This window comes from Paraburkholderia sp. (assembly GCF_035948235.1).
Taxonomy (GTDB): domain Bacteria; phylum Pseudomonadota; class Gammaproteobacteria; order Burkholderiales; family Burkholderiaceae; genus Paraburkholderia.
Genome location: NZ_DASZJJ010000046.1, coordinates 1 through 43,445, shown reverse-complemented (window position 1 = coordinate 43,445; position 43,445 = coordinate 1). Strand labels below are relative to the sequence as shown.

General features: G+C 65.0%; 39 protein-coding genes. 29 read left to right on the top strand and 10 right to left on the bottom strand.

The window, feature by feature from the left end; genetic code table 11:
• The 4 genes from VG320_RS03015 to VG320_RS03000 all read right to left on the bottom strand — a co-directional run.
• Positions 1 to 767, bottom strand: a 767-nt coding sequence (locus tag VG320_RS03015) for a glycine betaine ABC transporter substrate-binding protein (RefSeq protein WP_327198681.1), incomplete at its 3' end; no start/stop codon positions are given.
• Positions 764 to 1,480 (bottom strand): ABC transporter permease, encoded by a 717-nt coding sequence (locus VG320_RS03010; protein WP_327198680.1) that lies wholly within the window; start codon positions 1,478 to 1,480, stop codon positions 764 to 766. The genes VG320_RS03010 and VG320_RS03015, both read right to left, overlap by 4 nt.
• A 663-nt stretch (positions 1,481 to 2,143) precedes the next feature.
• On the bottom strand, positions 2,144 to 3,472 hold the full coding sequence (locus VG320_RS03005; RefSeq protein ID WP_327198679.1) for an FAD-binding oxidoreductase: 1,329 nt from the start codon (positions 3,470 to 3,472) through the stop codon (positions 2,144 to 2,146).
• 102 nt (positions 3,473 to 3,574) lie between these two features.
• Positions 3,575 to 4,897 carry an MFS transporter gene (locus VG320_RS03000; RefSeq protein ID WP_327198678.1) on the bottom strand — a complete coding sequence of 441 codons (1,323 nt, stop codon included), beginning with the start codon at positions 4,895 to 4,897 and terminating at the stop codon, positions 3,575 to 3,577.
• A gap of 308 nt (positions 4,898 to 5,205) precedes the next feature.
• Here VG320_RS03000 and VG320_RS02995 point away from each other — a divergent pair, with 308 nt between their 5' ends.
• Entirely contained in the window at positions 5,206 to 6,216 is a 1,011-nt protein-coding gene (locus VG320_RS02995) for an aldo/keto reductase (protein WP_327198677.1), read from the top strand.
• A 1-nt stretch (position 6,217) separates the two neighbouring features.
• Here VG320_RS02995 and VG320_RS02990 read toward each other — a convergent pair whose 3' ends face one another.
• The 5 genes from VG320_RS02990 to VG320_RS02970 form a co-directional block, all read right to left on the bottom strand.
• Positions 6,218 to 7,114, bottom strand: coding sequence for a LysR family transcriptional regulator (locus tag VG320_RS02990; RefSeq protein ID WP_327198676.1), 897 nt, complete (start codon positions 7,112 to 7,114; stop codon positions 6,218 to 6,220).
• Positions 7,115 to 7,279: 165 nt separating this feature from the next.
• Positions 7,280 to 8,134 (bottom strand): SDR family NAD(P)-dependent oxidoreductase, encoded by an 855-nt coding sequence (locus VG320_RS02985; protein ID WP_327198675.1) that lies wholly within the window; start codon positions 8,132 to 8,134, stop codon positions 7,280 to 7,282.
• A gap of 20 nt (positions 8,135 to 8,154) precedes the next feature.
• The gene (ribBA, locus tag VG320_RS02980) at positions 8,155 to 9,321 is read right to left on the bottom strand and encodes a bifunctional 3,4-dihydroxy-2-butanone-4-phosphate synthase/GTP cyclohydrolase II (RefSeq protein ID WP_327198674.1); all 1,167 of its coding nucleotides are present in this window, start codon (positions 9,319 to 9,321) and stop codon (positions 8,155 to 8,157) included.
• Positions 9,318 to 10,139 (bottom strand): enoyl-CoA hydratase/isomerase family protein, encoded by an 822-nt coding sequence (locus VG320_RS02975; RefSeq protein WP_327198673.1) that lies wholly within the window; start codon positions 10,137 to 10,139, stop codon positions 9,318 to 9,320. The genes ribBA and VG320_RS02975 overlap by 4 nt, the downstream gene beginning before the upstream one ends.
• Positions 10,140 to 10,146: 7 nt before the next feature.
• Positions 10,147 to 11,094 (bottom strand): alpha/beta hydrolase, encoded by a 948-nt coding sequence (locus VG320_RS02970; protein WP_327198672.1) that lies wholly within the window; start codon positions 11,092 to 11,094, stop codon positions 10,147 to 10,149.
• A gap of 320 nt (positions 11,095 to 11,414) precedes the next feature.
• Between VG320_RS02970 and VG320_RS02965 the strand changes: the two genes are divergently transcribed.
• Positions 11,415 to 12,605, top strand: a complete 1,191-nt coding sequence (locus VG320_RS02965) for a helix-turn-helix transcriptional regulator (RefSeq protein ID WP_327198671.1) — start codon at positions 11,415 to 11,417, stop codon at positions 12,603 to 12,605.
• A 54-nt stretch (positions 12,606 to 12,659) separates the two neighbouring features.
• Here the strand turns inward: VG320_RS02965 and VG320_RS02960 are convergent, their stop codons facing one another.
• Positions 12,660 to 13,010: a VOC family protein gene (locus VG320_RS02960; RefSeq protein ID WP_327198670.1), complete on the bottom strand. Its 351-nt coding sequence runs from the start codon at positions 13,008 to 13,010 to the stop codon at positions 12,660 to 12,662.
• A 220-nt stretch (positions 13,011 to 13,230) separates the two neighbouring features.
• Here VG320_RS02960 and VG320_RS02955 point away from each other — a divergent pair, with 220 nt between their 5' ends.
• The 27 genes from VG320_RS02955 to VG320_RS02825 all read left to right on the top strand — a co-directional run bounded on the left by VG320_RS02955 (position 13,231) and on the right by VG320_RS02825 (position 43,255).
• Positions 13,231 to 14,370, top strand: coding sequence for an LLM class flavin-dependent oxidoreductase (locus VG320_RS02955; protein ID WP_327198669.1), 1,140 nt, complete (start codon positions 13,231 to 13,233; stop codon positions 14,368 to 14,370).
• 48 nt (positions 14,371 to 14,418) lie between these two features.
• Entirely contained in the window at positions 14,419 to 15,612 is a 1,194-nt protein-coding gene (locus VG320_RS02950) for an acyl-CoA dehydrogenase family protein (protein WP_327198668.1), read from the top strand.
• An 11-nt stretch (positions 15,613 to 15,623) separates the two neighbouring features.
• Positions 15,624 to 17,375 (top strand): FAD-dependent oxidoreductase, encoded by a 1,752-nt coding sequence (locus VG320_RS02945; RefSeq protein WP_327198667.1) that lies wholly within the window; start codon positions 15,624 to 15,626, stop codon positions 17,373 to 17,375.
• On the top strand, positions 17,372 to 17,902 hold the full coding sequence (locus tag VG320_RS02940) for a flavin reductase family protein (protein ID WP_327198666.1): 531 nt from the start codon (positions 17,372 to 17,374) through the stop codon (positions 17,900 to 17,902). The genes VG320_RS02945 and VG320_RS02940 overlap by 4 nt, the downstream gene beginning before the upstream one ends.
• On the top strand, positions 17,899 to 19,608 hold the full coding sequence (locus VG320_RS02935) for an FAD-binding protein (RefSeq protein ID WP_327198665.1): 1,710 nt from the start codon (positions 17,899 to 17,901) through the stop codon (positions 19,606 to 19,608). The genes VG320_RS02940 and VG320_RS02935 overlap by 4 nt, the downstream gene beginning before the upstream one ends.
• A gap of 16 nt (positions 19,609 to 19,624) precedes the next feature.
• On the top strand, positions 19,625 to 20,389 hold the full coding sequence (locus tag VG320_RS02930; protein WP_327198664.1) for an SDR family oxidoreductase: 765 nt from the start codon (positions 19,625 to 19,627) through the stop codon (positions 20,387 to 20,389).
• A gap of 21 nt (positions 20,390 to 20,410) precedes the next feature.
• Positions 20,411 to 21,442, top strand: a complete 1,032-nt coding sequence (locus VG320_RS02925; protein WP_327198663.1) for a ferredoxin--NADP reductase — start codon at positions 20,411 to 20,413, stop codon at positions 21,440 to 21,442.
• A gap of 76 nt (positions 21,443 to 21,518) precedes the next feature.
• Complete coding sequence (locus tag VG320_RS02920; protein ID WP_327198662.1) at positions 21,519 to 23,102, top strand: FadD3 family acyl-CoA ligase; 1,584 nt, start codon at positions 21,519 to 21,521, stop codon at positions 23,100 to 23,102.
• 96 nt (positions 23,103 to 23,198) lie between these two features.
• Positions 23,199 to 24,107, top strand: coding sequence for a VOC family protein (locus VG320_RS02915; protein ID WP_327198661.1), 909 nt, complete (start codon positions 23,199 to 23,201; stop codon positions 24,105 to 24,107).
• 24 nt (positions 24,108 to 24,131) lie between these two features.
• Entirely contained in the window at positions 24,132 to 25,019 is an 888-nt protein-coding gene (locus tag VG320_RS02910; RefSeq protein ID WP_327198660.1) for a CoA transferase subunit A, read from the top strand.
• Positions 25,020 to 25,073: 54 nt separating this feature from the next.
• Positions 25,074 to 25,835 carry a CoA-transferase subunit beta gene (locus tag VG320_RS02905; RefSeq protein WP_414695951.1) on the top strand — a complete coding sequence of 254 codons (762 nt, stop codon included), beginning with the start codon at positions 25,074 to 25,076 and terminating at the stop codon, positions 25,833 to 25,835.
• Between the two features lie 17 nt (positions 25,836 to 25,852).
• Positions 25,853 to 26,734 carry an enoyl-CoA hydratase gene (locus VG320_RS02900; protein WP_327198658.1) on the top strand — a complete coding sequence of 294 codons (882 nt, stop codon included), beginning with the start codon at positions 25,853 to 25,855 and terminating at the stop codon, positions 26,732 to 26,734.
• Positions 26,734 to 27,822 (top strand): nitronate monooxygenase, encoded by a 1,089-nt coding sequence (locus VG320_RS02895; protein ID WP_327198657.1) that lies wholly within the window; start codon positions 26,734 to 26,736, stop codon positions 27,820 to 27,822. Before VG320_RS02900 ends, VG320_RS02895 begins: the two co-directional genes overlap by 1 nt.
• 65 nt (positions 27,823 to 27,887) lie before the next feature.
• Positions 27,888 to 28,721, top strand: coding sequence for an enoyl-CoA hydratase family protein (locus tag VG320_RS02890; RefSeq protein WP_327198656.1), 834 nt, complete (start codon positions 27,888 to 27,890; stop codon positions 28,719 to 28,721).
• Positions 28,718 to 29,887, top strand: coding sequence for an acyl-CoA dehydrogenase family protein (locus VG320_RS02885; protein WP_327198655.1), 1,170 nt, complete (start codon positions 28,718 to 28,720; stop codon positions 29,885 to 29,887). The genes VG320_RS02890 and VG320_RS02885 overlap by 4 nt, the downstream gene beginning before the upstream one ends.
• A 59-nt stretch (positions 29,888 to 29,946) precedes the next feature.
• Positions 29,947 to 31,014, top strand: coding sequence for an acyl-CoA dehydrogenase family protein (locus VG320_RS02880; protein ID WP_327198654.1), 1,068 nt, complete (start codon positions 29,947 to 29,949; stop codon positions 31,012 to 31,014).
• A 2-nt stretch (positions 31,015 to 31,016) separates the two neighbouring features.
• On the top strand, positions 31,017 to 32,168 hold the full coding sequence (locus VG320_RS02875) for an acetyl-CoA C-acetyltransferase (protein WP_327198653.1): 1,152 nt from the start codon (positions 31,017 to 31,019) through the stop codon (positions 32,166 to 32,168).
• Positions 32,169 to 32,214: 46 nt separating this feature from the next.
• Positions 32,215 to 33,093, top strand: coding sequence for an SDR family oxidoreductase (locus VG320_RS02870; protein WP_327198652.1), 879 nt, complete (start codon positions 32,215 to 32,217; stop codon positions 33,091 to 33,093).
• A 4-nt stretch (positions 33,094 to 33,097) separates the two neighbouring features.
• Entirely contained in the window at positions 33,098 to 34,282 is a 1,185-nt protein-coding gene (locus VG320_RS02865) for an acyl-CoA dehydrogenase family protein (RefSeq protein ID WP_327198651.1), read from the top strand.
• The gene (locus tag VG320_RS02860; protein WP_327198650.1) at positions 34,279 to 35,499 is read left to right on the top strand and encodes an acyl-CoA dehydrogenase family protein; all 1,221 of its coding nucleotides are present in this window, start codon (positions 34,279 to 34,281) and stop codon (positions 35,497 to 35,499) included. The genes VG320_RS02865 and VG320_RS02860 overlap by 4 nt, the downstream gene beginning before the upstream one ends.
• Entirely contained in the window at positions 35,496 to 36,299 is an 804-nt protein-coding gene (locus tag VG320_RS02855) for an SDR family oxidoreductase (protein ID WP_327198649.1), read from the top strand. The genes VG320_RS02860 and VG320_RS02855 overlap by 4 nt, the downstream gene beginning before the upstream one ends.
• Positions 36,296 to 36,787, top strand: a complete 492-nt coding sequence (locus VG320_RS02850; protein WP_414695949.1) for a MaoC family dehydratase — start codon at positions 36,296 to 36,298, stop codon at positions 36,785 to 36,787. Before VG320_RS02855 ends, VG320_RS02850 begins: the two co-directional genes overlap by 4 nt.
• Positions 36,788 to 36,838: 51 nt before the next feature.
• The gene (locus VG320_RS02845; RefSeq protein ID WP_327198648.1) at positions 36,839 to 38,044 is read left to right on the top strand and encodes an acetyl-CoA C-acyltransferase; all 1,206 of its coding nucleotides are present in this window, start codon (positions 36,839 to 36,841) and stop codon (positions 38,042 to 38,044) included.
• Positions 38,045 to 38,097: 53 nt separating this feature from the next.
• Positions 38,098 to 39,078, top strand: a complete 981-nt coding sequence (locus tag VG320_RS02840; RefSeq protein WP_327198647.1) for a WD40/YVTN/BNR-like repeat-containing protein — start codon at positions 38,098 to 38,100, stop codon at positions 39,076 to 39,078.
• 45 nt (positions 39,079 to 39,123) lie between these two features.
• The gene (locus VG320_RS02835) at positions 39,124 to 41,553 is read left to right on the top strand and encodes an efflux RND transporter permease subunit (protein ID WP_327198646.1); all 2,430 of its coding nucleotides are present in this window, start codon (positions 39,124 to 39,126) and stop codon (positions 41,551 to 41,553) included.
• Positions 41,554 to 41,641: 88 nt separating this feature from the next.
• On the top strand, positions 41,642 to 42,043 hold the full coding sequence (locus VG320_RS02830; protein WP_327198645.1) for a hypothetical protein: 402 nt from the start codon (positions 41,642 to 41,644) through the stop codon (positions 42,041 to 42,043).
• 135 nt (positions 42,044 to 42,178) lie between these two features.
• Positions 42,179 to 43,255 (top strand): Rieske 2Fe-2S domain-containing protein, encoded by a 1,077-nt coding sequence (locus VG320_RS02825; protein ID WP_327198644.1) that lies wholly within the window; start codon positions 42,179 to 42,181, stop codon positions 43,253 to 43,255.
• The last annotated feature ends 190 nt before the right edge of the window (positions 43,256 to 43,445 follow it).

The window sequence follows — 43,445 nt, the reverse complement described above, 5'->3', positions numbered from 1 at the left end:
TTCTGGTCGAGCGTGCTCTTGCGCACGACGGGCACTGCGTTATACGGCGGGAAATAATGCCTGTCGTCTTCGAGCGGCACGATGCCGAAGCCCTTCACACGCCCATCGGTGGTGTAGACGAGACCGATCTTCAACTGGTCGTTATGCAGTGCGGTGTAGACGAGGCCCGGATCCATCTGCTTCATCTGCGAGCGCTTGAAGTGCATCCCATAGGTATCGAGAAACGGCTTGAGGCCATCGGGACGATTGGCGAATTCCGCGTCCATGCCAAACACCATATGCTTCGCTGCAGGATTCGTCTTCAGATAATCGGCGAGCTGCGAAACCGTTTTGATGCCCGACGTTTCGGCAAACTGGCTCGGCAGGCCCAGCGCATAGGTATCGTTGAGCGACGAGGCGTTGAGCCAGACGAGGCCACGCGGCGCATCGAGCGCCTTCACGCGCTGATACATCTGATCGGGGTCGAGCTTGTCGGTGATCTTGTCGTAGACCAGCGCGGCCGTGCCCGTGTAATCCCACACGAGATCGAACTGGCCGTTCTCCAGCGCGCTGCGCATGAGCGTGCTGCCCAGTCCGGAGCGCACTTCCACGTCGTAGCCGCGCGAGCGCAGATATTGCGCCGTGACTTCGGCCAGCACGTATTGCTCGGTAAAGTTCTTCGCGCCCAGTACGATTCTGGTGGCAAAGGCGCTGCTGCTAGCCGCAGCGCAGAGCACGCCGATGGCGCAAAGACTGATGAGTCGTCGAATCGGACTGCGAAATATCATACGACACCTCCATGACGAAGGAGCCACCGACGACTGCTTGTTGCGACGATGCCATCGAGCAGGAGCGCGAGAATTGCCGTGAAAGCGGCGCCCAGCAACAGCAACGGCTCGTTGTCCAGATAGATACCGGGGAAGATCAGCGAGCCGAGGCTATCCGCGCCAATCAGATAGGCGAGGGGCGCGGTACCCACGTTGATTGCCAGTGCAGTGCGTATTCCACCGACGATAATCGGCAAAGCATTGGGCAGTTCGACGCGTGTGAGCGATTGCCAGCCCGTCATGCCAATGCCCCTGGCAGCCTCGCGCAGCGAAGCGGGCACGTTCTTCACGCCCTCATAACTGTTGCGCGTGATCGGCAGCAGCGAAGCGAGGAACAGCGCAACGATCGCGGGGATGTTGCCGATACCGAAAATTCCCAGCGCAATCGCCAGCACGGCGAGCGAGGGAATCGTATTGCCGATATTGAAAATCTGCATGAAGCGTTCGGCCTGACGCTGGAAGCGCGGCCGGCTTAGCAGCACTCCGGCTGGCACGCCGACAAGGATGGCCAGGACCATCGAATAGCCGACCAGCAGCATGTGCTGGCCCGCGTAATACGCGAGATCTCCCGCATGACTGCGGAAAGTATCGGCGCCTATGCCGCGGGCTAGCGCCCAGGCAATGACGACGATGGCGATCAGGCTGCCCACCAACTGGACAGTGCGTCGATTCATGAAGATACGCCTCCTCAAACTCGGTGCGGCGCGCAAAGACAAAAAGCAACGCGCTCGCGTAGACGCCAGATGGCGCCGCGAATGGAAGTTCGTGATCCCGGCAGGGCCGCGATTGAACTGACGGAAACAGTCCTTGCCAGCCGCAACAGGACGCAACTGGCAGTCGAGTGAACGCGCAATGGCGTTCGTCTGGTTGTCATGTTCAGCCCGGCGTAGCGAAAAGCGTGCCCGGGCAAGGCGTTGTCTTTCTATAAAGACAACCTGAGTGCGGTGGAAGCGGTACTAGACCGGTTCTTGAAGCCGCAGGAGCCGGTGGCTCCTTTGAGATGGCGAAACGGATGCGCGCGAAGGTAGCGCGAACTTGCATTCCGTTCCGCACAAGATCGTGCGTTTTGTAATGAAGTTGAACCGAGTATAGAGCAATCAATTAAGCGCGTCTACCATAGGGATTGATCATAATGAATTGCGAACGGTTGAAATATCCCTATAACAGCGTCATATTGCGTCATATTGGGCAAATAATAGGGATACCGGATTAAAAATAATGAGTATGATTTTCCGGATCACGGATTCGGCTGAGGAACACGGGAAGCCAAAGAAAAAAGGCGGTGCGCCGAAATGTAGCACCGCCTTTGGACTGGAATCAGCGCGAACGCTCGCTCGTCAAATCTCGCCGCCCGGTACGATCGGCATGCCGGGCGCGAAGCGCTCAAGCGAGAACGGTGCGAGGTCCACGCCAGCGTCGCGCCCAATCGCGATGTCGGCGGCCGCGCGTCCCGCCGCTGGGCCGATGCCAAAGCCGTGGCCCGAGAAGCCCGTCGCTATGGTCAAGCCTGGAACCGTTGCGCACGCACCGATATACGGAATGATGTCGGGCGTGACGTCCATATAGCAGGCCCATTCCTGCACGACCTGCGCGTCCTTGAACGCGGGAAAAAGCCGCGTCATGCTGGCCATCGCCGCCGTTACGCCGCGCTGCGATGGCGCGGGGTCCATGGTGCGCGTGCGCTCGAATGGACTGCGTTCGTCGGCATTCCAGCCGGGGCGGTCACGGAATTCGCGAAATGCCGCTGCATCGAAACGTGGACGGATTGAGCGCCAGTTCTGCTTGAGCAGCGGCGTGTATTCGCGCAGAAAGCGCAGTCCATCGGGGCTGACCGGCGTGTAACGATGGCCGCTGTAGCCGATCGTATAGCCGCCATCGAGACGCTTGCGATAGCCGATATCGCCAAGCCAGCCGCAAGTAGGCGGCCCATTTTCGACGGGCGATGTGCGCAGCACGGTACCCAGCACTTTCAGTTGCGGCAGGCGTACGCCCTCATGCTCACAGAAGAGGCTCGACCACGCGCCTCCCGCAAGAATCACGGCATCGCAGGCAATGCGGCCGCGGCTCGTCACGACGCCGCTGACTCGGCCCGCTGAACGTTCTAGCGCGCGCACCGAGCAATGCGCGACGATGGTCGCGCCGCGCGCCTGTGCAGCGCGAGCGAGAGCTGGCACGGCGCGTTGCGGTTCGGCGCGGCCATCGGTCGGCACGAACAGACCCGCGCGAAACGTGCGCGAAGCGCCGGGCAGCAACTTCGCAAGATCGGCGCCGCGCACCATTTTTGCGCCAGTGTCGTAGCCAGCGGCATCGTCGAACCACTGCTGGAAACCGGCCTCATCCGCTTCAGAGTCGCCGATATACAGCACGCCGCATTCTCGAAAGCCCACGTCCGCACCAACGGTATCGGCCATTGTGCGCCAGTGGCGCATGCTTTCGGTGATGAGCGGCATTTCACGCATGTCGCGTCCGGCCTGGCGGCACCAGCCCCAGTTGCGGCTCGATTGCTCGCCGGCGACATGGCCCTTCTCGCAGAGCACCACGCTCACCCCTTGCGAAGCGAGATGCCACGCCGCCGCCACGCCGATAACCCCACCGCCGATGATCACCACATCCGCGCGTGCAGGCAGTAACTCTGCCGAAGGCACGGCGTCCACATACGGTCCCATCCTGTCTTTCCCTTTTCTTTCCGGCGGCGCGTATCGCAGGCACGCCGTCGTGTTTTTTACTGGAGGCGGAAAGTATAAGGTCGGGACGTTATAAGCAAACGCTCAACGCGCAGACTCGGGGGCGACAGCGCGGCGCGCCATGCCCCAGTAAAACAACGCGGCGCAGCCCGCGATCGCGCCGCCGATCACGAAAGCGAGCGTGTACGAGCCAGTGCGATCGACAATGAAACCCGCCGCGACTGGCGAGAATGCCCCGCCAAAATAGCCGCCAAAATTCTGGATCGCGCTCACTGAGGCGATCATCGAACGCGGCGCGATATCGCCCGCGAGCGCCCACGCATTGCCGATGGTCGCCGCGATGCAGGCAAGGCCAAGCGTCATCAGCGTAATGGTGGCGCCGATGGTCTGCACGAAGGGTAGCGCGATGGCGCACAGCGCTGCACCCAGCGAACAGATGACGATCAGCACGCGCTTGGCGACCATCGGCGAGGCGACGCCGCGATCAACCAGTTTCGCGGCGACGAAGCCCGCAACGATTTCACCCAACGCGCCGCCAAACCACGGGATGCTCGCATAGACGCCAAGTTGCACGAGCGTGATATGAAAGCGGTCGATCAGATAGAGCGGCAGGAACACCAGAAAGAGATTCCACAACCAGATCGCGCAGAAATAGCCAAGGATCATGCCCCACACGCTTTGCGAGGCAAACAGCGCGCGCCACTTGATGGGCGCGCTGTCGAGCGAGTGTTCGTGACCGCCGCCGCCCGCTTCGATGTAGGCGAATTCCTCGCGCGACAAACGCTGGCTGTGCGAGGGATTGCGATAGAACAGCAGGAAGAGCGCGGCGAATACGATGCCTAGCATGCCCGTGACATGAAAGAGCGAGCGCCAGCCAAACGCGATCATCAACGCGACCAGCAGGGCAGGCGCGAGCGCAGGTCCCCATTTCGACGACGAATCCCAGATGCCGGTGGCGAAGCCGCGTTCCTTGGCGGGAAACCACGCCGCCGTGATCTTCGCCGAGGTGGGCCAGCACGGCGCTTCGCCGACCGCGAGCAGCACGCGCATGAGTACGAGCCCGGCGACCGATCCAACCACGCCTGTGAGCAAGGTGGCGACGCTCCACCAGATCATGCCGATCGCGTAGACGCGCTTCGCGCCGAAGCGGTCGATGATCCAGCCGGCGGGTAACTGCATGACCGCGTAAGTCCATGAAAACACCGTACCGAGCAGACCGATCTGCGTGCGCGTGAGTCCAAGATCGTGAATCATGCCGGGCGCGGCGATTGCCAGATTGGCGCGATCAAGATAGTTGATGATGCCGCCGATCAGCAGCCAGGTGAGCACATGCCAGCGAACTTTGGCGCGTGTCGTGACGGGTGCCGCAGTAGAAGCAGAAGCGTTCGCAACAAGCTTGTCGTCCATCTCGTCTCCTGATTTTTGTGTATTCGCCCAGAGTGTGGGAAATGCGTGCGTACGGCGGTTTCATGCGTGCGCTCCATTCTGCGCCTTTGTGTGGAAAGCGAAAAGTGTGTTGGTTAATCTAGTTGTGCGGGAGAGGGAATTCATAAAAATAGGATGGCTAAATAAAATGCGGAGCTAACGCACGGCGCAATTCATGAGGCTCGCTCATGAAAGCATGCCGATCCAGCATCTTTATCCAGACCCGTATCTGGTTTCTAATGCGTGTCAGGCCGTCGATTCGACGCGCAGTCATTCTGGAGTTACAGCATATGGATTATCGCAATCTGGGCCGCAGCGGCCTGAAGGTCTCGCCGTTGTGCCTCGGCGCCATGATGTTCGGCGGAGAAACCGACGAAGCCACCTCGAAGCGCATCATCGACAAGGCCTTCGAACAAGGTGTGAATTTCATCGACACGGCCGACGTCTACCACGCCGGCCGTTCCGAGGAGATCGTGGGCCGCGCGATCGCGGCGCATCGTGACGATTGGGTCGTGGCGACCAAGTTCGGGTATGCCGCGGGTCCCGCGGCGGGACCGAATCGCCAGGGGCAGTCGCGTAAATGGATTTACCGAAGCGTGGAGGAAAGTCTCAAGCGCCTGGGCACTGACTATATCGACGTGCTGTATTTCCATCGTGCGCTGCCCGATTTGCCGCTGGAAGAAAGCGTGCGCGCTGTGGGCGATCTGATTCGTCAGGGCAAGGTGCGCTATTTCGGGCTGTCGAATTTCCGTGGCTGGCGCATCGCCGAAGTCGTGCGCATTGCCGATCAACTCGGCATCGATCGCCCAGTGGCAAGCGAGCCGCTCTACAACATTGTCGATCGCAGCGCTGAAGTCGAACAGTTGCCTGCTGCCGCGCACTATGGCCTGGGCGTGGTGCCGTACAGCCCGCTCGCGCGTGGCGTACTCACGGGAAAGTACACGCCCGATGCACCGCCGCCCGCCGACAGTCGCGCAGGCCGAGGCGACCGCCGTATCCAGCAGACCGAATGGCGCACGGAGTCGCTGCATATCGCGCAGCGTATCGCCGACTATGCCGCGCAGCGCGGCACGAATCCCATCGCGTTTGCGCTGGCGTGGGTGCTCAATAATCGCCTCGTGAGTTCGACGATCGCGGGGCCGCGCACCGAAGCGCATTGGGACAGCTACATGCAGGCGCTTGATTTCAAGCTCAATGCCGAGGACGAGCGCTTTATCGACAGTCTCGTGGTGCCGGGTCATGCTTCGACGCCAGGCTATACGGACCCCAACTATCCGATTGAAGGCCGCCTGGCTTTCTGATCTATTTGCCGCGATAACGCAAGGCGTCGATCACCAGCCCGAGCGCGCGCGATGATTGACGCCGGCTAGGGTAGTACGCGTGATAGCCGGGAAACACCGGGCACCAGTCTTTGAGCACGCTTTTGAGCTGGCCCGCGCGGATATACGGCAGCGCGACATCCTCGGGCATGAAGGCGAGGCCGAAGCCGCCCAGCGCGGCCTGCAGCATCTGCGGGATGGTGTTGAAGGTGAGTTGTCCGTCCACGCGCACCTGCAGATCGTGGTCGTCCTTTTTGAGTTCCCATGCGTAGAGCCCGCCCGCACTCGTGAGGCGCAGCGAGATGCAGTCGTGCTGGAGTAGATCCTGCGGGGCTTTGGGCGCTTTCCTTTTTGCTAGGTAAGAAGGCGAGCCGACGATCGCCATCTTCAGATCGGGGGCGATGCGCACAGCGATCATGTCTTTCGCGACCTGGTCGCCGGTGCGCACGCCAATATCGAAACGGTCGGCTACGATGTCGCGCAGGCCGTAGTCCACGCTGATTTCGATTTTGATGTCCGGGTAAGCGGGTAGAAACTCTTTTAGCTTTGGCCAGATGACCGTTTCGACGGTATGGTCGGTTGCCGTGATGCGGATTGTGCCGGCGGGTTTGTCGCGTAGATCGGCGAGCGCTGTGAGTTCGGTGTCGATCTGTTCGAAGCGGGGCGCTATTGCCTGGAAGAGGCGCTCTCCCGCTTCTGTCGTGGCGACGCTGCGCGTGGTGCGCGTGAGCAGGCGTAGGCCGAGGCGTGTTTCCAGTGCGCGTATCGTGTGGCTTAGTGCCGACTGCGATACGCCGAGTTGTGCTGCTGCACGTGTGAAGCTGCGCTCGCGCGCGACGGCGAGAAAGGCCAGCAGGTCGTTGAAGTTTTCGCGCGGCATGGGGAGTTTCTGGATGCGTGGGAGGTGGTGCGAATCCTATCATTGGTGGTTCGCATTTCCCTGGTTTGGTGTCGCTCTATTAGCTGTATTAGCGTCGCCCCGCACAGGGGCAACGCCTGCAGACCGACACGACCACACGCTAATGCCAACACAAAACGAAGCCCGTTAGGCCACAACCGCCGGATGCGCCTGCACCGGCCCACCCAACTGTTCGCGATGCGAAGGCGGCTGCCGCCCATCGATGTCCGTAATTCCATACTCGCGCGCCAATTCCGCCCCTACCATTACGAGCCCGGATTTCGCATCCCGTCGCGGATCGCGATAAAGCGCATCAATCAACCGCCCCGTAAACTGCGGACTTTCCGCAAGCTCGCTAAAACCCGCATATTGCTCAGGATGCGCAGCAATCACCCGCGCGGTGCGCTCAGTCTGTAGCATGCCCATCCAGATCGACACCGCCGCCACACCGAACGGCCGCAAATCGACAGCCATATCCTTGGCAAACTTGTCGACCCCCACCTTCTGCGCGCCATAAGCCGCGCCATGCATATAGCAACTCGCGCCGAACGACGACGTAAACGCAATCAGCCCGTCGCGCTGCGCCGCCATTATCCGCGCCGCGTGCCAGCTCGCGACATACGCAGAGCGCAATCCCACGTCGAGAATATCGACCATCTCGAGCGGCTTTTCCCAGAACGGCGCAGGCCGGATCAACTCATCATGCAGGACGGTCGCGTTGTTGACGAGTACATCAAGCCGTCCTTGCTCGGCGCGAATGCGTGTGAATATCGCTTCCACCTGAGTATCGTCGGCGTGATCGCAGGGCAGCGCGATGCCGCGTCCGCCCAGCCGGTCGATTTCGGCGGCGGTGGCGTGGATGGTGCCGGGCAGCGGCGCATCGCCTTCGTTCTGCGAGCGGCCCGTCACGTAGACGGTGGCGCCGGTTGCGCCCAGCGCGAGCGCGATGCCCTTGCCCGCTCCGCGCGATGCGCCGGTGACGAGCGCGACATAATGGGTCATGCTGGCTTGCTCCATAAAATTCACGCCTCGACTAGCGGTCGCGCACTATACGTCGCGAACGCATTGGCGCGGATAACGTCGACCGAAGCCGGGATGATTTCGTCTGCCATATCCGGCAGATCGCCGAGTGGAATAAACGCGCTAATCTCCAGTCCATGCCCGGAGAGCGCGGGCAATTTCAGCGGACTGGACAGCACGTTGAGCCGCCGCAAGCCCAGATCGCGCAGGATCTGCGAGCCGATGCCGTAATGCCGCTTGCCGGATGCAGATGTCGATGGCGTATCGCGCCGCTCGTGCAAGCCGCAATCGAGCAGCACGGCCACGCCGCGCCCACAGTTTTCGATACGCGCAAGCGATGCGTGCAGCGTCTGAACGTGCGCAGCGTGCAGTTGCGCATCGAGCAGGTCGAGCAGCGAAGCGCGTTCCTGCATGCGCACGAGCGTCGGCACATCGGCTTCGGGCTGGCCGCGCACGAGCGCCAGATGCGTTGCGCCGCTCACGCGGTCACGGTACTGGATCGCCTCGAACGTTCCCCAGGCCGTATCGAGCGAACGCGCTTCCACGCGCTCGACCAGCGATTCGCGCTCGCTGCGATAGCGGATCAGATCGGCGATTGTGCCTATTTTCAGGCCGTGTTCCTGCGCGAAACGTTTCAGTTCGGGCAGGCGCGCCATGGTGCCGTCGTCGTTCATCACCTCGCAGATCACCGCGGCAGGCGTGAGGCCCGCAAGCGCGGTGAGGTCGCAGCCCGCTTCGGTGTGGCCCGCGCGCACCAGCACGCCGCCGTCGCGGGCGACGATGGGGAACACGTGGCCCGGCTGGACCAGATGGTCGGCGCGCACGCCGGGCGCGATGGCGGTGCGGATCGTGTGGGCGCGGTCGGCGGCGCTGATGCCCGTCGTGACGCCCTGTGCCGCTTCGATGCTCACCGTGAAGGCCGTGCCGTACTGCGTGCCGTTGCGCGCGCTCATCGGCGCGAGTTGCAGCCGCGCGGCGTGACTGGCGGTGAGCGTGAGGCAGATCAGCCCGCGTGCGTGACGCGCCATGAAATTGATGGCGTCGGGCGTCACGCAGTCGGCGGCGATTACCAGATCGCCCTCGTTTTCGCGGTCTTCCTCGTCGACGAGGATCACCATGCGGCCCGCGCGCAGGTCCGCGACAATGGCGGCGGTATCGGCCAGTTTCATGAGTTGTGGTCCTCGATAGTGGCGCGCGCAACAAAGTCGGGTGCGCGGCGTTCGGCAAAGGCGCGGCTGCCTTCGCGGAAATCAGGCTGCGATGTGCAGTTGAGAAAGCCGCGTTGTTCGGCGAGCAGTTGTGCGTCGAGCGTGCGGCGTGGCGCATCGGCGATCAGATGCTTGGTGTGCGAGAACGCGACCGGCGAGAGTGCCGCGAGGCGTGCGGCTCGCTCGCGCGTGGCGCTTGCCAGCTCGGCGGCGGGCACGACCCAGTTCACGAGGCCCACGCGCAAGGCGTCGGCGGCGGTGTGGCGCTCGTCGAGATAGAGCCATTGCGCTGCTACGCGTGCGCCCAGCAGGCGCGGCAGCGTGAAGCTCGCGCCGCCGTCGGGCGTGGTGCCCAGGCGGTTATAGGCGGACGTGAAGACGGCGTCGTCGGCGGCGATGGCCACGTCGCACGCGGCGACCAGCGCCAGACCAAATCCCGCCGCTACGCCGTTGACGCTCGCCAGCACAGGCTTAGGCGAGCGCGCGATGGTGGCGACCGCAAGCTGGGCGTGGCGCACGAGTTTGCCGATGGCACGCGTGCGGCGCGCAGTAGGCAGTTCAAGCGCGGCGCGCATGGCCTCCACGTCGCCGCCCGCCATGAAGGCGCGGCCCGCGCCGGTCAGCACGATCGCGCGCACGGCCCGGTCTTGCGTGAGGCGCTCAAGGCGCGCGCAAAGCTCGACGGCCATCGCCTCGTTGAGTGCATTGAGCGTGTCGGGGCGGTCGAAGGTGAGCGTGGCGACGCCGTCGGCGTGCGCGATACGAAGCGTGTCGTTCATGGCGCGCTCAGCGATGAAGCGCCGCGCGCAAGGCACGAGCGCCGAAGTCAAGCACGGCGTCGGCGGCATCGAATACGCCCATCAGGCTCGCGAAGCCATGTATCTGGCCAGGCCAGCGCACCAGCGTGGTGGCCACGCCAGCCTGGGCCAGCCGCGCGGCGTAGCGTTCGGCTTCGTCGCGCAGGGGATCGCATTCGGCACTCACGATGGTTGCGCTCGCAACCTGTTCGAGCCGCTCCGTGCCCAGCGGGCTGGCGAGCGGCGCGGCGCGGTCCGTGCTGCCTTCATCGGCGCCGAAGTACTGGTCCTTGAACCAGCGCATCAGTCCCCGTTCGAGCAGATGGCCCTCGCCAAACAACTCGTATGAAGGATGCTCATGCGAGCAGTCCAGCACGGGATAGAGCAGCAATTGATGCGCGATCGCCACGTCGCCGCGCAGTTGCTGCGCGCAGACGGCGGCGAGGTTGCCGCCCGCGCTATCGCCGGCCACGGCCAGCGCGCCGGAACGCGCCCCCAGTTGTGCGGCGTTTATCGCGGCCCAACGCACGGCGGAGAGCGCATCGTGCGCGGCGGCCGGAAAGCGCGCTTCGGGTGCGAGCCGGTAATCGACGGAAAGCACGAGCGTGCGGGCGCGTGCCGCAAGCGTGCGGCAAATATTGGCGTGCGTGTCGATCCCGCAGGCCACGAAGCCGCCACCGTGGAAAAACACGGTAAGCGGCAGCGCTTCGCCGCTCGCATTGTTCGGACGAAAGAGGCGCGCGGCGAGCGGACCGGCTTCGCCGGGCAGCGTCAGGTCCTGCTCGGCGGCGATGGCGTCGCCTGGGCCGAAGGCGCTCGCGGCGCCGCCGGCTGCCAGCGCGGCGCGATAGCTGGCGGCGTCGAGCCGGGCATAGTCGGGCGCCGGCGCGCCGGCCAGCGAGGCGAGCAGCGCGGCGGCCTGGGGATCGAGCGCCATGCGGGTTTCTCCTTGGAAATGATTGAAAAGCGCGGAAAACGGGCGCCGTTGGGCGCATTGGAGCGAATTGAAGCTTTTTGGCGCGGCGGCGGCATCGTCCGATCAGACGAGGGGCGCCAGGGCCGATCGGCGTAATGTCTGTCACGGGGCAAGGCGGGCGATTCGATACACGCATTCCCCAGACAAAAATGCGTCCGGTCATGCGGCGCAGGAGACGCAGGGCGATGCATCGGCCAGGGGATACTCCCGATGCCGATCGCATGACAGCCCCGTAAAGTTGGCCGTCGCCAAAGGCGGCATGGAGGACGGAGACTGTGTTGATGAAGACGAGATGGGCCCCGGAAGAGGGTCAGGGGACGAACGCGGACGCGAGCGCAGCGGCAGGCATCGACGTCGCGCAGTTCAGCGCGCTGCTGGCGCGCATCTATCAGGGGCCGCTCGAAGCGGTGCCCTGGAAAGCCGCCCTGGAACTGATACGCGTGCATCTGGACGCGACCTATACGACGCTGATCCTGCGCTCGCCCTCAAGCGACCGGCGTGGGCTGATGGTGCACGCGGCCGAAGGCGCGGGCGCGCCCAATGACGCGTCGTATAACGACTATTACTATTCGCTCGACCCGTTCGTGGGCCTGCCCGCCGAACGCGTCGTGACCGTCGACGAAGTCTTCGGCGAGACCGGCTGGCTTTCCAGCGAGCTGTACAAGCAGTTTCTGCAGCCCGCCGACGTGCGCTACATCATGGGCGCCGACTTGCGCACCGAAACCGGCGTCGAATGTCGCTTCCGCGTGTGCCGCAAGCACGGCGTCGCGCATTTTTCGGCGCGCGACAAGGCGCTTTGCGCATTGCTGCTGCCGCATCTGCGTCGCGCGGTGGAGCTGCATTCGCGTCTGGACGTGGTGGAATCGGAGCGCACGCTCTACGCGAGCGCCATCGATCGCATGCTGGTGGGTACCGTCACGCTCGACGAAAGCGGTGCGATCATGCGCACCAATAGCGTCGCCGACGAAATCCTCGCGGAAGCCGACGGCCTGCGCGTCGCGCATGGTCACGTGGAAGCGACCGATAGCCACGAAAACCGCACGCTGCAGCGGCTGATTCGTCACGCGATGATGGGGCACTTCGGCACGGCGGGGCCGCTGGTGGAAGCGATGCCCGTCACGCGTAGCGGCGACCGCGCGAAACTGGGCGTGCTGGTGCGTACCGTGCCACTTTCCGACTGGTCAGAAGACAACCGCCGCCGACCCGCGACCGTGGTGTTCCTGCGCGATCCGGACCGCAAATCACAGCGCTCGCAGGAAATCGTGCGCAAGCTGTTCGATCTCACGCCCGCCGAAACTTCGCTTGCGTTGCTGCTCACCAATGGCCTCACGCTGGAAGAGGCCGCCGAGGAACTGGGCATCAGCAAGAACACGGCGCGCGCGCATCTTCGCTCGATCTTCTCGAAGACGGGCGTGACGCGTCAGGCCACGCTCGTGCGGATTTTGCTGGGCAGCGTGGTGCCGTTGGGTTGAAGCAGCGCTATCGAGTGAGAAATGAAGGCGGCGCGTGCGGCCGCCTTCTGTTGTTTACACCACATGTTTCTGCGTGAGCACGAGCAGCGCGCCGTTACGGTCCTCCAGCACCGCGCGCAATTCGTGCGGCCCCTGCTGCACGGGCACGCGCACCGACGCACCCGTTGCCACTACACGTGCCATCGCCGCATAGAGATCGTCATCCTCAGCAATGCGAAACGTTAGCGCAGGACGCTCGACAATCCGCTCGTCGCCCGCCACCAGCGCAATCGTGAGCGGGCCGCCTTCCAGCGCGCAATAGCGCTCGCCGTCGCGCATTTTCACCGTCAGCCCAAGCCCGTCGACAAAGAACGGCAGCGCCGTGTCGATCGTCTCCACCGGGTACAGCATCATCGAAGCCTTCATTGCGTCTTTCCCCTGAGTTTGAGTGGTCATGCCACAAGCCGATGCTAGCGCGCGCAACGCCACGCGCCATGTCCGATTGGACTAGGTCGGCACGCGCCTTGAAGTGTCGATAAAAGCGTTAATCCAAACAGACGATGCAGCGCTTGCCGCGCGCGCCGACACTTCGTCTCGTGGACCGTCACGCGGTTCCAAAGTCCGACACAACAAGGAGACACCCGCGATGAAGTTTTCCCTGATCTACGAAGCCCAGACGACCGACGCGTCGCGCGAGGGCGACCACCGCGTTTTCAAGGAGACCGTCGAGCAGGCGCTGCTGGCCGAGCAGATGGGCTTCGATACCGTCTGGTGCGTCGAGCACACCTCGCTCACCAACTACGCGCACATTAGCGCCCCGGAAACTTTTCTCGCCTATCTGGCGGGCCGCACGACGCGCATTGGTCTCGGCCACGGCGTGATCTGCCTGCCGCCCGCGATGAACCATCCGATCAAGGTGGCCGAGCGCGTCGCGCTGCTCGACATTCTTTCGCAGGGCCGCGTGCACTTTGGCGTGGGCAAGGGCGGCAGCCAGCAGGAAGCGGGCGCGTTCGGCTACGACCTCGCCGAGCTGCAACCCATGATCGACGAGTCGATGTACCTCGTGCCGAAGATGTTTGTGCAAGACGAGATCGAGCACGATGGCCAATACATCAAGATTCCTAAGCGTCCGATCCATCCGAAGCCGTATCAGGACCCGCACCCGCCGATGTACATGGCCTGCACCAATAGCGACGGTCTGCTGCGCGCGGGCCAGCGCGGTCTGGGCGCGCTGGTGCTGGGTTTCGGCGGCCCCGATGAGGTGGCGAAGAAAAACGCGCTTTACCGCGAAGCCTGGCGCAACCGCAAGGCCGAAGATCAGGTGGGTTTCCGCCCGACCGAACACCTCGCCGCGCTGTGTCCGGCCATCGTGATGGCTGACGGCCAGCAGGCGCGCAAGATCGGCATTCGCGGCCAGCGTTATTTCATGGAGTCGCTCGCATACTGGTACACGGGCGGCGAGCGTCCCGATCCGGCCAACTGGGGCGACGACCTCGTGCAGGCCGACAGCGGCCAGATGGTGATCCGCTCGCGTTTCGCGTCGGAAGAAGTGGTGGTGGACTTCAGCGATCCGGCGCTTTCGATGATGAACCCCAACCACGCTTACGGCACGGTGGATGACTGCATTGGTTATGTAGGACGACTGATGGAAGCGGGCGTGGACGAAGTGCTGTTCCTCTGCCAGATGGGTACGGTGCCGCACGAAGCGCAGCTCGAAACCATCCGCAATATCGGCGAACACGTGATTCCGTACTTCAACCGCGTGAAGGCGCGCGCCGTCGCTTAAGCGGCGCGCCAGCCCCAACCACTCAAAAGAAGACACAAGGAGACAGCGGTGCATCGAGAACACGATTCGAACGCCCTCGCGGCGGACCTGATCGCGCGCGCCCAGGCGCTCGCGCCCCTGCTGGCGCAGCGCGCCGACGCTGCCGAAGCCGAAGGGCGCATTCCCGCGCAAACCCTCGCGGATCTGCAGGCGGGCGGCTTCTTCAAGGTGCTGCAGCCAAAGCGCTATGGCGGCTACGAACTGGACCCGCAGGTGTTCTTCGAAATCCAGATGGCGCTCGCGCGCGGCTGCATGTCCACGGCGTGGGTGTACGGCGTGGTCGGCGTGCACAACTGGCAGCTCGCGCTGTTCGACGAGCAGGCCCAGCGCGACGTCTGGGGCGACGATCCGGCCACGCTGATCGCGTCCACCTATATGCCGGTGGGCAAGGTCACGCCAGTCGAGGGCGGCTTCCGGCTTTCGGGTCACTGGAAGTTTTCGAGTGGCAGCGAATTGTGCGAATGGGTCTTTCTGGGCGCACTGGTGCCGCCCGCGCGCGACGGCGAACCGCCCGAATATCGCACCTTCCTGCTGCCAAAAAACGCCTACCGCATCGAACGCGACTGGGATGTGCTGGGACTGCGCGCGACCGGCAGTCATGACATCGTCGTCGAGGACGTGTTCGTGCCGGCGTATCGCACGCACAAGGCGGTGGACGGCATGATGGGCACGAGTCCGGGGCTGGCCGTCAACGACGCGCCGCTGTTTCGCCTGCCGTTCGCGCAGATTTTCGTGCGTGCGGTTTGCACGGCGTGCATCGGCGCGCTGCAAGGCGCGGTGGATGACTTCACCGCTTATGCCGCGAATCGCGTGAGTGCTAATAGCGGCGCGAAGACCAGCGACGATGCTGGCGCACAGAGCGCGTGCGCAAACGCTTCGACCGCCATCGACGAAATGCAGGTGCTGTTGCGCCGCAATTTCGCGGAGTTGCTGGCGGCCGCACAGGGCGGCCCCGAGGTGCCGATCGAGCGGCGCGTGCTGTTTCGCTATCAGTCCGCGCAGGTGGCAGAGCGTTGCGCCCAGGCGGCCAACACGCTGCTGCGCTACGCGGGCGGCAACGGCATCTATCGACGCAATCCGCTCGTGCGCCGCTTTCTCGATCTGCACGCGGCGCGCGCGCACTACGCGAACAACGTCGATCGCTTTGGCCAGAACCTGGGCGCGGTGATGCTCGGCCGTCCCAACACGGACTTTTTCATCTGAGGACGGCGATCATGAGCGATCAGCCCATGCAGACTGAAACATTCGACGTGGTGATCGTCGGCTCTGGCGCGGGCGGCATGCTTGCCGCGTGCCGCGCCGCCGATCAGGGGCTTTCCGTCGTCTTGCTGGAAAAGAGCGGGGAATATGGCGGCACGTCGGCGGTGTCGGGCGGCGGCATCTGGGTGCCGTGCAATCACCACATCGCCGAAGCGGGCGGCGCGGACACGCGCGAGACGGCACGCATCTATCTGGAGGCCTGCATCGAAGGCGCGAGTTCGCCTGCACGCGTGGACGCGTATCTGGACAGCGCGCCTGAAATGCTGCGCTATCTGGAATCGCGCACGCCTGTGCGCTATCAGTCGCTCGCGCGTTACGCGGATTACTTTCAAGCGTTGCCGGGTGCATTGCCCGGCTATCGCGCGCTCGATCCCTTGCCGTTCGACGGTGGGCGGCTGGGCAAGGAATTCGCGCGGCTGCGTGCGCCTTCGCCTGGCACGCTGGTGGGCGGTCGCGTGGCGGTGACGTCGAAAGAAGCGCACACGTTGCTTTCGAAAGAGCGCGGTTTCATGATGCTCGCATTGCGCGAATTCGGGCGTTATTGGCTCGATATCCGCGCGCGGCTGCGCTCGCGGCGCGACCGGCGGCTCACGCTAGGCAATGCGCTCGTGGGCGGCCTGCGCTACGCGCTGCTCGAACGCAAGGTACCGCTGTGGCTCGACACGCCCATGCGCGATCTGATCGAATTCGATGGCCGCATCGAAGGCGTGCTGGCCGAGCGCAACGGCACACCGCTGCGCGTGCTGGCGCGGCGCGGCGTGATTCTCGCGGCAGGCGGCTTCGAACGAAACCAGGCGCTGCGCGAGCGCTACCTGCCGCAGCCTACCAACGTGCAATGGAGCGCCACGCCGCCGCACAACACGGGCGACGCGATTACAGCGGGCGAACGCGCCGGCGGCGCGCTTGCGCTGATGGAGCACGTCTGGGGCGCGCCGACGCTGCGCGTGGCCGATGAGGAGAAACAACGTGCGCTATTCGTGGAGCGCAACCTGCCCGGCTGCGTGATCGTCAATGGCTTGGGGCAGCGCTTCGTCGATGAAGCCGCGCCGTATTCGGAATTCGTGAATGCGATGTATCGGGATCACGCGAAGACCGGTGCGTGCCTGCCCGCGTGGATGATCTTCGACGCGCGTTTTCGCAAGCATTATCCGTGCGGGCCGATCATGCCCGCATCGATGATGCCCGACGCACGTATTCCGGAGTCCTTTAGATCCTTGCTGCATCGCGCCGATACGCTCGATGCGCTGGCCGCGCAAATTGGCGTGAACGCACAAGGGCTGCGCGACAGCATCGCGCGCATGAACGCCTACGCACTCAGCGGCGTGGACGAGGAGTTCGGCAAAGGCAATAACGTGTTCGATACCTACTACGGCGACCCCGCCGTAAAGCCGAACCCGTGCCTTGCGCCTATCGGCGAAGCGCCGTTCTACGCGGTACGGATCGACGCGGGCGATATCGGCACCAAGGGTGGTCTCGTCACCGACGAAAACGCCCGCGTGCTGCGTGCGGACGGCAGCGCCATTGCCGGCCTCTACGCGATTGGCAACTGCAGCGCATCGATGATGGGCGCAAGTTATCCGGGTGCGGGCTCGACGCTCGGCCCCGCGATGACCTTCGGTTACCGCGCCGCCGATCATTGCGCTGCAGCGATTTCAAACGACACAACCTCGCACACGGACCGCGAGCTTCGCGGAGTCACACAATGAGCGATATTTCCACTGAACCGCTGCGCGCGGACATGCTGCTCGCCATGCGTCGCCTCGCGCGCTCGGTCGCGGTCATCAGTTGCAGCGACGGTGAGCGGCGCTATTCGATGTCGGCCACAGCGGTCGATTCGCTGTCGACCGAGCCGCCTTCGCTGCTCATCTGCATCAACCGGTCGTCGTCGATCTATCCGCCGCTCGCGGCCGGCGCGGACTTCTGCGTCAATCTGCTGGCCGCGCGCCAGCAGGATATCGCCATCGATTGCAGCGGCCGCCTGAAGGGCGAGGAGCGTTTCACGAGCGGCGACTGGCAACGCTGCGAGCAAGGCGTGCCGTATCTGCACGGCGCGCAGGCCAACCTGATTTGCGCGCAGGACGGGCGCTTCGAGTACGGCACGCATACGGTGTTCATCGGCAGGCTGCGTGAAGTGAAGCTAAGCGGCGAGATCGAGCCGCTGCTGTACGTCGATGGCGCTTACACCACCGCAGCAACGACGCTGCTGACCACGGCAGTAGCGGCCAGCGCATGAATACGAGCGCCACGCCCACCGAGCCGCCGATCGTCGTCGCCGATGCCAACGCGCATCGCTGGGATGACACTTGCGGCGTGCTGATCGCTGGCTTTGGCGCGGCGGGCGCGTGCGCCGCGCTCGAAGCGGCGCAGGCGGGCGCGCGCGTTTGCATCGTCGAGCGCTTCGACGGCGGAGGCGCGAGCGCAAAGAGCGGCGGCGTGATCTATGCGGGCGGCGGCACGCCGTACCAGCGCGAGGCGGGCTATGCGGATACGCCTGAAGCGATGGCCGCCTATCTGCGCGGCGAAGTGGGCGAAGCCGTCTCTGCCGCCGCGCTTGAACGCTTTTGCCAGGGCAGCGTTGCGCAACTCGCGTGGCTGGAGCGGCATGGCGTGCGCTTCAATGCGGCGATGCCCGCACGCAAGACTTCGTATCCGCCCGAGCGCGCGTTTCTCTACTACTCGGGCAACGAAGCCGTAGGTGACGCACCCGCCGTTCCCCCCGCGCCGCGTGGGCATCGCGTGGTGGCGCGCGGCATGTCGGGACAGGCACTCTTCGCGACGCTGCGCCGCGCTGTGGAAGCGGAGCCCAACGTCGACATCGTGCGGCACGCAAGCGTGCGCCGCCTGATCGTCGATGAAGCGGGGCGCGTGATTGGCGCGCAAGTCTGGCGCGTGAAGCCGGGCCGCTTGCAACGTCGTCACGTGCGTCTCGCCCGTTGGGCCGACCAGCTCCATAACGGCATGCCTCGCGTGGCCGACCGTTTGCGAGCAGCGCTTCATCGGCTCGAAATGCAAGCGAGCGAAGCGCTCGACATTCGCGCCGATGCGGTCGTGCTTGCCACCGGCGGTTTCATTTTCAACCGCGAAATGATGGCTCAGCACGCGCCGCGCTACCTCGCCAACTGGCGTCTGGGGACCACGGCGTGCGACGGCTCGGGTATACGTCTTGGCGTCTCGGCGGGGGGCGTGGCCGATCGCATGGAACGTATCTCTGCGTGGCGCTTCATCAATCCGCCGTTCGCGTGGGCGCGCGGTTGCGTGGTCGATGCGCGCGGCGAACGCTTCTGCAACGAGGAAGTCTACGGCGCGACCCTGGGTCACGCGATGTGCGAGACCCGCGATGGCCGCGCCTGGCTGATTCTCGACGCCGCGCTCGTGCGCGAGGCATTGCGCGAATGCCTGCGCGGGCGCTTATGGGCGTTCCAGAGCGTGCCCGCGCTGGTGCTGATGCTCGCGAACCGCCGGCGCGCCGATACGCCCGCGCAACTGGCGGCATTGATCGGCGCCGATCCCATCACGCTCGAACGCACGCTGGCCGACTATCGCGCGGCCGCCGTAAGTGGGCGTGACGACGCATTCGGTAAATCCGCGCCAATGCTTGCGCCTTTGGCACAAGCACCTTATTACGCACTCGATATCTCGGCAGCAAGCCGCGTGTTTCCGTGCCCGGCGATCACGCTGGGCGGACTGCGCGTCGAAGAAACCACCAATGCCGTGCTGCGCGATCAAGGCGATGCCATCGCCGGTCTTTACGCGGCGGGCCGCGCCGCGCGCGGGCTGGCCTCCAATCACTACGTTAGCGGGCTGTCACTGGCCGATTGCGTCTGGTCGGGTCGTCAGGCTGGACGCGCTGCGGCGCGCGAAGTGCTGGCCGCGCACGAGGCAAACAGAACAAACGTTGCAGGCGCAACCGTATTACCCCTTCATCCACTGACACACTGACAAAGAGAGAACGAAGATGGGAGACAGACTCAAGGGCAAGATCGCCATCATCACGGGCGCCGCAAGCGGCGTGGGCAAGGCCGACGCGCTGCTGTTCGCGCAAGAGGGCGCGCGCGTGGTGCTGACCGATGTGAACGAGGAGGCGGGCCGCGCCGTGGCCGCGCAGATCGGCGATGCGGCGCTGTTCGTGCGTCACGATATCGCCTCGGAAACCGGCTGGAACGATGTGTTCGGCGCAGCGCAAAAGCAGTTCGGCACGCCCAACGTGCTGGTCAATAACGCGGCTATCCTGCAACTGGGCAGCATCGAGGACGCCACGCTCGAACAATGGCAGCGCATCATGCGCATCAACGCCGAAGGCTATTTCCTCGGCTGCCAGGCGGCGGTGCGCGCAATGAAGGAGAAGGGCGGCGCGATCGTCAATATGTCGTCGGTGGCGGCGCTGGGCGGTCTGGGTGCGTTCTGCGCCTATTCGGCGAGCAAGGGGGCGGTCACGGCGCTCACGCGCGCGATTGCGGCGCACTGCAAAACCCAGGGCTACAAGGTGCGCGCCAACACCATCCACCCCGACGGCATCCTCACGCCGATGACCGAGCCGTTCTTCGGCTCGGCGGAAGCGGGCCGTGCGCAACTCACGGAATCCGTCGATCCGCGCTCGCGCATGTGCCTGCCCGAAGACATCGCGCAACTGGTGCTGTTCCTCGCCTCCGATGAGTCGCGCTTCATCAACGGCAGCGAGTACCGCATCGACAACGCGCAGATGATCATGGGCGTCGCCTGACGCATGCACGCGAGTTCTGCCATGACCGAAACGCGTTTTCATCGGCTGCGCGTGGCCGAAGTGATAGCCGAAAGCGCCGATGCGCGTTCGTTCGTGTTCGAGGTGCCCGGCGCGCTGGCCGATGCGTTCGCGTACCGGCCAGGGCAGTTCCTCACGTTGCGCCTGCCGCACGGCGGGTCTGCGCTGCAGCGTTGTTACTCGCTCTCCAGCGCGCCCGGCGTCGACGCCGCACCGAAGATCACCGTCAAGCGCGTGCGCGACGGGCGCGCGTCGAACTGGCTATGCGACGCGGTGCAGCCTGGCGACGAACTCGACGTGATGGCGCCTGCGGGCGTCTTCACGCCGCGCTCGCTCGACGACGATCTGCTGTTGTTCGCGGGCGGCAGCGGCATCACGCCCGTGTTGTCAATCCTGAAGGCGGCGCTGATAGGCGGGCGCGGCATGCTCACGCTGATCTACGCGAACCGCGATGAGTCGTCGGTGATCTTTGGCGCTGCGCTGCGCGAACTGGCGCAGCGTCATCCGGGCCGCTTGCGCGTGATTCACTGGCTCGACAGCGTGCAGGGCATACCGCAACAGCGCCATCTCGAAGAGTTGGCGCGGCCCTGGAGCCAGCAGACATGCTTCATCTGCGGGCCGGCGCTCTTCATGGAAAGCGCGCTGGCGGCGATGCTTGCGCTGGGTTTGCCGCGCGCGAAGATTCATGTCGAGCGTTTTATTTCTTTGCCCGATCTTGCAGTCGAACCCGTTGTGCGCGCAACGATAGAGGGTGAAATACCTGCGAGCGTGGAAACCCAGCTTGACGGCGCGAGTCATCGCTTCAACTGCGAGCCGGGCGAAACGCTGCTCGACGCGATGGAGCGGGCCGGTCTCGCGCCGCCCAGCTCGTGCCGTAGCGGCTTATGTGGTGCGTGCATGTGCCGTGTCGAAGCGGGTGCAGTGACGCTCGACGACAACGCCGCACTCGACGACGAAGAGCGCGCGGCCGGTTGGACGCTTGCATGCAGCGCGCGGCCTGCGAGCGCCGAGGTCCGCATCGTGTTCCCCGACTAGCGCGAGCGCATGGTTGCCCAATCCGGCGCCGCCGCTGCTCATCGCGCGGCGGCGCTCGTCTTTCCGGAGTCCCAAGATGACGCCTCACGACATTCTCACCACGCCCGCGCTGATCGCTCGCGGCGCGGCGCGCTACGGCGCGCGCATGGCGATCGAATCCACCGCGCTCAGCCTGAGCTACGCACAGCTCGACGCCGCCCGCGTCGAAGCGGCGCGCGCGCTGATGGCCTGCGGGATCGAGCCCGGCGACCGCGTCGCGATCTGGGCCCCCAATGTGGCCGAATGGATCGTCGCCGCTTTGGCGATCCAGAGCGCGGGCGCGGCGCTTGTGCCCGTCAACACGCGCATGAAGGGCCTGGAGGCCGGCGCGATCCTCGCCGATAGCGGCGCGCGCGTACTGTTCTGCTGCGGCGAGTTTCTCGGCGAGCAGTATCCGTCGATGCTTGCGCCGCATCGGCCCGCGTCGCTCGAACGTGTGATCGTGTTCGACGCGGCGGTCGAGCATGCCTGCGAAAGCTGGCAGACGTTTTTGCAGCGCGCGGAAAAAACCCCGCTCGAAGCGTTCCGCGCGCGCGAGCAGGCCGTCACGCCCGATACGCTGATGGACGTGATGTTCACCTCGGGGACGACGGGCCGCCCCAAAGGCGTGATGACCACGCACGGGCAGAACTTGCGCGGTGCGCACGACTGGGCGCAGATCGCCACCTTGCGCGAAGGCGACCGCTATCTGATCGTCAATCCGTTCTTTCACGCCTTCGGCTACAAGGCAGGCTGGCTCGCGGCGCTGGCGAGCGGCGCAACCGTGCTGCCGCACGCCGTGTTCGATCCACAGGCCGTGCTCGAGCGCGTGGTGCAGGAGCGCGTTTCCGTCCTGCCGGGTCCGCCCACGCTCTATTACGCGCTGCTGGATGCACCGGATCTTGCGCAGCGCGATCTTGGCTCTTTGCGTGTTGCCGTGACGGGTGCGGCCGCCATCGCGCCCAGTCTTGTCGAGCGCATGCGCGCGGAGCTGGGCTTCGAGACCGTCTTGACCGGCTACGGGCTCACGGAAACCTGCGGTTTCGCCACACTCTGCCGTCACGGTGACGATGCGCAGACCATCGCGCAAACGTCGGGTCGCGCCATGCCAGGTGTCGAATTGCGCATCGCGGGCCCGGACGGCACACCGCTGCCGCCGGGAGAAACAGGCGAAGTCTGGCTGCGCGGCTACAACGTCATGCGCGGCTATCTGGGCGATGCGGCGGCCACCGCCAACGCCGTCGATCCGCAAGGCTGGCTGTACACGGGCGATATCGGTTCGCTCGACACGGGCGGCAATCTGCGTGTGACGGACCGCATCAAGGACATGTTCATTGTCGGCGGCTTCAACTGCTATCCGGCGGAGATCGAGCGACTGTTCGCGGCCCACGAGGCCGTCGCACAGATCGCCGTGGTGGGCGTGCCGGACGAGCGGCTGGGGGAGGTTGGCCACGCGTGGATCGTGCTGCGCGCGGGCGCACACACGGACGCCGAAACGCTCGCGCAATGGGCCCGGCGCAACATGGCCAATTATAAGGTGCCGCGCCGCATTGAAATCGTCACTGCGCTGCCCACGAGCGCAGCCGGCAAGGTGCTCAAGTACCGCTTGCGCGAAGCGTTTGCGCAAGGTGTGAGCGCTTGACGGCGTGACGTTGCCATAGTCCCAACAGACGATGTTGGGACTTCCCCTCGCGGCCAGAATAGACCTCACTACAACGGGTTTTCTGGAGGGGCGAAGATGAGCGATGTGCGGGCATTGGGCTACGTCGTCGTGCAGTCGGCAGACGCGGGCAAGTGGCGCGATTACGCGCGCGACGTGCTGGGCATGCAGACGTACGATGTGAACGGAGTGGACGGCGCGCTGTACCTCAAGATGGACGAGCGCGATTTCCGCTACCTGATCGTGCCGGGCAACGAGGAGCGCTACTTCGCCTCGGGCTGGGAGCTTGCCGATGAAGCGGCGCTCGACTCGCTCACCGCAAGGCTGCAGAACGCCGGCGTCGAAGCGCATCGCGCGAGCGCGCAGGAAATCGCACTGCGACGCGTGCAGGCGATGGTCTGGTGCCTCGATCCTTCGGGCAATCGCCATGAATTCTTCTGGGGCGTGCGCGCAGACTTCCGCCGCTTCGTGTCGCCGCTGGGCGTGCCGGGCTTCGTGACGGGGGCCATGGGCCTGGGCCACACCGTGCTGCCCGCACCCGCCTTCGACGCCACCGATACCTTCCTGCGCGACGTGCTGGGCTTCGGGCTCTCCGATATCTTCCGCGTGCGCTTTTCCGCCGATCCCGCCGATCCCGCCGAACCCGAGAAGCGCATCCATTTTCTCCATTGCGGCAACGCGCGTCATCACAGCCTCGCGATCATGGATCTCGCGGTGCCCTCGGGCTGCATCCATGTCATGGCCGAAGTGGGTTCGATGGACGAGGTGGGCCGCGCACTCGATCGCGTGAACGCGCATGGCGTGAAGCTGTCGGCGACGTTGGGCCGCCACTGCAACGACCACATGACCTCGTTCTACATGAAAACGCCGGGTGGCTTCGACCTCGAATACGGCTATGGCGGCCTGCAGGTGGACTGGAACGAGCACAGCGTCTACGAGGCAACCCGCGTCAGCCTCTGGGGCCACGATTTCAGCATTGGATTTTGACTGGCCATTTAATCTGGATACCGAATGAAAACGCTCGATAAACGCCTGAGCGCGCGCGATGTGGTGGCGCAGCTCGAAGACGGCATGACGATCGGCATTGGCGGCTGGGGACCGCGCCGCAAACCGATGGCGCTGGTGCGCGAGATCGTGCGCTCGCCGCTGCGCGATCTCACGGTCGTCGCCTACGGCGGCCCCGATGTGGGCCTGCTTTGCGCGGCGGGTAAGGTCAGGAAGGTCGTGTTTGGCTTCGTCTCGCTCGATGTGATTCCGCTGGAGCCGCATTTCCGCCGCGCACGCGAAACGGGCGCGATCGACGTGTGGGAGCTGGACGAAGGACTGCTGCAACTGGGGCTGCGGGCCGCCGCCGCACGCCTGCCGTTTCTGCCCACGCGTGTGGGTCTGGGAACCGATCTGCTGCGCCACGCGCCGCAGCTTCGCACGGTTCGCTCGCCTTATGAGGATGCCGAGACATTGCTCGCGATGCCGGCCATCGAACTCGACGTCGCACTGCTGCATGTCAATGCCGCCGATGTCATGGGCAACACGCGCATCGACGGCCCCGATCCGTTCTTCGACGCGTGGTTCGCCCGTGCCGCGAAACGCACCTATGTGAGCTGCGAAACGCTGGAAGCATCGCTCGCGAATACGGATCTTGCCGCAGCACGACGCAATCCGTTCGAGCGTTCGCTGGTCACGGGCGTGGTGCAGGCGCCGTGCGGCGCGCATCCGACTTCCTGCGCGCCGGCCTACGGATGGGATTTGCCGCATCTGAAGGCGTATTGCGCCGCGGCTGCGGACGCCCAGCAGACCGCAGCGTATCTGCGCGACGTGGTCGGCCCCGACGAGTCTGCGTGGCTCGCGGGCGCGGGCGGTCCTTCCCATGTGGCGGCCTTGCCGCTGCCCATACTCTGATCCCTGAAAGGAGCGAGCGTGAACGACGCTTTGGATTACTCCCTCGCCGAACTGATGATCGTCACGTCGGCCCGGCTCTGGCGCGACGACGGCGAAGTGCTGGCCACCGGCATCGGCACCGGTCCGCGTCTGGCGGCTGGGCTCGCGCGCCTCGCGTATAACCCCGGCCTCATGCTCACCGATGGCGAGGCGTATCTGGTGGAGACGCCCGTGCCGCTGGGCCCTCGCGACGCCGCGTACCGCGTGGCCGCGAGCGGCTCGATGACCTACGAGCGCGTGTTCGACTGCGTGTGGCACGGCCGCCGTCATGCGCTCGTGATGCCCACGCAGATCGACCGCTATGGGCAGGCCAATATTTCGTGGCTGGGCCGTGACTACGCCAAGCCAAAGACGCAATTGCTGGGCGCGCGCGGCTTTCCTGGCAACAGCATCAACCACGCGAATTCGTTCTTCGTGACGAGCCACACGACGCGCACCTTCGTGGAAGCCGAGGTCGATATGGTCTGCAGCGTGGGCTACAACCCGGCGCGCGAGATCGAAGGCATGCGTGCCTTCACGGACCTGCGCGCGATCGTCACGGACCTCTGCGTGATGGACTTCGAAGGCCCGAACCATGGCGTGCGCGTGCGTTCGCTGCACCCGGGCGTGAGCTTCGACGAAGTGCAGGCGGCGACCGGATTCCCGCTGCTGCAGGCCGACGATATCGCCGCCACGGCGGCGCCGGGCGCCGAGGAACTGCAGATCGTCCGCGCGCTCGATCCGCACAATCTGCGCGCGGCGATCCTGCGCGACAACCCCGCGCCCCGGCGCGCGTAACGCGAAGCGAGACTATCATGCAGCAGACCCATGCGCAGACCGAAGACGTGGTGCTCTACGCCGTAGAAGACGGCATCGCGACCATCACGATGAACCGCCCCGCGTATCACAACGCGCAGAACTCGCAGATGACCTATGCGCTAGACGCCGCGTTTCGCAGCGCGGCGCACGACGATGCGGTCAAGGTCATCGTGCTTGCGGGTGCGGGTAAGCACTTTTCGGCGGGGCACGATATTGGCACGCCTGGACGCGATATCGACGTATCGTTCGAGCGCCAGTCGCTCTGGTACGACCACGTTGGCAAGGAGGGCGGCGAGTTTCTCTATGCCCGCGAGCAGGAGGTCTATCTGGGCATGTGCCGCCGCTGGCGCGAGTTGCCCAAGCCGACCATCGCGATGGTGCAGGGCGCGTGCGTGGCGGGCGGGCTGATGCTCGCATGGGTGTGCGATCTGATCGTAGCCTCGGACGATGCGTTCTTTGCCGATCCCGTGGTGCGCATGGGCATTCCAGGCGTGGAGTATTTTGCGCACGCCTATGAGTTGAACCCGCGTATCGCCAAGGAATTCCTGTTTCTGGGCGAGCGCATGAACGCGCAACGCGCGCAGCAGATGGGCATGCTGAACCGCGTGGTGCCGCGCGAGGCGTTGCAGGGTACGGTGCAGGAGATGGCGGCGAAAATCGCCGCGATGCCGCGCCTGGGACTCGCGCTCACCAAACAGGCGATCAATCACGTCGAGGAGTTGCAGGGCAAGCGCGCGGCGATGGATGCCGCGTTCGCCTGGCATCACTTCGCGCACGCGCACAACGAACTCGTGAGCGGCGATCGTCTGGGCGGCTATGACGCGCGCAAGATGGTGCAGTCGCAGCGTGCTTCGTCTGATAATAAGGATTCCAGATAATGAGCGCGACGATATCAGCCATGCGTACGCCGCTCACTGATCTGCTGGGCTGCCGTTATCCGATCGTGCAAACCGCGATGGGCTGGGTTGCCGATGCGAAGCTGGTCGCGGCTACCTGCAACGCGGGCGGCTTCGGTTTTCTCGCTGGCGCCACGCTTGAACCGGAGCAGGTGGAAGCCGAGATCCTGCGCGTGAAATCGCTCACGGACCGGCCCTTCGGCATCAACTTCCATATGTTCCAGCCGAACGCGCAACAGGTCGTCGATCTGGCGATCCGCCACCGGCTGCGCGCGGTGAGCTACGGACGCGGCCCCGATGCCACGACGATCCGCCGCTTCAAGGACGCGGGCGTGCTTTGCATCCCGACGGTGGGCGCGCCCAAACATGCGGCGAAGGCCGTCGAACTCGGCGCAGACGCCGTCACGGTACAGGGCGCGGAAGGCGGTGGCCATACCGGCTCCGTGCCAACCACGCTGCTGCTGCCGCGCGTGCTGGACGCCGTGCAGGTGCCGGTTATCGCGGCGGGTGGCTTCTTCGACGGGCGTGGCCTCGCGGCGGCGCTGGGCTACGGTGCGGCTGGCATTGCGATGGGCACGCGCTTTCTCATGACCGAAGAATCGCCGGTTCCGCCGGAAACGCTTGCGCGCTACGTGGCGGTGAAAGATCCGGCGCTCATCCGCGTTTCGGCGGCGCTCGACGGTCTGCCGCAACGCATGATCGACAACCCGTATCTGTTGCATCTGGAAGCGCTCGGGCCACTGCGCCGCACGCTTTTCGCGCTGCGCACCGCACAGGCGTGGCGGCGTCAGAACGGTCTGTCGCTCGCGCAGATGGCGACGCTTGGCATCAAGGCGCTGCGCGATCACGGTTATACGGCGAGTCAGACGCTCATGGCGGCGAACGCGCCGTATCTGATCCAGCGCGCAATCGTCGATGGCGTTCCCGATGAAGGCGTGCTGCCAGGCGGCCAGGCGGCGGCGATGATCGGCGCAATCGAGCCGTGCGCGGTGGTGATCGGGCGGATCGTGCGGGAGGCGGCCGATCGCCTGGACGCCCTGTGCGCGATGCGCGACGCAGCGACGACGTAACGCATTTCATGACGTATTTGACGGCGCGTATTTGACACGCATTTGGATGATTCAGGACGGGGAACATGACACAAGCAAGCCATGACGAAAAAGGCGCGCCCGCGCGCCGGCCGGCATTCTCGATTGCGCGCGTGGGCCAGCAGGGCGCAGTCGCCGAGTTGACGCTCGACCGCGCGCCGGTGAATGCGCTCGATTGCGAGGACTGGTATGCGCTTGCCGCCGCCATCGACGCGCTGGGCCGTGACGACAGCGTGCGCGTGATCGTGCTGCGCGGCGAGGGACGCGGCTTCTGCGCGGGCGTCGACATCAAGGAACTGGCGGCGCATCCCGAGCGCATCGTCGCGGTCAATGCGGGCAACTACGCGACGTTTCGCGCGGTCCACCGTAGCCCCAAGCCGGTGATCGTTGCAGTCCATGGCTTCGTGCTGGGCGGTGGTATCGGCATTTGCGGGGCCGCCGATATCGTGATCGCTTCGGCCTGTGCGCGCTTTGGCGTACCGGAGATCGATCGCGGCGCGATGGGCGGCGGCGCGCATCTGCAAAGAATGTTCGGAGTCCAGAAAGTGCGGGCGATGTACTTCACGGGTGACATGGTAGGCGCGGACGAAGCCTGGCGGCTGGGTGCCGTCGAGCGCGTCGTGCCGCGCGAACAGTTGCGCGAGGCGGCGCTTGAACTGGCGGCGCGCATCGCGGAGAAAAGCGGCGCGATGCTCGCGCTCGCCAAGGAAGCGCTCAACGGCGTGGAGGACGGCGACTTGGAAGACAAATACCGCTGGGAACAGGGCTTCACGCTGCAAGCCTATATGACCAACGATTCGACTGAAGCGCGCAGCGCCTTCGTGGAAAAACGCGCGGCGCAGTTCGACGACGCCCGCACGCCTGGGGAGAGCCGCGCATGAAGCTCGACTACACGCCGCAACAGCGCGCTTTTCGTGCGGAAATTCGCGCGTGGCTGGCCGATCACGTGCCGCGCGAACCACTGCCGAGCTTCGACACCGAAGTGGGTTTTGCCGCGCATCGCGACTGGGAGCGCACACTGCATTCGGGCCGCTGGAGCATGGTTACCTGGCCGCGCGAACTGGGCGGGCGCGGCTGCGACCTGATCGAGTGGTTGATTTTTGAGGAGGAATACTGGCGTGCCGATGCGCCCATGCGCGTGAACCAGAACGGCATCTTCCTGCTCGGTCCGACGCTGATGGACTTCGGCACCGACGAGCAAAAGGCGCGCTTCCTGCCCGCGATGGCCTCGGGTGAGCACGTATGGGCGCAGGGTTGGTCGGAGCCGAATGCGGGCTCGGACATGGCCGCGATCCGTGCGAGCGCGCTGCGCGATGGCGACGACTATCTGCTCAACGGCCAGAAAATCTGGTCCACGCGCGCCGTCTGGGCGGACTGGCTATTTGGTCTGTTTCGCAGCGATCCGCAATCCACGCGTCATCACGGGCTGACGTTTCTGATGGTGCCGCTCAACGCGCCGGGCGTGACGGTGCGGCCGATCCGTCAGTTGAACGGGCAGACCGGTTTTGCGGAAATCTTCTTCGACGACGTGCGTGTAAGCGCTGCGAACCGCATCGCTGGCGAAGGCATGGGCTGGCACGTGGCGATGGCGACGGCGGGCTTCGAGCGCGGCCTGATGCTGCGCTCGCCCGCGCGCTTCCAGCGCACGGCGCAGGCACTGCGCGATCTGCTGCTGGCGCACCCGGAAGCCGCGCAGCGCGACCCGTCGCTGCGCGAACGCGTGGCCGCAGCGTGGATGGACGCGCAGGCCTATGCGCTCTCGACGTATATGACGGCGAGCCGTTTGCACAAAGGCGGACATATTGGCGCGGAATCGAGCACCAACAAGGTGTTCTGGTCCGAACTCGATCTGCGCATGCATCAGACGGCGCTCGACATTCTTGGCGCGCAGGCGGAAGTGGTGCCGCAAGGCGCAGACGATCGCGCGCGTCTGGGGCATTGGCTCGACGGCTTCCTGTTTGCGCAGGCGGGGCCGATCTACGCGGGCACCAACGAGATCCAGCGCAATATCGTCGCCGAGCGCATGTTGGGCATGCCGCGCGGCTAACCCTGCAAGACGCAGCGGATAACACGACACTCCATTCGATATGGATTCCTAACAAAAACATGGACTTTTCATTCGACGAAGACCAGGAAGCGCTTGCCGATGGTGCGCGCCGTTTCCTGATGACCGAGCTGACGCCGGAGCTGATCCGCGAGTTGTGGGAAAGCGAAACCGGCCGTTCGGAGCGGCACTGGGCGCAACTGGCCGAACAGGGCATGACGGGCGTATCGGTGCCGGAGGCGCAGGGCGGCCTGGGCATGGGTGCGATGGAATGGGCGTTGCTCGCGCAGACCTGGGGTTACTTTGGCGGCCCTGATCCGCTCATGGATACCGCCGTCGTCGCCGTGGCGCTGTTGCAACGCCTGCCCGCGAGTGACTGGCGCGATACCTTGCTCGCACAGATCGCGGCGGGCGGCGCGCGCGTGGCGCTGGCGCATCCGGTGAATCCGTATGTGGCCGATGCACATGTCGCACATGTGCTGCTCTGCGAGCGTGACGGCGAATTGCATCGCGTCACGCGTGAAGCGTGCACCTATCGTGCGGTGGAAAGCGTGGACCCGTCGCGGCGTTTGTTCGAGCTGGACTGGCGCTCCGATGAATCCACGCGCATCGCCAACGCTCGCGAAGCCGAACCGTTGCTCGACCTCGTGCTCGATCACGGCGCTTTCGCGGTGGCCGCGCAACTGCTCGGCCTCACCCAGCGCGTGCTGGACGCGGCGATCGACTACACGGCGCAGCGCAAGCAGTTCGGCAAGCCGATTGGCGCGTATCAGGCCGTCAAGCATCTGCTTGCCGATGTCGCGATCCGCTATGAGTTCGCGCGTCCGGTGGTCTATCGCGCCGCCTGCGCGCTCGCCACCGACGATCCGCAGCGCGCGCTCTACGTGTCGCACGCGAAGCTGGCTGCCCTGTCGGCGGCACAACTGGCCGCGCGCCACGCGATCCAGGTGCACGGCGCGATGGGCTACACATGGGAGCTGGATCTGCAGATTTTCGTCAAACGCATCTGGGCGCTTGCGGGTAGCTGGGGCGACGCTACGTATCACCGCGAACGCGTCGCGCGCACGCTGATCGATGCGCGCGCACCGATCGGCCCTGAGTGCACCTTCGGCAACTTCGAACGGGAGTGACCATGAAACAAGCCTATATCGTCGATGCGCTGCGCACGCCCACGGGGCGTCGCAAGGGCGGGCTCGCGGCGGTGCATGCGGCCGACCTCGGCGGCTTCGTACTGCGGGAACTGGTCGCGCGCAATGCGATTCCAGCAGAGGACTACGACGACGTCGTGTTCGGCTGCGTGGACACCATCGGCCCGCTCGCGGGCAATATCGCGCGCACCTGCTGGCTGGCTGCGGGCCTGCCGCTCACGGTGCCGGGCGTGACGGTGGATCGCCAGTGCGGCTCGTCGCAGCAGGCCGTGCACTTCGCGGCGCAAGCCGTGATGAGCGGCATGCAGGACGTCGTGATCGCGGGCGGCGTGCAGACCATGACGCAAATCCCTATTTCTTCGGCGATGACAGCAGCCGTGCCGCTGGGCTTCAGCGATCCGTTCTCGGGCAGCGTGGGCTGGCGCGCGCGCTTTGGCGACGCGCCAGTTTCGCAGTTCGACGCGGCCCAGCGGATCGCCGATCACTGGGGGCTCTCGCGTGCGGCGATGGAGCGCTATGCGCTGGAAAGCCACCGGCGCGCGGTTGCTGCCATTGAGGCAAAACGCTTCGAGCGCGAAATCGTGCCGTGTTTTGGCCTTTCGCGAGACGAGACGCCGCGCCCCGATACGTCGCTGGAAAAGATGGCGACGCTGGAGCCGTTGATGCCGGGCGGCTCGCTTACGGCGGCGGTGTCGAGCCAGACCTGCGATGCGGCCGCGGCGCTCCTGATCGTTTCCGAAGACGCGTTGCGCCGCTATGGCCTCGTGCCGCGCGCACGCATCCATCACCTGAGCGTGCTGGGCGACGATCCGCTCTGGATGCTCACTGCGCCTATTCCGGCCACGCGTCATGCGCTTGAAAAAGCGGGGTTGTCGATGAGCGATATCGACGTGGTGGAGATCAACGAGGCATTCGCTTCGGTTGCGCTCGCGTGGCTCGCCGAGACCGGCTACGACCCGGCGCGTACAAATCCCAATGGCGGGGCGATCGCGCTGGGCCATCCGCTCGGTGCAACGGGCGCACGCCTGATGACGGCACTTCTGCACGAACTGGAGCGTACGCATGGTCGGTACGGACTCCAGACGATGTGCGAGGGCGGCGGGCTCGCTAACGTGACGATCATCGAACGCCTTTAAGCACGCTGCAAGGCGAAGTGGACTGGATAATCAAACGAGGTCAGGCATGGGAATCTGCAAGGGGCGCACCGTGATCGTCACGGGCGCGGGCGGGGGACTCGGGCGCGCGTATGCGCTCGCGCTCGCTGAGCAAGGTGCGGCGGTGGTGGTCAACGATCTGCGTGCCGAAGCGGCGCAGGCCGTTTGCGAGGAGATCGCCCAGGCGGGCGGCCAGGCGCTGGCCAACGCCGACGACATCACGCGTATGGACACGGCGCAGCGCATCGTCGATGCCGCACAGAACGCTTATGGCACCGTCCATGCGCTGGTGAACAACGCGGGTGTATGTCGCGACCGCATGTTCACGAGCATGACCGAGGACGACTGGGACACGGTGATGCGCGTGCATTTGCGCGGCCATTTTTGCCTCGCGCAGATTCTCGCGCGCGGCTGGCGCGATGCTTCGAAAGCAGGGACGCCGGTGGCGGCGCGTATCGTCAACACGAGTTCGGGCGCGGGTTTGCAAGGCTCCATCGGCCAGTCGAACTATGGCGCGGCCAAGGCCGGCATTGCCGCGCTCACGCTGATGCAGGCGGCGGAACTGCAGCGCTACGGCGTGAGCGTGAACGCGCTTGCGCCTTCGGCGCGCACCGCGATGACCGAGACCGTGTTCGCGCAGATGATGAAGAAGCCCGAGGATGGCAGCTTCGATGCCTTCGATCCGGCCAACGTCGCGCCGCTGGTCGTGTGGCTGGCGAGCGAGGCGTCGAGCGATGTCACGGGCCAGGTGTTCGAAGTCGCGGGCGGCATGATTGCCGTGGCGGAAGGCTGGCGTACGGGTCCGCGCGTGGATCGCGGCGCGCGCTGGCCGGCAGCCGAAGTGGGCGCAGCCGTCACGGCACTGCTGACGCAGGCGCGCCCGGCACAGCGCGTCTATGGAAGCTGACGCCATGGATCTCGTGCTGAGCGAAGAGGAATTGCTGATCCGCGACAGCGCCGCCGAGGTGCTGGCGCAGCAGAGCGCGTCAGCCGAAGTGCGCCGCGTGCTCGAACGCCACGCGGGCTATGACGCCGCGCTCTGGCAGACGCTTGCGGCGGAACTGGGCTGGTGTGGTCTGGGCGTGCCGGAGCAGGCGGGCGGCGCGGGGCTGGGCGCGAAGGCGCTCGTGCTGTTGATGGAACAGATGGGGCGGCGTCTGGCCTGCGTGCCGTACTTCGGCACGGCGGTGCTGGCGGCGCAGGGTCTCGCGCAGTGTCTGCGTGAAATCCCGGACCATGAAGAGACGGTGCGCTGGCTCGCCCGCATCGCTGCGGGGGAAACGCGCGCGACATTGGCGCTCTCGTGCACCGCGCCGTTCGACGCAGACCGTATCGACGCCGTGCCGGTCGTGGCGTATGAAACGGCAGAGGGCTATTGCCTGAGCGGCGCGCTCAGCGCGGTCATCGACGGCGTGATGGCCGATCTGTTGTTGGTGCCCGCACGCGTGGGCGACGAGCTTGCGCTGTTCGCACTGGAAACCACGCAGACAGGCATTGCACGCAGGCCGCTGCCGACGCTCGACGCCAGCCGACCCTTCGCTGCTATTGAGCTTGAGTCGGTGAGCGTCGCGCGTTCGGCTTGCCTCGCGCGGGGCGATGTGGTGCGCGAAGCGCTAACGCGTACCGCCTGGTTTGCCGCACTCGCGCTGGCTGCCGAACAATTGGGCGGCGCGCAGCAGTGTCTCGATCTCACGCTCGCCTACACGTCTGAGCGCGTGCAGTTCGGACGCACCATTGCCTCGTTTCAGGCGGTCAAGCATCGTTGCGCAGAAATGCTGGTAGCGGTGGAGGCGGCGCGTTCGGCGGTGCTAGGCGCGGCGGCGGCGTGGGACGGCGCACAGGGTGAACCTGCCGCGGCGGAATTCGCCGATGTGGCCGTCGCCAAATCCAGCGCGAACGATGCGCTGCGCTATTGCGCCCAGGAAGCGATCCAGTTGCACGGCGGGGTCGGATTTACCTGGGAGTACGATCCACAGCTTTATTTCAAGCGTGCTCAGGCCAGCGGCGCGCTGTTCGGCTCGACGCAGGGCCTTCTGGCCTGGCTCGCCGCGCATGTGATCGACGGTGACAGCACGTTTGCAGGAGAAATTGCATGAATGCACGCATCGACGTAACGCTTGACGGTGCGCGCGACCGCGAAGCCCGTCTGCGCGAGCAGATCGCCGCGTGGATGAACGAGCATTTGAGTGGCAAGTTCGCGTGCCTGCGCTATCGCGGCGGGCCGGGAGACGAAGAAGCCTTCCCCGCGCTACGTAAGGATTGGGAGCGCGAACTGGCCGCTGGCGGCTGGACCGGGCTGGGCTGGCCGGTAGAGGCGGGCGGGCGCGGCTGGAATGTCGCGGATCAGGTGATCTTCCACGAGGAATACGCGCGCGCTGGCGGTCCGGGGCGCATGGGTCATATCGGCGAAGGGTTGCTTGGTCCCACCTTGATTGCGTGCGGCAATGCGGAGCAGCGCGCGCGCTTTCTGCCGGGCATCCTTGCAGGCACGCAGTTCTGGTGTCAGGGTTATTCCGAGCCCGGCGCGGGTTCGGATCTCGCCAACGTGCGCACGCGCGCGGCGCAGCAACCGGACGGCGCGTGGCGTATCGACGGCCAGAAAGTGTGGACGTCACTCGCTCAGGATTCCGAATGGATATTCGTGCTTGCGCGCAGCGACGCACAATCGCGAGGCAATAAGGGGCTGTCGTTTTTTCTCGTGCCGCTCGACCAGCATGGCGTGGAGATCCGGCCGATTCGCCAGATGAACGGCGGCGCTGAATTCAACGAAGTGTTCTTCGACGGCGCGCGCGCCGAGGCCGCCGATCTGGTGGGCGCGCCCGGCGATGGCTGGCATATCGCCATGACGCTGCTCGGTTTCGAGCGCGGCATCTCCACGCTCGGGCAGCAGATGCAGTTCATCCGCGAACTCGACTGGGTGATCGAAGCCGCGAAAGAAACGGGCGTTGCAAACGATCCGTCGATTCGTGCGCGCATCGCGCAGGCGTGGGCGGGCTTGCGCGTCATGCGCCACAACGCGCTGCGCATGCTGGGTGCGCAGGGCACGAACGCCGCACAGGACAAATCGGCGCTTATTTATAAGTACTACTGGTCGAACTGGCATCGCGATCTGGGGCAACTGGCGATGGACGTGCTGGGCGAACAGGCGAATTTCGTCGATGCGACCAGTAGCGCGACCAGGCGCAGCCGCCTTCAAGGTGTATTCCTGTTCTCACGCGCCGACACCATCTACGCCGGCACCAACGAAATCCAGCTCAACATCATGGCCGAGCGCGGGCTCGGCATGCCCAGGGAACCCCGAGGTCAAGCATGAACGCAGAACACCGTCTTGCCATTGCGCCGCCCTATGTGGCGGGTCATCAACTGCTTGCGGGCAAGTCCGTGCTGATTACGGCCGCCGCCGGTGCGGGCATCGGCTTTGCCGCCGCGAAGCGCTGTGCGGAAGAGGGCTGCCGCGCGCTGATCGTGTCCGATATCCACGAAAAACGCCTGAACGAAGCGGCCACGACGTTGCGCGAGGAGACCGGTCTTGCCGAAATCCACGGCCAGCTCTGCGACGTTTCGAACGAAGAGCAGGTGCGTGCATTGATCGCCTTCGCCGAAGCCCGGACCGGCGGCGTGGATGTGCTCATCAACAACGCGGGCCTGGGCGGTTCGTGCCGCCTAGTCGATATGGACGATGCGCAATGGTCGCGTGTGCTCGACATTAGCCTGACCGGCACGTTCCGCATGATGCGCGCGATGCTGCCGCCCATGCAGGCGCGCGGGCGCGGCACGATCGTCAACAACGCGTCCGTACTGGGCTGGCGCGCGCAGGCCGAGCAGGCGCACTACGCGGCCGCCAAGGCCGGTGTGATGGCGCTCACGCGCTGCGCGGCGCTGGAGGCGGCGCCTTATGGCGTGCGCATCAACGCCGTGGCGCCGAGCATCGCACTGCACGATTTTCTGAAGCGGTCGGCTCCGGCCGATCTGCTTGAACAACTGGCGTCGCGCGAAGCGTTCGGGCGCGCCGCCGAAGTCTGGGAGGTGGCAAACGTGATGGTGTTCCTCGCAAGCGACTATGCGTCGTATCTCACCGGCGAAGTGCTCTCCGTGAGCAGCCAGCACGCATGATGGACACGCTCGACCTTAACGTTGCGATGGAACCCACGCGCGTGTTCGCGCAGCCGGGTGCCTTGCTCGATGCCGTGGGCGAACAGCTGGGTGCGAGTCCCTGGTTCGCGATCGATCAGGCGCGGATCGGCCTGTTCGCCGATGCCACGCTCGATCACCAGTGGGTTCATGTCGATCCCGAGCGCGCACGCAGCGGGCCGTTTGGCGGCTGTATCGCGCATGGTTATCTCACGCTCTCGCTCGTCAATTATTTTCTGCCGCAGATCGTGCGCATTGACGGCGCGCGCATGGGCGTGAATTACGGCTGCGAGCGCGTGCGCTTTCCCGCGCCGGTGCGCGTGGGCGCGCGCGTGCGCGGCGTGGGCGAACTGCTGCGCGCCGAGGCGCTGGAGGGTGGCGTGCAGGCGTGGATACGCGTGACGGTGGAGATCGAGGGCGAATCCAAACCGGGCTGCGTGGCCGACACCATCAGCCGCTACTACTTCTGATTTCCGATTTCTGATTTCAACGCGATGTCATTCGCAACAGGGAAGCATTCGATGAACGAAGCCGTGATTGTTTCGGTGGCGCGCACGCCCATCGGCAAGGCCTACCGTGGCGCATTCAACGCTACCGAGGCGCCCGCGCTGGGCGGCCATGTGGTGCGGGCCGCCGTGGCGCGCGCGGGCCTTGAAGGACGCGAGATCGACGACGTCATCATGGGCTGCGCCGCGCAGCAGGGTACCCAGGGTTACAACATCGGGCGGCTTTCCGCCATCGCAGCAGGCTTGCCCGCGAGCGTGCCGGGCATGGCGCTCGACCGTATGTGCTCGTCGGGGCTGATGTCGATTGCAGTGGCGGCGCGCAGCATCGCGTGCGGCGACGCCGATATTGTCGTGGCGGGCGGCGTGGAGTCGATCACGCTCACGCAGAATCGCCATAAAAACAGCTATCGCGCGCGGGCCGAAAGCGTGCTGGCGAATCAGCCCGCTGCGTATATGGCGATGATCGAAACCGCCGAAGTGGTCTCGCGCCGCTATGGCATCAGCCGCGCGGACCAGGACGCGTTTGCGCTGGAAAGCCAGCGGCGCACCGCGGCGGCGCAGGCACAGGGACGCTTCGACGCGGAAATCGCGCCGATGAACGTGCGCCGCGCGCTGTTCGACAAGGAAGGCAACGTCACGGGCCACGAAGACCTGCACGCCGTGCGCGACGAATGCAATCGCGCCGACACGAGCGCCGAGAGCCTGGCCGCGCTCAAACCGGTCTGGAGCGGCGGCGAGGCCGTGACGCAAGGGGAATTCATCACCGCGGGCAACGCATCGCAGTTGTCGGACGGCGCGGCGGCAGTGGTCGTGATGAGCGCGCAAAGCGCTCGTGCGCGCGGGCTTGCGCCGCTCGGCATCTTTCGCGGACTCGCCGTGGCGGGCTGCGAGGCCGACGAAATGGGCATCGGCCCCGTGTTTGCCGTGCCGCGATTGCTGGAGAAGCATCGTCTGAGTGTGAGCGATATCGGCCTCTGGGAATTGAACGAAGCCTTTGCCTGCCAGGCGATCTACTGTCGAGATCAGTTAGGTATCCCAATGGAGCGACTGAACGTCAATGGCGGCGCGATCTCGCTGGGCCATCCGTTCGGCATGTCCGGGGCACGTATGACCATGCATGCGCTGATCGAAGGGCGGCGGCGCGGTGCGCGTCTGGCCGTGGTGACGATGTGCATTGGCGGCGGCATGGGCGCGGCGGCGCTGTTCGAGATCCCCGCGTAAAACGCGGCGCGTTGTACAAAAAAGCTGCACACCAGAACATCGAGGAGACACCCATGAAAAATTCGCTACCGGGCCTGCTGATGTCGGCAGCGGTGCTGGGCGCGGCGCTCTTCGCGTTCGCGCCGCGTCCGTTGCCGGCGTTTCCCGCAAGCGCCATCGCCGCCAACCGGCTGCAGATCAACGGTCTGGCGCAGGCGGGCGCGCGCACGGTCGCCGTGGGCGAGCGCGGCGTGATCCTGCTAAGCGACGATGCGGGCGCAAGCTGGCGCCGCGCGAGCGTCACCCCCGACGAGGCTTCAACGCTGACCGAGGTGTTCTTCGTCTCGCCGCGCGTGGGGGTGGCCGTGGGACATGACGGCTGGATCGTGCGCACCGTCGATGGCGGCGAGCACTGGCAGGAGGTGCGCTTCGACCATCGGCATTCGGACCCGTTGCTGGCAGTTTGGGGTCGCGCGGGCGGCCCGCTTTTCGTGGTGGGCAGCTTTGGCCAGTTGCTCGTTTCGCGCGACGAAGGCGCGACCTGGAGCACGGAAAAAACGCTTGCGGGCGATCGCCACCTCAATGCCATCGCAGGCGACGCCGCTGGGCATGTGGTGATTGCGGGCGAGACCGGCACGCTGCTGGTGTCGAACGACGGCGGCGCGAACTGGGAGAAACGCCCATCGCCTTACGCCGGCTCGCTGTTTGGCGTGCTGCCGCTTGGCGCGCACGCATGGCTGGCCTATGGCATGCGCGGCAACGTGCTGCGCTCGGACGACGACGCTCAGACGTGGGCCCATATCGACAGTGGGGTGGGTACCTCGTACTTCGGCGCGACGCAATTGCCGGGCTGTCCGCTCGTGCTAGTGGGCCAGGGCGGCGCAATCGTCACATCGAGCGACGGCGGCGCGCACTACAGCGTGCGCAAGGCGGGCGGGGTGCAAAGCCTCGCGGCGGTGCTCGACGAAGGGCAGGGGCACCTGATCGTGGCTGGCGAGGCGGGCGTCATGCGCTGGACCTTGCCTGCTGCTACGAAGGCTAATGCCCCCTCCTGAGCTTGTTTATTCATCATCTCGTACTGCGAAATAAAAGGCACGCCCATGACCACCACTCCCCGCACTTCCGCGCTCGCGCGCTTCGTGGACCGCTGCGCCAGCGCGATCATGCGCCATCGCCTCGTGCTTCTCACGCTCTGCGTGGCGCTCACGGCCGCGTTCGGCTACTCGGCCACGCGCCTGCGGCTCGATCCGGGCTTCAACAAGATGATCCCGATGGAACACCCGTATATGCAGGTGTTCAACCGCTATGCCAGTGCCTTTCCGGGCGCTAATACAGTGCTCGTGAGCCTGCGCTGGAAGGGCCAGGGCGATATCTACAACGAGCCGTTCATGGACGCACTGCGCCACGCGACCGATGACGTGTTCTTCATTCCAGGCGTGAACCGCTCGCGCGTGTTCTCGCTTTTCACGCCTAATGTGCGCTACACGGAAGTGACCGAAGCGGGCTTTCGCGGCGACGTGGTGGTGCCGGGCCAGTTCAGCAGCAACAATCCCGATGATCTGGCCAAGGTGCGCCGCAACGTGGCGCGCTCGGGGCAGATCGGGCGGCTCGTGAGCAACGACCTGAAGGCGGCGCTGATTCGCGCAGAGTTGCGCGAGACCGATCCGGTGACCGGCAAGCGGCTCGATTACAGTGCGGTCGCAAAGCAGCTTGAACAGATTCGCGCGCGTTACGCGAACGCCAACGTCGAGGTCGATATCATCGGCTTCGCCAAGCTGGTGGGCGACGTGGAGGCCGGCATCGCGGGCGTGATGGTGTTCTTCGGCATTGCGTTTGCGATCACGGCGTTGCTGCTGCTCGCGTATACACGATCGTGGCGGACCACGGCGCTGGCGCTGTGCGTGGCGCTGCTGCCGGTGGTGTGGCTGCTGGGCGCGCTGCCGATGCTGGGACTCGGGATCGATCCCATGTCGATCCTCGTGCCGTTTTTGATCTTTTCGATTGGCGTTTCGCATGCGGTGCAGATGACAAACGCGTGGAAACAGGCGCTTGCCACCGGGCTATCGTCGGCGGATGCGGCGCGCGATGCCTTTCGCAAGCTGTTCGTGCCGGGCACCGTGGCGCTTCTCACGAATGCGCTGGGCTTCATGGTCATCATGCGCATTCGCATCGATATCGTGCGCGAACTGGGTATTACCGCGTGTCTTGGCGTGCTGTTGATGATCGTCACCAACAAGGTGTTTCTGCCGATCCTGCTTTCGTACACGCGGCTCGAACGCGGCGCGCTGGTGCGTGCGCAACGCCGTGTCGCGCAGCAAAAAAGCGGCGGCCGTGCTGATGGCTGGGCGCGCTTCGGCGTATTCGCGCGCCCGCTGCCCGCGCTGGGTGTGTTCGCGGTGGCGCTAGCCTTGCTCGCGTTCGGCGCCCAGGCGTCGCGGGCGTTGCAGATTGGCGATATCGGTTCGGGTGCACCCGAACTGCGCGCGACCTCGCGCTACAACCTCGATAACGCGCGCATCACGAGTCAATACAACATCGGCGTGGACGCGCTGGCCGTGATCGTCGAGACGCAGGGCTATGACGATGCCTGCCTGCACTACCCGGTGATGAGCGCAATCGAGCGCTTCGAAATGCAGATGCGCGGCGTGGCAGGCGTGCAGTCGGTGGTGAGCGTGCCGTCGCTCGCCAAGGTGTCGATTGCCGCGTTCAACGAGGGCAATCTGCGCTGGGGGGCGTTGCCGCGTTCGAGCGATGGTCTCACGCAAGGCGCGAGTGCCTTCGATCCCGACAACGGCATGAACACGGAGAATTGCCAGGCGATCCAGGTGCTGATCTACACCGACAATCACGAAGGCCGCACGATTGCGCACATCGTCGACGAGATCAAGCGCTTCGCCGCCGAGGACGAAACCCAGGGCGTGGCGTTTCGCCTCGCGGGCGGCAACGTGGGCGTGATGGCGGCGACCAACGAAGCCGTCGCGGATGCGGAAATCGCCATGCTGCTGTCGATCTTCGGCGCGATTGCGTTGCTGTGCTTCGTGACGTTCCGCTCGTGGCGCGCGGTGCTGTGCATCATCGTGCCGCTTACGATCGTGTCGATTCTCTGCAATGCGGTGATGGCGTGGCTCGGCATCGGCCTGAAAGTGGCGACATTGCCGGTGATTACGTTGGGCGTGGGCGTGGGCGTCGATTACGGCATCTATCTTTACGAGCGCCTGCAGCACGAATTGCGTGCGGGCGCGAGCCTGCCCGAGGCCTTCGGCGCGGCGATGCGCCAGCGCGGCACGGCGGCGCTCTTCACGGCGGTGACGATGTTTATCGGCGTGGGGACGTGGGCGGGATCGGCGCTCAAGTTCCAGATGGATATGGGCGTGCTGCTGGCTTTCATGTTCCTTGTGAACCTGTTTGGCGCGGTGTTTCTGCTACCCGCGCTGGCCGCGTGGCTGGGCGTCGAGCGTGCCGAACGTCGCGCCGCTCAGGGCAGCAAGGCGGCTTTGCATGGCACGGCGGTGGCGCAGGCACGTTCTTGATATCGGCATCCTGGCTGTGGGTTTGACGGCCATCGTGGCGCGATGCGGCTAGAATCGGGGCTTTGCTTCGATTACCGTGATTCGCGCCATGAAAACTCTCTTTGCCTCGGCCTTTGCCGCGCTTGTTGTCGCGGCCAGCCCGCTCGCCCATGCCCAGACCGCAAGCGACGCCGCGGCCCCGCAACAGGAATGCTCGATTGGCCGCGTGAGCGGTGTGGGCGGCGCGGCGGCCAGCATGCGCGAATACCTTGAGCTGCCCGAGCGCGACCGCTACCGCTATTTCTCGGATCATCAGTTCGATTGCCAGGTGGGCGACGATGGCCGCGCCACGCGTTGCGTGGGCCTCGTGAACCTGCGCAAGGACAAGGTCAGCGTGTACGACGACAGCGATCCCGTCACCACTACCGTGGTTGCGCGGGTCGAACTCGAGCATGGCACCTATCCGGTCATCATTGTGGTGCGCAAGCAGGACATCACCTGCGACGACTGATGTAGCAGGCCTTTCAGGCCCGTTTTGCTTTGCTGGACTCCTCGTTCGTCCCTAGTCCGTCGGGACGATGAATGGCGCGCGCTGCCCGTCTAACGTGGCAGGAGCCGCGCGTTTCATTCAAACAGGAGGAGAACCATGTCCGCACGTCCCTACAAGATCGAAGCCCAGCCGCTCGTACAACGCTACGCCCGAGGCTGGCACTGCCTTGGCCTTGCGAGCGACTATCTCGACGGCAAGCCGCATACGCTCAATGTGTTTGGGCGGCGTCTGGCCGCGTTTGCCGATTCTTCCGGCCGTATTCGTATCGTCGATGGCTTTTGCCCGCATATGGGCGCGGATCTTTCCACGGGCCGCGTTGAAGGCGATACGCTGGTGTGCCCGTTTCATGGCTGGCAGTGGGATGGCGATGGACAGTGTCAGTCGATTCCCTATTGCAAGCGTGTGCCGCCTAAAGCCAGGATCGGCGCCTGGCATACCTGTGTGCAGAACCGTTTGCTGTTCGTGTGGCACGATCCTGAAGGTTCGGCGCCGACTGATGATGTGGCGATTCCTGCTATCGCCGCGTGCGAATCGGATGAGTGGTCGGATTGGGTCGTCGACAAGATGGTGATAGGCACCAATTGCCGCGAGCTCGTGGACAATATCTCCGATATGGCGCACTTCGCGACGGTGCATGGAGCGCCGGTGGATTATTTCGCGAATCTCTTCGAGGATCATAAGGCGACGCAGTTGCTGGTGGGGCGTAGCGAGCGTCTGGGTGGGGATGAGCTGGTTGCGCTGTCGACTTACTTTGGGCCGGCTTATCACATCACGGAGATGACTGGGCAAAGCGGTGGGCATCCGATTCATTCGATTCTGCTTAATGCTCATGTGCCGATCGATATGAACAGTTTTGAGCTGCGATATGGGGTGATGGTTAAGAAGATTCCCGGCGTTTCTGAGGAGCAGAATCTGGAGATTGCGCGGGCTTATGTTGCGCAGGCGCAGGCGGCGTTTTATGAGGATGTGGCGATCTGGGATAGTAAGACGCGTGTCGATAATCCGCTGCTTTGTGAGGGGGATGGGCCGCTTTATCAGATGCGGGATTGGTATGGGCAGTTTTATCTGGATGCTGGTGAGGTGCGGCCTTCTAGCCGGCAGCGGAAGGTGTTTGAGATTACTGTGAAGGAGGGAGGGACTGTGCCGCCTTTGCATCATGTTTTTGAGGGGTGATTGGTTTTTGGTGTTGTTGGCATTTCCTTGAGGGCGTGTCGGTCTGCTAGCGTTGCCCCTGTGCGGGGCGGCAGTTACTTTTCTTTGCCGCGGCAAAGAAAAGTAACCAAAAGAAAGCCGCTCACACCGCCAGTGTGACGCCGTCCACCACTTGCCCATTAGCGGAGTGGTGACTGGTCTTGCTCGCATC

Coding starts and splice junctions, on each gene's coding strand:
- VG320_RS02935 (WP_327198665.1), top strand. CDS start 17,899: ATGAATACGAGCGCCACGCCCACCGAGCCGCCGATCGTCGTCGCCGAT.
- VG320_RS02860 (WP_327198650.1), top strand. CDS start 34,279: ATGAATGCACGCATCGACGTAACGCTTGACGGTGCGCGCGACCGCGAA.
- VG320_RS02985 (WP_327198675.1), bottom strand. CDS start 8,134: ATGACCCATTATGTCGCGCTCGTCACCGGCGCATCGCGCGGAGCGGGC.
- VG320_RS03005 (WP_327198679.1), bottom strand. CDS start 3,472: ATGGGACCGTATGTGGACGCCGTGCCTTCGGCAGAGTTACTGCCTGCA.
- ribBA (WP_327198674.1), bottom strand. CDS start 9,321: ATGAAACTGGCCGATACCGCCGCCATTGTCGCGGACCTGCGCGCGGGC.
- VG320_RS02855 (WP_327198649.1), top strand. CDS start 35,496: ATGAACGCAGAACACCGTCTTGCCATTGCGCCGCCCTATGTGGCGGGT.
- VG320_RS02825 (WP_327198644.1), top strand. CDS start 42,179: ATGTCCGCACGTCCCTACAAGATCGAAGCCCAGCCGCTCGTACAACGC.
- VG320_RS03010 (WP_327198680.1), bottom strand. CDS start 1,480: ATGAATCGACGCACTGTCCAGTTGGTGGGCAGCCTGATCGCCATCGTC.
- VG320_RS02945 (WP_327198667.1), top strand. CDS start 15,624: ATGAGCGATCAGCCCATGCAGACTGAAACATTCGACGTGGTGATCGTC.
- VG320_RS02835 (WP_327198646.1), top strand. CDS start 39,124: ATGACCACCACTCCCCGCACTTCCGCGCTCGCGCGCTTCGTGGACCGC.
- VG320_RS02925 (WP_327198663.1), top strand. CDS start 20,411: ATGACCGAAACGCGTTTTCATCGGCTGCGCGTGGCCGAAGTGATAGCC.
- VG320_RS02975 (WP_327198673.1), bottom strand. CDS start 10,139: ATGAACGACACGCTTCGTATCGCGCACGCCGACGGCGTCGCCACGCTC.
- VG320_RS02930 (WP_327198664.1), top strand. CDS start 19,625: ATGGGAGACAGACTCAAGGGCAAGATCGCCATCATCACGGGCGCCGCA.
- VG320_RS02865 (WP_327198651.1), top strand. CDS start 33,098: ATGGATCTCGTGCTGAGCGAAGAGGAATTGCTGATCCGCGACAGCGCC.
- VG320_RS02890 (WP_327198656.1), top strand. CDS start 27,888: ATGACACAAGCAAGCCATGACGAAAAAGGCGCGCCCGCGCGCCGGCCG.
- VG320_RS02915 (WP_327198661.1), top strand. CDS start 23,199: ATGAGCGATGTGCGGGCATTGGGCTACGTCGTCGTGCAGTCGGCAGAC.
- VG320_RS02960 (WP_327198670.1), bottom strand. CDS start 13,010: ATGAAGGCTTCGATGATGCTGTACCCGGTGGAGACGATCGACACGGCG.
- VG320_RS02970 (WP_327198672.1), bottom strand. CDS start 11,094: ATGGCGCTCGATCCCCAGGCCGCCGCGCTGCTCGCCTCGCTGGCCGGC.
- VG320_RS02840 (WP_327198647.1), top strand. CDS start 38,098: ATGAAAAATTCGCTACCGGGCCTGCTGATGTCGGCAGCGGTGCTGGGC.
- VG320_RS02955 (WP_327198669.1), top strand. CDS start 13,231: ATGAAGTTTTCCCTGATCTACGAAGCCCAGACGACCGACGCGTCGCGC.
- VG320_RS02870 (WP_327198652.1), top strand. CDS start 32,215: ATGGGAATCTGCAAGGGGCGCACCGTGATCGTCACGGGCGCGGGCGGG.
- VG320_RS02910 (WP_327198660.1), top strand. CDS start 24,132: ATGAAAACGCTCGATAAACGCCTGAGCGCGCGCGATGTGGTGGCGCAG.
- VG320_RS03000 (WP_327198678.1), bottom strand. CDS start 4,897: ATGGACGACAAGCTTGTTGCGAACGCTTCTGCTTCTACTGCGGCACCC.
- VG320_RS02990 (WP_327198676.1), bottom strand. CDS start 7,114: ATGCCGCGCGAAAACTTCAACGACCTGCTGGCCTTTCTCGCCGTCGCG.
- VG320_RS02850 (WP_414695949.1), top strand. CDS start 36,296: ATGATGGACACGCTCGACCTTAACGTTGCGATGGAACCCACGCGCGTG.
- VG320_RS02830 (WP_327198645.1), top strand. CDS start 41,642: ATGAAAACTCTCTTTGCCTCGGCCTTTGCCGCGCTTGTTGTCGCGGCC.
- VG320_RS02845 (WP_327198648.1), top strand. CDS start 36,839: ATGAACGAAGCCGTGATTGTTTCGGTGGCGCGCACGCCCATCGGCAAG.
- VG320_RS02875 (WP_327198653.1), top strand. CDS start 31,017: ATGAAACAAGCCTATATCGTCGATGCGCTGCGCACGCCCACGGGGCGT.
- VG320_RS02900 (WP_327198658.1), top strand. CDS start 25,853: ATGCAGCAGACCCATGCGCAGACCGAAGACGTGGTGCTCTACGCCGTA.
- VG320_RS02885 (WP_327198655.1), top strand. CDS start 28,718: ATGAAGCTCGACTACACGCCGCAACAGCGCGCTTTTCGTGCGGAAATT.
- VG320_RS02965 (WP_327198671.1), top strand. CDS start 11,415: ATGAAGACGAGATGGGCCCCGGAAGAGGGTCAGGGGACGAACGCGGAC.
- VG320_RS02895 (WP_327198657.1), top strand. CDS start 26,734: ATGAGCGCGACGATATCAGCCATGCGTACGCCGCTCACTGATCTGCTG.
- VG320_RS02995 (WP_327198677.1), top strand. CDS start 5,206: ATGGATTATCGCAATCTGGGCCGCAGCGGCCTGAAGGTCTCGCCGTTG.
- VG320_RS02920 (WP_327198662.1), top strand. CDS start 21,519: ATGACGCCTCACGACATTCTCACCACGCCCGCGCTGATCGCTCGCGGC.
- VG320_RS02880 (WP_327198654.1), top strand. CDS start 29,947: ATGGACTTTTCATTCGACGAAGACCAGGAAGCGCTTGCCGATGGTGCG.
- VG320_RS02940 (WP_327198666.1), top strand. CDS start 17,372: ATGAGCGATATTTCCACTGAACCGCTGCGCGCGGACATGCTGCTCGCC.
- VG320_RS02905 (WP_414695951.1), top strand. CDS start 25,074: ATGATCGTCACGTCGGCCCGGCTCTGGCGCGACGACGGCGAAGTGCTG.